At 44.8% G+C, this 43,482-nt stretch carries 33 protein-coding genes, 3 pseudogenes and 1 riboswitch; of the genes and pseudogenes, 17 read left to right on the plus strand and 19 right to left on the minus strand.

The genetic code is table 11. The features are described from left to right. The coding region (locus tag JGK14_RS11990; RefSeq protein WP_325315104.1) for a DUF4114 domain-containing protein at positions 1 to 2,044 on the minus strand (2,044 nt) is incomplete at its 3' end. Positions 2,045 to 2,393: 349 nt separating this feature from the next. Between JGK14_RS11990 and JGK14_RS11995 the strand changes: the two genes are divergently transcribed. The 6 genes from JGK14_RS11995 (at position 2,394) to JGK14_RS12020 (ending at position 16,887) form a co-directional block, all read left to right on the plus strand. Next, positions 2,394 to 3,020 carry a hypothetical protein gene (locus JGK14_RS11995; protein WP_293186742.1) on the plus strand — a complete coding sequence of 209 codons (627 nt, stop codon included), beginning with the start codon at positions 2,394 to 2,396 and terminating at the stop codon, positions 3,018 to 3,020. A 26-nt stretch (positions 3,021 to 3,046) separates the two neighbouring features. After that, positions 3,047 to 3,961: a DUF1822 family protein gene (locus JGK14_RS12000; protein ID WP_293218190.1), complete on the plus strand. Its 915-nt coding sequence runs from the start codon at positions 3,047 to 3,049 to the stop codon at positions 3,959 to 3,961. 96 nt (positions 3,962 to 4,057) lie between these two features. Then, positions 4,058 to 6,982 (plus strand): pentapeptide repeat-containing protein, encoded by a 2,925-nt coding sequence (locus JGK14_RS12005; RefSeq protein WP_325315105.1) that lies wholly within the window; start codon positions 4,058 to 4,060, stop codon positions 6,980 to 6,982. A 207-nt stretch (positions 6,983 to 7,189) separates the two neighbouring features. Further along, positions 7,190 to 7,747 (plus strand): type II secretion system protein, encoded by a 558-nt coding sequence (locus JGK14_RS12010; RefSeq protein WP_293191514.1) that lies wholly within the window; start codon positions 7,190 to 7,192, stop codon positions 7,745 to 7,747. 282 nt (positions 7,748 to 8,029) lie between these two features. Next, positions 8,030 to 8,908 carry a 3'(2'),5'-bisphosphate nucleotidase CysQ family protein gene (locus tag JGK14_RS12015; protein WP_293186738.1) on the plus strand — a complete coding sequence of 293 codons (879 nt, stop codon included), beginning with the start codon at positions 8,030 to 8,032 and terminating at the stop codon, positions 8,906 to 8,908. A gap of 434 nt (positions 8,909 to 9,342) precedes the next feature. Further along, positions 9,343 to 16,887 (plus strand): DUF4347 domain-containing protein, encoded by a 7,545-nt coding sequence (locus tag JGK14_RS12020; RefSeq protein WP_325315106.1) that lies wholly within the window; start codon positions 9,343 to 9,345, stop codon positions 16,885 to 16,887. Between the two features lie 283 nt (positions 16,888 to 17,170). Here JGK14_RS12020 and dprA read toward each other — a convergent pair whose 3' ends face one another. From dprA to JGK14_RS12035, 3 genes are all read right to left on the minus strand, one after another. Further along, a complete protein-coding gene (dprA, locus tag JGK14_RS12025) occupies positions 17,171 to 18,322 on the minus strand; it encodes a DNA-processing protein DprA (protein WP_293186850.1) in 1,152 nt (383 codons plus the stop codon). A 148-nt stretch (positions 18,323 to 18,470) separates the two neighbouring features. Beyond that, on the minus strand, positions 18,471 to 19,124 hold the full coding sequence (locus JGK14_RS12030; protein WP_293230158.1) for a YdcF family protein: 654 nt from the start codon (positions 19,122 to 19,124) through the stop codon (positions 18,471 to 18,473). A gap of 158 nt (positions 19,125 to 19,282) precedes the next feature. Next, positions 19,283 to 19,930 (minus strand): DUF2301 domain-containing membrane protein, encoded by a 648-nt coding sequence (locus JGK14_RS12035; protein WP_293186852.1) that lies wholly within the window; start codon positions 19,928 to 19,930, stop codon positions 19,283 to 19,285. Between the two features lie 84 nt (positions 19,931 to 20,014). Between JGK14_RS12035 and JGK14_RS12040 the strand changes: the two genes are divergently transcribed. Next, entirely contained in the window at positions 20,015 to 20,677 is a 663-nt protein-coding gene (locus tag JGK14_RS12040; protein WP_325315107.1) for a hypothetical protein, read from the plus strand. Positions 20,678 to 20,884: 207 nt separating this feature from the next. Here JGK14_RS12040 and JGK14_RS12045 read toward each other — a convergent pair whose 3' ends face one another. Both JGK14_RS12045 and JGK14_RS12050 read right to left on the minus strand, forming a co-directional pair. Continuing rightward, positions 20,885 to 21,640 (minus strand): DUF561 domain-containing protein, encoded by a 756-nt coding sequence (locus tag JGK14_RS12045; RefSeq protein WP_293186854.1) that lies wholly within the window; start codon positions 21,638 to 21,640, stop codon positions 20,885 to 20,887. Between the two features lie 343 nt (positions 21,641 to 21,983). Beyond that, positions 21,984 to 22,505 (minus strand): annotated as a pseudogene (locus tag JGK14_RS12050) (creatininase family protein); the annotation flags it as partial. A 67-nt stretch (positions 22,506 to 22,572) separates the two neighbouring features. Here JGK14_RS12050 and JGK14_RS12055 point away from each other — a divergent pair. After that, positions 22,573 to 22,866 (plus strand): PAS domain-containing protein, encoded by a 294-nt coding sequence (locus JGK14_RS12055; RefSeq protein ID WP_293186855.1) that lies wholly within the window; start codon positions 22,573 to 22,575, stop codon positions 22,864 to 22,866. Here the strand turns inward: JGK14_RS12055 and JGK14_RS34040 are convergent. Continuing rightward, positions 22,831 to 24,038: pseudogene (locus tag JGK14_RS34040) on the minus strand (ISAzo13 family transposase). The gene JGK14_RS12055 and the pseudogene JGK14_RS34040 sit on opposite strands and share 36 nt — an antisense overlap. 90 nt (positions 24,039 to 24,128) lie before the next feature. On the opposite strand from JGK14_RS34040, the pseudogene JGK14_RS12070 reads away from it, so the two are divergent. Further along, positions 24,129 to 24,341, plus strand: a pseudogene (locus JGK14_RS12070) (hypothetical protein); the annotation flags it as partial. A gap of 403 nt (positions 24,342 to 24,744) precedes the next feature. Here JGK14_RS12070 and JGK14_RS12075 read toward each other — a convergent pair. Further along, the gene (locus JGK14_RS12075) at positions 24,745 to 25,065 is read right to left on the minus strand and encodes a WGxxGxxG family protein (protein WP_293185898.1); all 321 of its coding nucleotides are present in this window, start codon (positions 25,063 to 25,065) and stop codon (positions 24,745 to 24,747) included. Between the two features lie 377 nt (positions 25,066 to 25,442). Here JGK14_RS12075 and JGK14_RS12080 point away from each other — a divergent pair, with 377 nt between their 5' ends. After that, the gene (locus tag JGK14_RS12080; RefSeq protein WP_293151824.1) at positions 25,443 to 26,087 is read left to right on the plus strand and encodes a hypothetical protein; all 645 of its coding nucleotides are present in this window, start codon (positions 25,443 to 25,445) and stop codon (positions 26,085 to 26,087) included. A gap of 20 nt (positions 26,088 to 26,107) precedes the next feature. Further along, entirely contained in the window at positions 26,108 to 26,857 is a 750-nt protein-coding gene (locus JGK14_RS12085; protein WP_293218205.1) for a pentapeptide repeat-containing protein, read from the plus strand. Between the two features lie 392 nt (positions 26,858 to 27,249). On the opposite strand, the gene JGK14_RS12090 is transcribed toward JGK14_RS12085, so the two are convergent. Further along, the gene (locus tag JGK14_RS12090) at positions 27,250 to 27,774 is read right to left on the minus strand and encodes a hypothetical protein (protein ID WP_293185901.1); all 525 of its coding nucleotides are present in this window, start codon (positions 27,772 to 27,774) and stop codon (positions 27,250 to 27,252) included. An 84-nt stretch (positions 27,775 to 27,858) separates the two neighbouring features. On the opposite strand from JGK14_RS12090, the gene pyrE reads away from it, so the two are divergent. The 3 genes from pyrE to dcm all read left to right on the plus strand — a co-directional run bounded on the left by pyrE (position 27,859) and on the right by dcm (position 30,297). After that, on the plus strand, positions 27,859 to 28,434 hold the full coding sequence (gene pyrE / locus JGK14_RS12095) for an orotate phosphoribosyltransferase (protein ID WP_293218208.1): 576 nt from the start codon (positions 27,859 to 27,861) through the stop codon (positions 28,432 to 28,434). Between the two features lie 226 nt (positions 28,435 to 28,660). Beyond that, on the plus strand, positions 28,661 to 28,846 hold the full coding sequence (locus JGK14_RS34045; RefSeq protein WP_442921448.1) for a hypothetical protein: 186 nt from the start codon (positions 28,661 to 28,663) through the stop codon (positions 28,844 to 28,846). A 164-nt stretch (positions 28,847 to 29,010) separates the two neighbouring features. Next, a complete protein-coding gene (gene dcm, locus JGK14_RS12100) occupies positions 29,011 to 30,297 on the plus strand; it encodes a DNA (cytosine-5-)-methyltransferase (RefSeq protein ID WP_293185904.1) in 1,287 nt (428 codons plus the stop codon). A gap of 150 nt (positions 30,298 to 30,447) precedes the next feature. Here dcm and thiC read toward each other — a convergent pair whose 3' ends face one another. The 6 genes from thiC to JGK14_RS12130 form a co-directional block, all read right to left on the minus strand. After that, positions 30,448 to 31,821, minus strand: coding sequence for a phosphomethylpyrimidine synthase ThiC (gene thiC / locus JGK14_RS12105; RefSeq protein ID WP_293185905.1), 1,374 nt, complete (start codon positions 31,819 to 31,821; stop codon positions 30,448 to 30,450). Between the two features lie 8 nt (positions 31,822 to 31,829). Further along, positions 31,830 to 31,926, minus strand: a riboswitch (TPP riboswitch). Between the two features lie 235 nt (positions 31,927 to 32,161). Next, positions 32,162 to 32,986 carry a Uma2 family endonuclease gene (locus tag JGK14_RS12110; protein WP_293204672.1) on the minus strand — a complete coding sequence of 275 codons (825 nt, stop codon included), beginning with the start codon at positions 32,984 to 32,986 and terminating at the stop codon, positions 32,162 to 32,164. Positions 32,987 to 33,082: 96 nt separating this feature from the next. Continuing rightward, positions 33,083 to 33,643, minus strand: a complete 561-nt coding sequence (locus JGK14_RS12115) for a Uma2 family endonuclease (protein ID WP_293218211.1) — start codon at positions 33,641 to 33,643, stop codon at positions 33,083 to 33,085. Between the two features lie 170 nt (positions 33,644 to 33,813). Continuing rightward, positions 33,814 to 34,374, minus strand: a complete 561-nt coding sequence (locus tag JGK14_RS12120; RefSeq protein ID WP_325315108.1) for a Uma2 family endonuclease — start codon at positions 34,372 to 34,374, stop codon at positions 33,814 to 33,816. Between the two features lie 88 nt (positions 34,375 to 34,462). Further along, positions 34,463 to 36,544 (minus strand): tetratricopeptide repeat protein, encoded by a 2,082-nt coding sequence (locus JGK14_RS12125; RefSeq protein ID WP_325315109.1) that lies wholly within the window; start codon positions 36,542 to 36,544, stop codon positions 34,463 to 34,465. Between the two features lie 303 nt (positions 36,545 to 36,847). Next, on the minus strand, positions 36,848 to 37,717 hold the full coding sequence (locus tag JGK14_RS12130) for a 6-pyruvoyl trahydropterin synthase family protein (protein ID WP_293185910.1): 870 nt from the start codon (positions 37,715 to 37,717) through the stop codon (positions 36,848 to 36,850). A 102-nt stretch (positions 37,718 to 37,819) separates the two neighbouring features. Here JGK14_RS12130 and JGK14_RS12135 point away from each other — a divergent pair, with 102 nt between their 5' ends. The 3 genes from JGK14_RS12135 (at position 37,820) to JGK14_RS12145 (ending at position 39,788) form a co-directional block, all read left to right on the plus strand. Beyond that, a complete protein-coding gene (locus JGK14_RS12135; protein WP_325315110.1) occupies positions 37,820 to 37,999 on the plus strand; it encodes a hypothetical protein in 180 nt (59 codons plus the stop codon). A 140-nt stretch (positions 38,000 to 38,139) separates the two neighbouring features. Beyond that, on the plus strand, positions 38,140 to 39,642 hold the full coding sequence (locus tag JGK14_RS12140; RefSeq protein WP_293191504.1) for a cyclic nucleotide-binding domain-containing protein: 1,503 nt from the start codon (positions 38,140 to 38,142) through the stop codon (positions 39,640 to 39,642). Continuing rightward, complete coding sequence (locus tag JGK14_RS12145; protein ID WP_325315111.1) at positions 39,639 to 39,788, plus strand: hypothetical protein; 150 nt, start codon at positions 39,639 to 39,641, stop codon at positions 39,786 to 39,788. The genes JGK14_RS12140 and JGK14_RS12145 overlap by 4 nt, the downstream gene beginning before the upstream one ends. A 42-nt stretch (positions 39,789 to 39,830) precedes the next feature. Here the strand turns inward: JGK14_RS12145 and JGK14_RS12150 are convergent, their stop codons facing one another. The 4 genes from JGK14_RS12150 to JGK14_RS12165 all read right to left on the minus strand — a co-directional run. After that, positions 39,831 to 40,511: a J domain-containing protein gene (locus JGK14_RS12150; protein WP_293191502.1), complete on the minus strand. Its 681-nt coding sequence runs from the start codon at positions 40,509 to 40,511 to the stop codon at positions 39,831 to 39,833. A gap of 752 nt (positions 40,512 to 41,263) precedes the next feature. Beyond that, a complete protein-coding gene (gene cysK, locus JGK14_RS12155) occupies positions 41,264 to 42,226 on the minus strand; it encodes a cysteine synthase A (RefSeq protein WP_293199050.1) in 963 nt (320 codons plus the stop codon). 159 nt (positions 42,227 to 42,385) lie between these two features. Continuing rightward, positions 42,386 to 42,826 carry an RrF2 family transcriptional regulator gene (locus JGK14_RS12160; protein WP_293185915.1) on the minus strand — a complete coding sequence of 147 codons (441 nt, stop codon included), beginning with the start codon at positions 42,824 to 42,826 and terminating at the stop codon, positions 42,386 to 42,388. Positions 42,827 to 43,055: 229 nt separating this feature from the next. Further along, positions 43,056 to 43,482, minus strand: a 427-nt coding sequence (locus JGK14_RS12165; protein WP_325315112.1) for a hypothetical protein, incomplete at its 5' end; no start/stop codon positions are given.

Here is a 43,482-nt window from a genome sequence, read left to right on the forward strand (position 1 = left end):
ACACGACAGCCTTGTCTGAAACCGGCAAATCCTTGGTAGAAGTATCGATCGAATCTTCAGCCTTCACCTCAGACACGACAGCCTTGTCTGAAACCGGCAGATCCTTGGTAGGAGTAGCGATCGAATTGGCGATCGCAGGTTCGTCATCTTCAGTCTTCACTGCTGGCGTTACAGTTGTATCTGAAGTAACAACCTCCGTTTTCGAGAGAGACTCAGTATTAGTTGGAGAAATTACTTTCTCTTTTGAAACACTTGCGTTATCTGAAATCGGAACATCTAAAACCGAACCAGAATCAGTATTTTTGGCAGGTTTTTCATCCTCTTTAGCAGGCTCTACCTTCGGTTCAACATAGGGTTTAGCATAAGCAATCAAAGCCTTACCAATATCAGCTTTACGCCAATCTTTTTCAGGATTAATCACAGAATCCAAATTCACCGCAGTACCCGTCGCACCCCGCACCTGAAATATCACATCATTGTAATCGCGATCGCTCCCTAAATCAACCCGCATATCCTCCATTGCAAAAGTCTTGCCACTACCAGTCACATCAGCAATTTGCCCGACATGAAATCCCTCAGCAGGATTCGCCGTCACCATTGAAAATAAAGGACGTTTATCCCCTCCAACAACAGGATTATTCAGAACCTCTTGCACAGTTCCATTTGGCACCAACATAACGCCAAACTCATCCCCCGAAGTCATTGCAAAACTCTTGACTCCCAAATAAGTTCCTTCGTTATAATTCCCTTCAGGTAAATTACCCGTAAATTTTGCACCTTCGCTCAAATCATTAATGACTACATGACCTTTTACAGAATTGCTTAATGCCCTTGAAGCCACTTCCTTGATAAATTCTGCTGAACCAGGTACAAACTTCTCCATCCCTTTTAGACTGACGATAGCTAATTGACCCTTATACAGTCCGCCGTCAAACAAGAAATCGATACCAACTTGGCCGCTAGAGTCAACAACAAATTTCCCAGATGTAAACGAATTATCGGCGACAATCTCAGATTTAGGAGTAGTTTTGCTGAGTTCTTTAGGGGTTTCAACTGCAACAGCTTGACTGTTATCCGCAACTTTTTTGTCCTTGTCTCCGCTAGTAGTTGTCGAGTTTTGTTTGTTGCTATCTTTGCCAGCTTCATCGATAGTAGCGACTGATTTATCCGCCGTCACTTTATCAGTAGTCGCTGCTTGAATTATGGCTGGTGATTTTGAAGTCTCAACAGTTTGAGTAGTAGTTGTCGAGTTTTGTTTGTTGCTATCTTTGCCAACTTCATCGATAGTAGCGACTGGTTTCTCCGCCGTCAATTTATCAGTAGTAGTCGCTGCTTGAATTGTGGCTGGTGATTTTGAAGTCTCAACAGTTTGAGTAGTAGTTGTCGAGTTTTGTTTGTTGCTATCTTTGCCCGCTTCATCGACACTAGCGACTGGTTTCTCCGCCGTCACTTTATCAGTAGTTGCTGCTTGAATTATGGATTCTTTTGCTTGTGAAATCAGGTTACTGTCAGTGGCCAGTGTTTCCGATTTATTTTCTTTTTCTGCTAACGCATCGATTTTTTTATCAGGGGATATTTCCTTGGCACTCTGATTGTTAGTCAAAGAGTCAGTTGTTGTCAGACTGTCAGCTTTGATGGCAATTAACGGTGCATCTTTGCTGCTTCCAGTCAGGGTATCCTTGGCATCTATGGCTGACTGGGAACCGGATAGGGCGTCGCCGCGACTCGTATTGCCACTAACTGACCTGCTTAAGCTGCTATTGAGAGGATTTGGAACAATTAATGAATCATCGGATTTGTTGCTGATTGACTCGGAAGCAGCATCTTTTGATTTCAGTAAATTAGTCGTAACTAATGGTTTATCGGGTTCGATCGCTATTTTATTGTTGCTGTCAAGCATCAAGGAACCTTCGCCGATATTTTGCTTGTTGCTGTTGCTTAAAGGGTTGAGGATAGAATTGTTGGCAGCACTTCCCGGCAAAGTGTCGGCGATTAGAACATCTTTCAGCAGAACATTAGTTTGACCTTGATTGATAGTTGTCATTGAGATTATACTCCTAATCTTGGATTAAATGAAAATTGATATAATGAAATCAAACGATCGCCCAAACGTTGAATTGGCTTCTCTACTCTAATTACGGAAGCAGCCCCAAGTTTTTACGCAAATCTCAAAACTGCTTTTTCACACGAAAGTGCGATCGCCCCCTCAACCCTAATTACGAAACCACCTCAAACTTTTTACGCAAATCTCAAAACTTTTTTTCCCAAACCCTCAAATGTAAAGTTTTGTAACAATCTCCCCACAAATGCGTAAAAAATTGCGACTCTACCGAAAAACAACATAGAAATGCCCCAAGACTGCACAAAAATCCCAGAGGAGTGAGGAGATTGAGATGGAGGACGAAATTGATTTACAACTCAAACAGCTAGCCGTCGAAGCTCAACAGCACCCAGCCCTTAGCCTTGAGCGACAGAAAGCATTAACCAAACTGAGAAACGCAATTTGGCTATCGGGCAAGCTTGCTTATCCCCAAAAAAGGTCATGGTCTCCTAATATTTACGAAGACCTTTATAACGAAGCACTTCTAAAAACAATTGAGTATATTTGTCTAAAAATTGACAAATACGATCCAGAAAGACCACTGATGGCCCCGGTCAATCACATATTGAAGTTGAGATTCAAAGATGCTGTTAAGCGATATATGAAAGAAAAAAATAGAACACGCGAACTACCTTCCTTAAACGACCTAGATAATTACCAGTCACCACAATCACCATTGTCCGAAGAGGCTACAATGCTGCGTGAATTGATCGAAGAAGATCCAGATGGCCATTTTAGAAGAGTGTCACTTAGATGTCGCCCGGATATTTCTTGGCAAGTTATAGCTTTAGCTAAATTGGATGGTGAAACATTGGATAGTATGTCTCAAAGGTTTGGAGTTTCTATTTCAGGTATTGACAGTTTTTTTAATCGAAACCTGCGGAGATTTGGTGATGATTTTCGTAATAAATTACAGTAGCAATTAAGCGACAACCACAGAAACTAATGATGAGTAAAATGATCGAACCAATAACTTTCACCGTACCGCTATCCTTTGAAGCCCATGACATCGCTCAACAGTGCGCTCAAAAATCCCTGCCGACAAAATTCAAACAAGTTTATCTCAATACCCTAGCAGTGTATGCAGTAGATTCTTACCTACGCTGCATGGGATTTGAAACTAACTTGGCTCATAGCGAAAGTCGCGATTCACTCATGCTCAAATTTGTAGATGTCGCCGATTTAGATATCGTCGGCGTTGGCAAAATTGAATGTCGTCCCGTATTGCCCGATTCCCAAACTTGTAACATTCCCTCCGATGCTTGGGAAAATCGCATCGGTTACGTTGCTGTACAATTAAATCAATCTTTGAAAGAAGCAACGCTACTAGGATTTACTAAAACTTCTGCAATGAGAGAAGTACCGCTCACTCAACTGCAATCCCTAGAATATTTTCTTGCCTACATGAATCGAATTCAACAACTGAAACCAGTTAATTTAATGAACTGGTTTGAGGATGTTTTTGATGCGGGATGGCAAGTAATTGATGAGCTATTAAATCCCGAACAACTGGAGTGGCATTTTAGAAGTACGAACGCATTACCTATCGAGAGAGGTTATAAAATTGATTTGGGAATGCAGCTAGCACAACAGTCTGTAACACTTGCAGTCATGCTGGCACCAGAACCAGGTTCCGAAGTGGATATCCAAGTGCAAGTGTATCCGATGGGAAATCAAACTTGTTTGCCAGAAGGGTTAAAATTGATAGTGATGGATGAGTCAGAAGAGGTAGTTCTTGAGGCAACATCCAGAGATGATGACAACTTTATTCAGTTGGAATTTAGTTCTGAATTAAGAGAATTATTTGGCGTTACTGTGGCACTCGGAGGAGCTAGCGTGACGAAACATTTTCATTGGTAATCTGCCACGCATTTGTCATTCCCAGCTAGCACCTGGGAACGAAAGCAACAACTCAAGTATTGACTGCTAACCTATTGAAAATTTCACTTGGATTTTATGTCATCATTAACCTTTCAAAACTTGCGCGGTCAAAATCTCCAAGGTCGTTCTTTCAAAGGTCAAGATCTGACTAATACTGATTTCTCTTATGCAGATATCCGAGGTGCAGATTTTAGCGGAGCAACTCTCGATGGTGCTAACTTCAGTCACGCTCGCTGCGGATTAACAGTGCGATCGCAAATCAAAATATTCATAATTGTAGCACTGATATCAGCAATGTCAGGAACGGCTGCTGTAACTGCTATCAGTCAGACATTCAGATCTCTATTTGCCAAAAATATTGGGTACTCCAGTTTGATTGTAACAGCAATCATCTTATTACTGAATACTGTTCTTTTGGCTCTCACGATTCGCCAAGGAATACAAAAAGCTTTGGGGTCTTTAGCTATGGCGGCTGCAATCTTTGTACCTTGCATTGCTGTTTTAAGTGCGATCTCGAACGATAAACACCCGATACTGGCTTGGCTGAGAGGTTTTAGACCTGGGAGCTTAACTGGGGCGTTGGCTGGTGAACCGAATACCAACGATATTCCGTTTTTAATTGTAAGTTTGATCGGGGCTGTGGCTGCGACTACGATCGCAGTTGTAACTTTGCCTTTAGCTGTGGCTTTGGCTGAGGTTGTATTGGGCAGAATAGTGGCAGTTTTAGCTGTATTTGAAGCTCTGGCAATAAGTGCGATCGCCACCGGAATTATTATCAATAATTCAACCCGGTATTTAAAAGCATCTGTGTTAATTAATACTAGATTAGCTGACAACACGAACAATAAATGTTATGATTTTTTAGACCAATGTGTCGCAAATTTTTCCAATCCACCTATAGTTATTGCGATTATCATTATAGCGGTAATTTTAGCTGTAGCTTTGGTCTCATTGGGAACTTATATTGGCAACAGAGTTTTAGCTGAAGATGATAAATATGCCGTAATTCACCAATTAGCTAATGCGATTGCAGCGGCAGGCGGTACCAGCTTTCGGGGTGCTAATTTAGCCAATATTAATTTTAGTTACGCTCTTCTCAAAAACACTGATTTTAGATGTGCTAATATTTATCGTACAATGTGGCACAAAAGCTCAAGAATTGAGTGGGCAAGAGTCGGCGAGACAATATTAATTGATCCCGCAGTTCGAGATTTGCTAGTGACCGGCAACGGCTATAATAAATCATATCAAGGCATGGATTTGAAAGGAGCAAACTTGATAGGTGTAGACCTCGGCTACGCCAAACTTCAAACAGCAGACCTCAGTCAAGCGACTTTAGAAGCTGCTAATTTAGAGTATGCAATTTTTAGTCAAGTTCAGGCGATCGGCACTGATTTCAGTAATGCGAGAATGACTGGTGCTTGCGGTTTAGGAACCTGGAATATTGACAGCACTACGAAACTAGAATGGGTAGATTGTCGGTGGGTTTACTTGCTAGAAGAACCGAAACCTGGCACTGACGATCGCGAACGCCGTCCCCACAGTGAAAAATCTCAATTTGAGATCGGAGAATTTACCAGTTTTTTTCAAGAGGTAGTCAATACAGTTGACTTAATTTTCCGTAACGGTGTTGATTGGAAAGCCTTCTACCAATCTTTCCAAAAAGTTCAGGACGATCTCAAAGGTACAGAACTAAAAATTCAGAGTATTGAAAATAAAGGCAATGGCGTTGTTGTCATCAAGGTTAGCGTACCTCCTGATACAGACAAAGAGAAGATTGAGACTGATTTCAATGGTTTCTACCAAAAAATGCTAGAATTAGCAAGAGTAAAAAATCCAATAATTCAAGAGTTCCCAGAACAGCAAAGATACTTGCTATCAGTAGTAGAGAAGATAGTAAAACCACTTTCAGAACAGGTAGTTGTCTTAAACTTAGATCGTGGTGACTTGAACCAAGGCTTTGCCGTCAGCGCTGATATTTACTGTGACGGACACCGTTTGCCAATCCAAATAGAAGGCAATTTGCCACCACAAGCCAAAATTTTAAAACGCTATCAACAGTGGGAAGAAATGTATAACATTAAAAACCAGAACAGCCGGATCAAAGGCAAAGAAGGTCAAGTCACTAACTTTTCTATAAAGAAGCTAACAACGTTAGCTGAGGATGTGGAAGCGGAAGTAAATAATTGGCTGAATTCAGCACCGTTTAACCCGATCGAGCAAAAATTGCACGACAATTTAAACTTTGATGATGAGGTGCGGGTGATTGTGCAAACTGAAGATGCCTTCCTGCGAAAACTTCCCTGGCATCGGTGGAAGTTTTTTGAAGTTTATTGCCAACAAGCAGAAGTCGCTTTAAGTCGCACAGTATCTAATAGGGTAAAGAAATTAGTCCTACCAAGAAGTAAAGTGAGAATCTTAGCAATTTTGGGTGACGATACAGGAATTAATATCGATGAAGACAAACAGGTGTTAGAGAATTTGTCAGACACAGAAATCATGTTTTTGCTCAAACCAACTCGCGAGGAATGTGAGGAATGTCTCAGAGATAAAATAGGCTGGGACATTCTCTGTTTTTCCGGTCACAGTTACAGCGAAGTAGATGGCAGCACTGGGGCAATTTATATTAATAAAACAGATAAGTTAACTGTCGAAGAACTCAGAATTTCCTTGAAAATAGCCATTGAACGTGGTTTGGAGATAGCAATTTTTAATTCTTGCGATGGCTTGGGATTGGGGAAACAGTTAGCTGATTTAGATATCCCTCAAATTATCGTGATGCGGGAACCTGTGCTAGATGCGATCGCCCAGGAGTTTTTGAGGCATTTTCTGAAAGCTTTTGCTGGTGGCGATTCTTTGTATGTTTCTGTGCGATCGGCGCGAGAAAAGTTGAAACAAAAATGGGATAAGCAATTTCCCGGTGCTAGTTGGTTGCCTGCTATTTGCCAGAATCAATCTGAGTATCCCAAGAAATGGGGAGATTTTCAAGGGAATTGTTAGCGGTATATTGAGTAAATTTAGTTTTTGTTTGAGGTGTTAATTATGTCGGCATTTGTCTGCAATTTTGTGCAACATATCCACACATCGCTTTTAAAACTCCGTTTTGCAGGCGAGGGCAAGTCACTTCTACAAAGGCAAAGAATATACTTAAATACCGGATTGTATATCAGTTACCAGAAGTGCGATTCCCTGCGGTACAAGCTATGCATGGGTGCAGGATGTACCAACGCTTCCCAGGGCTTCACTTTAATTGAGTTGCTGGTTGTCATTTTTATTATTGGGATTTTATCTGCGATCGCCCTCCCTACCTTCTTCAGGTTAATCGGTAAAGCTAAAGAAAGTGAAGCCACACAATATATTAGCTATTTGAACAAACACCAAACGGCGCAATATTACGAAGCAACGGGATTTACCAACTCTTTCGGATCGCTTTCATTTTCCCAAGATCCAACAGCAACTTCTGCTGCTGCTATTTTGAAAGGTTTTGGCTTTTCTGTGCGAGAAAGCAAGAATTATTTGTATGGTATCAAAGTTGCGACTCACAATGGCTATCCAATTGCAGCTCAAGTAGCTGTGTCTAAAAATTTAGGTGTGCGATCTTATTTTGGAATTATCTACGCCCACGATAATAATATCTTAGTTCCGTGCGGCCCGGTTGCTGTTGATTTGAGTTTGGCTTCTCCGGTGCTTAAACAAGTACAGATGGTGACACAATTTCTAGCCACTCCTGAGATTTATTGTCCTTATCCTAGTTTCATAAAATAGTGCTACATTTAGTAAATGTAGTTTTTGTTAGCTAGTACCCAAATATAACTGGAGTTGAGACTAAGTCGTAGGTTGCGTCAGTCGGGGTTTTTTCGATTATCATCAAGTAGATGCAATAGATCTCTTGCAAAAATACAAAGCACCCCACCCCAACCCTCCCCTTGGTAAGGGGAGGGGGTAAGATTATTCTTGTTTCCCCCTCCGGGAGGGGGGACTTGCGGGGGGTAAATTTGACGAGAGCAAGAGTTCTAATCTGAGGCACCCTACTTTAATCAATCAAACATGAAAAATCTCGAACAATTAAGCGAAATTGCCCAGGCCGCCGCTTGGGGTGCCGCAGATATTTTACAATCCTATTATCGCCCTGATGCTAATACTCCCAACCTGGACATTCAAGAACAAAAAGACGGCCCAGTTACCGCCGCTGATGTCGCTGTCAATTCTTACATTCTCGATGAATTGCAGTCGGTTTTAGGGAATGCAGAATTTGGCTACCTGAGCGAAGAAACTTACAAATCTTATTTAGAAAGTTGTGGCAAAGTTCCTTTACCTCAATCTTGGGTTTGGATTATTGACCCTTTGGATGGAACGCGCGATTTTATTGACAAGACTGGTGAATTTGCGGTTCATATTGCTTTAGCTTTTGAGGGAAAACCGATATTAGCGGTTGTGGCTTGGCCGTCCAAGCAAAAGATTTATTATGCCATCCGCGATGCTGGTGCTTTTGGGGAAAGTCGCGGGGGTTGTGCGGTGAAATTGCAGGTTTCTGCGCGAAATATAGTGGCAGATTTATCTATAGTAACCAGTCGCAGTCACAGGGACGATCGGCTAAATCGACTATTACACAAGTTTCCCTGCCAAAATCAACTGGCTGTGGGTAGCATCGGCTGCAAGATTGCGACGATTGTTGAACAAAAAGCTGATGTTTATATTGCTCTTTCGGGGAAGTCGGCGCCGAAGGATTGGGATTTGGCGGCGCCGGAATTGATTTTGACGGAGGCGGGCGGGCGATTTACTCGTTTTGATGGTTCTGCTTTGCAATATAACCGGGGAGATGTCAGTCAGTGGGGGGGGTTGTTGGCGAGTAACGGTTGCTGTCACGATGCTTTGTGCGGGGATGCTGAGGCGATTTTGGCGGAGATTGATTCGGGTTTGCGGTAATCACATTGGTTTGTAGTGAGGAATGCGAGTCCTCGGAATGGGTGCGGACTGAAGTCCTCACTACGAACCTGTTTTTTCATTGCACATAACTTTACTTACCTAACTTATGTATTAATTACCACGTTTAAATTCTCAGTACAATAGCACTTATGTTTCAAAAATATTTGTGGTGTATGCAGCTCGCATTCATCGCAGTAATTGTACTTAAGTATTTTGTCGCTCTTTATCGGTAGTTTAATTAACCAGATCTTTTTAAAGAAAACTTTATATAGCTCGGATAAAAAAACTGTTATGGTAGCTACAACAGATGAGAAATAACCGAATTTTTACGCAGAAATCCCGTGTCTGTGTAAATCAAAATTGATAGACAGTTTCGCACGCAAGTTACGAAACAGGGGAATTGTTGTCTTTTTTTAACCCCAAATAGGTGTATTATGTCAAATTTAAATTTTCCAGTTTCTGTAAGGGCGATCGCCTTTATCGACACTCAAGTACCAAATTATCAAAGTTTGGTGGCTGGGGTAACACCCGGTACGGAAGTTGTGGTGTTAGATGGGAATGAAGATGCGATCGCACAAATTACTCAAATCTTAGCCCTTCGTACCAATATTGACAGCATTCACATCGTTTCTCACGGTGCTCCGGGTAGCCTGCAAGTGGGCGATGGTAGCTTGAATGCAGATAATTTGGAAGCTTATTCGGAACAATTGCAGCAGTGGCGGAGTGCTTTTACAGACAGTGCGGATATTCTGATTTACGGTTGCAATGTGGCATCTGGGCCTCGCGTTTGTCCGAAAGTCCGCCGGGGATTTAAATCCCCGTCTCATAGCGAAAGTCGGTTGAAACCGACTGGGAATAATTCATTTATTCAGTCATCTTTAGATGACTTGCGCTATGAGACGGGGAATTCATTCCCCGGCGGTACCGGGGAACAAGCGAGAGATTTAGATGTAGATTTAGAAATAGATGGTTTCGCATTCATCCAGCGCATCGCCCAACTCACAAATACCAATGTTGCAGCTTCCAAAAACCTCACGGGAAGCGCGGCAAAAGGCGGCGACTGGGAACTCGAAGCAACAACCGGAGAAATTAACACACCGCTGGTATTTCGGGAAGATGCGATCGCAAATTACAGTCATATCCTATCCAGTTTTGGTAATGCGACTAATTTTCCAATGACATCAGATCCGTTTGTTCCTTCAGTAGATTATAACGGTGACGGTATCTTCGACTTAGTAGTAGGTGGCGGAGTTTTCTTAGCCAATGGAAATGGCAGTTTTAAACAGCCCATCAGCTTTAGCGGAGGCCCGTCAAGACTTGGCAACTTTAATGCCGACACAATATTAGACTTAGCAACAGCAAATCCAGTCTTTTCTGGCACTGTCTCAATTAGGCAGGGAAACGGCACTGGTGGCTTTGGTGCGCCCATAAACTCAAATGTAGGGAACACTCCCCTATCTATTGCTATTGGTAACTTTAATGCCGACACCTTCCCCGATTTGGCTGTGGTAAATGGTAACCCTCAAGGTGGTGGAAGCGTCTCAATTTTGTTAGGGAATGGCACTGGTGGCTTTGCCCCTGCCACCAGCTTCGGTGTCGGAGGAATTCCCGCTTCAGTTGCTGTGGGAAACTTTAACGCCGATAACTTTCTTGACTTAGCAGTCGGGAACAGTCTTTCTAATAATGTCTCAATTCTCTTAGGAAATGGCACTGGCGGTTTTAGTAGCGCCACTAACTTTAGTACGGGGCAATTTCCCAATTCCATTATTGTGGCCGACTTTAACGTAGATGGCAACCTCGATATAGCAACAGCCAACAACGGTTCTAACAACGTCTCAATTCTCTTAGGGAATGGCACTGGAGGTTTTAGTACCACCACTAATTTCACAGCCGGAACAAAGTCCAATTCCGTCACAGCGGCAGATTTAAACGGCGACGGCAAACTCGATTTAGCCGTATCGAACTCTGGCGCTACCAACCTATCAATTTTACTGGGAAATGGCACTGGAGGATTTAGTTCGCCGATCGACTTTGCATTGATAGGGCAAAACCCTGGGAGGGTAACAGTAAACGATTTTAACAACGATTCCCTACCCGACTTGGCAGTAATGGTAACAAACGGAGGTTCTAACAATGTTTCAATCCTGCTAAATACACCAAACACAGTTAATTTCGGTGCGGCAACTTACAGCGGTACAGAAGGAACAACAGACACAGTAGTTAATATTCCCGTCACCATCAGTGGCGGCACTCCCTTGGGCGATGTAACTGTACCAATTGCAATTAACCCCAGCAGCACAGCCACCCAAAATTCTGACTACACTATTGCCCCTACCTCGATTACATTCCCCGCAGGTGCAACAGGTGCGGCACTCACCAAGAATATTGCACTTACGATCAAACCCGACAACATCGCAGAAAACGCCGAAACCGCAATTCTCAACTTTGGCACAATTACCGGAGGCGTTGCGGGTACAACCAAACAAACCACACTAACTATTGCAGCTAACGGTACTGTTTCCTATGCGGTTGCTGCGGGTATTGCGAGCATTCCCGAAGGCGATAGCGGCACAAAACCTCTGACTTTCACTGTGACTCGCAGCGGTAGCACTGGCGGGGCAAGTAGCGTCAATTATACGATCGCCGGAACTGCTACCAACGTCAGCGACTACAACAATATCGGTGGCACTTCTGCGGCAACGGGTATCGCAGGCACGATTAATTTTACAGCCGGTGAAACATCGAAAACTATTACTCTCGATGTGTTAGGCGACACCATCGTTGAACCCGACGAAACAATTATCGTCACTCTATCAAGTCCCGCAGGCCCGGGCGTAACACCAACAATTACCACTACTAGCGCTACCACTACTATTATTAATGATGACAAAGTTGGCGTTACTGTTAATCCAATTACCGGATTAACTACGACTGAACTCGGCGGTAAAGCTACTTTCACAGTCAAACTCAATTCTCAACCGAGTGCTAACGTTACTTTCGGCTTAAGCAGTTCCAATGTTGCCGAAGGAACTGTTTCGACTAATAGCTTAACTTTCACTCCCGCCAACTACAATCAACCGCAAACAGTAACGGTGACTGGCGTTGACGATTTGGTAGCTGATGGAAATGTAGTTTACAAAATTATCACGGCGGCGGCTGTCAGCACCGATCTTAATTACAACAATCTCAAGCCTGATGATGTCACCGTCACCAACAGTGACAATGAAACTCCGGGAATTACGGTGAATCCGACGGCGGGATTAACTACGGGCGAAGATGGCAGCAAGGCTAACTTTTCGGTGGTGCTGAATACTAAACCAACGGCTAATGTAATTATTGGTTTGAACAGTTCTAATGTGGCAGAGGGAAGTGTTTCGACTAATAGTTTAACTTTCACTCCGGCTAACTGGGATACAGCGCAACCGGTGACAGTAACTGGGGTAGACGATAGTATTGTTGACGGCGATATTGACTACAAAGTTATCACGGCGGCTACTGTTAGTACAGATCCGAATTACAGCAACAAAGATGTATCGGATGTTGGTATTACCAATAAGGACAATGATACGGCTGGTGTTTCTATTAGTGTTGCCGAAACAACTGCTACAGAAGGCGGGGCTAATGGCAGTTACACTGCGGTGCTGAAATCGCAGCCGATCGCCCCTGTCACTCTCACTCTCACCACAGGTAGTCAGATTGAGCCGATCGCGCCTATCACTTTCACATCCGTTAATTGGAATGTATCTCAACCAGTTACGGTGAAAGCTGTTGATGATGCGATCGTGGAAGGGGCGCACAGCGGGAATATCACTCACAGTGTGACTAGCGGTGATGTTAAGTATAACGGGATTGTGGTTGGTGGGGTGGTTGTGGCGATTACGGATAACGACATTGCACCAAAGCCACCAGTAGTCGTCGATCCGATAGTCGTCGTCGAGCCAAAGCCACCAGTAGTCGTCGATCCAGTAGTCGTCGTCGAGCCAAAGCCACCAGTAGTCGTCGATCCAGTAGTCGTCGTCGAGCCAAAGCCACCAGTAGTCGTCGATCCAGTAGTCGTGGTCGATCCAGTAGTCGTCAATCCGCCAGTCACTACAGGAACAGGTGGCACAAACAGACCGATCGTCATACCGAGATCTAATGAAACTATCTTGGGATTACCGATAACTGGCGATCGGCCTTTGGGTATTCCCACGGTAAGTTTTTCCCAAGCTACTTACAAAGTCAATGAAAGTTTCACAGGAATTGTTCAGGCACAAATTACTCTCACTCGCACTGGAACTCTAGGGGATCTAAACAGCAGTTCCACGGTGTTCTTAGAACCTCCTACAGGTTCAGCGACTTTCAGAACAGATTGGAACTTTTCCTCCATCCCCAATACCCCTCCTTTTCTCATCTTTAACCCAGGCGAAAATAGCAAAACTTTCACAATTGACATCTTACCGGATGGTATAGCTGAGGGAACAGAAGAAATCGCGTTTCGGATCGCTAATAATGCTTTTAATGCCAGTATTGGCACTCCAAGCTTTGCCACCGTGGAAATTTTGGATGCTGAGTCACGGTTCATCGACACGAACGTTCCGATTTCTCCGAAGCGCTTGTACTCAGCTATCTGGGGAGACTATAACAATGACGGCAAACTGGATATCCTCGGAAACAACCAAATCTACAAAAACACCGAACTCCTCGATAACAACAATCAAAGGTCTAGCGAATATGGCTTTAGCGAAAGTAATCGAATAGACTTGTCAGGTGATTTCTCAGCATGGGGAGATTACAACAATGATGGGCGCCTGGATTTCTCGGTCGGCCAGAATCGTGGCAGCAACAATGAAAGCAGAGACATCTACAGCAACAACTTTGCCAAGAGAGCAACGCTACCTGATGTTTACGGGTTCCGTTCCTACGTGACTTCGGCAGATTATAACAATGATGGTCGTCTGGATATCTTGCAAACAGCCAACGATAGTTGGCGGGATGATAATAACAAGCTCTATCGCAACTCCGGCTCTGTCAACGGTCAAGACAACTTTAGCTTTGAGCAACAGAGCACGACTGGACTACCATCCAGTAGAGGTTTCGCTGCTTGGGGCGACTATGACAACGACGGTAAACTTGATGTTCTGCTCAATGTGCCGGATTCCAGCGGCAGAACAACTGCCAAACTCTACCGCAACTCGGGCAATTCCAATTCCGTTTTTAATGGTTTTTTTAATGGTTTTACAGACACTGGCGTAATATTTCCTGGTTTTAGTAACGTTGATCAAATCGCTTGGGGAGACTACGACAATGATGGCAAACTGGATATCCTAGTCAGTGGTTCCGATAGTTCATTCCAGCAATCGCAGTCCATCACCAAAGTCTTCTGCAACGCAACCAGTACCAGGGAGCCAAACAGATTTGATGACATAGGTGTAAAAATACCTGGTCGGGTTAATTCTCTATCTCAAAATCCTTGGGGAGACTACGACAATGACGGCAAACTGGATATCCTAGTCAATGTCAGTGTTTTGACTCAGCTAGATGCGGGAAGTTCACAAAAAGTAGTCACCAAAGTCTATCGCAACAACACAGGCAGACCTTTTAACCCAAATGACCCAAATGGCTTTATTGACCCAAATAGCTTTACTGGTCAAAATAGCTTTATCGACAGTGGCGTAGAAATCGGCAGTGTCGTATCGCCTCCTGGTGGTCAAGCTTATTCCAATGCAGCTTGGGGAGACTACGACAAGGATGGAAAATTGGATATCCTGGTCGCTAGTAATTCAATAAAGGAACTCAACAACCCAGCAGGAGATGTCTTCTCTACCAAAATCTTCCGCAACAACACTCCTAAAGCGAACACTCCTCCCACCGCACCCACAGGGCTGACGGCTGCAGCTTCGGGCCCAGAAGTTACCTTCAACTGGAATAAAGCGAGTGATGCTCAAACTCCTCCTAATGGTTTAAGCTACAACCTTCGAGTTGGCACTAAGCAAGGGGGCGCAGAGATTCTTTCCCCGATGTCTTTGAACGATGGAACTCGGCAACTCGTGGGGTTGGGGAATGTCAATCAAAACACCCGATGGCAACTCAAAAACTTGCCCCGAGGGAAATATTTCTGGAGCGTGCAAGCAATTGACACAGCTTGGGCCGGTTCGCCTTTTGCCAAAGAAGGCAGTTTTACGATCGACAACCGCCCGCCAGAAGAGAAGATTCGTTTAAGTGGCAGGTACACTGAGCTTAACCAACCCATCAAAGATGTATACATTGACCCTGATACCAATCTCTATGGCGACCAGATTTCCTACCAGTTAACTCTACCTGATGGCAGTCCTTTATCTAATAGTGATCCAAACACTAATTGGCTAGGAATTGAATCCAGACCCTGGGAAAACACCATCATATTTACCGGCACCCCTCCAAGTGATGGGAAACCCTTCGAGGTGAAGTTAATCGCTACAGACTCTTACGGTGCCAGTAGCGAACAGACTTTCAAGGTGACAACAAAAAATGGTCGCTGGGTAATTGACGGCTACATCTCCGGTGCAACTGTCTTCCTCGATGCCAACAAAAACGGCATCAAAGACACCAACGAACCATCCACAATTACCGATACAGGCGGCAAATTCGATCTCAACATCCCCTTCGAGATATTCGACACGAACAAAAACGGAGAAATCGACCCATCAGAAGGCAATTTAGTTGCGATCGGAGGCACTGACACCGCCACCGGATTACCCCTAGAAACACCAGTCACCGCACCACCAGATTCCACAGTTGTCACACTCCTAACTAGCTTAGTCGCCGACTTAATCGACAAGGGAATTGCACCCGAAGCCGCCCAATCTTTAGTCAAAGCCGCCCTTTCCCTCCCCGCTGAAGTTGACCTGACTAGCTTAGATCCAATCCTAGCTACCAACAACAACCAGCCTGGGGGAGTCCAAGTCTTAGCAGCAATGGTGAAAGTCCAAAACACCATCACTCAAACTGCCGCTTTGATTGACGGTGCATCCAGTGCAGCTACTAAGGATCTTGTCAAAGCTGTTGTGGGTTCAATGGGCGATAAAATTCAAGGCGGTGCTATCTTAAACCTCAGCAATCCAGCCGCCTTAGAACCAATAATTCTGCAATCCGCTGCTAAAATCCAGCAGATTGACCCCAGTTTCAACATTCAAAAAGTCACCTCTATTACCTCGCAAGCTGCGACAGTAATGGCAACAGCAAATCAGCGCATTGATACCGCCGTCACCAACCCAACAGCAACATCAATTCCCCAAGCCGTTGCCCGCGTCCAACAAGTATCCTTGGGCGCAACTACTCAAGACTTCAAAGCAGTTGGTGCCGGAAGCAAGCCAATTTCCCAGTTAGTTACTGACAATACTGGTGCTGCTTTAGATAGCAAAATTCAAGCAGTAACATTGCCTGCTGGGATTGCAACTCCTATAGTCACCGGCGACGCCGATTTGGGCAGCAATTCTGGTCAAATCAACGGCACAAATGGCGATGACATCCTCACTGGCACTACCGGAAATGATGCAATCAACGGCCGACGAGGCAACGATTCCCTAGACGGAGGCCTTGGAGATGACACTCTTTACGGCGGCAAAGGTAGCGATACTTTGCTCGGCGCTAGCGGTAATGATGTCTTGTTTGGCGGCCGCGGTGCTGATATCTTAAACGGCGATGATGGTAATGATATCTTGTTTGGTGGCAAGGGAGATGATTTACTCAATGGCGGCTTAGGAAATGATACTTTGACTGGAGGAAAGGGAGTCGATAAATTCCTAATCTCCACCAATTCTGGGACTGATACTATTACCGATTTTGAATTTGGTAAAGACTTCTTAGTATTGGGTAACGGGCTGAATTCTTCACAATTGGCGATTAGTCAAGATAGCGGTGTAACATTAATTCGGTTTGCCCAAACTGGAGAGATTTTAGCTTCTATCAGCGGAGTTTCTGCTGGGAGTATTACCGCAGGGAGTTTCGGATTGATTTAACAAAAATCGGCGGTTAAAACCGCCTATATACAAACAAAACCCCCGGAGGCGGGTTGAAAAAGACCGGGCGAATGGAATTCGCGTCTATACAGACAAAACCTGCCTCCGCAGGTTGAAGAATAGGCGGTTAAAATTGCGTTTTTTCTTCAGTCCGCGGAGGCGGACATTGTTTGTATAGTCGCGGTTTCAACCGCCGGATTTTGTCTGTGCAGACGCGGTTTCAACCGCCGGATTTTGTCTGTGCAGATGCGGTTTCAACCGCCGATTTTTCTAACATATCAAATCAACAGCGCTGATATCGCATACCCGGCAATTGCGAAACTAATCCCAACAATTCCAACTGCAAAAGAATACCAGAAACCGTCCCCGCTTCCAATCCCGCAGCCTCCACAATTGTATCAAGAGAATTCGGCCCCGAACCCAGAGCTTTTAACACTACAGCCAACTCCCCATCCAATAGCGGCTCTGGCTTTTCAGGGGTTGGATTTGCCGGAAACAAGGACAACTGCTGCGCGCTATCCAATTTTGGCATAGCTCCGAGCATTTCTAGCAATCGGTCTTCGCTTAAAAGTCGATCGCTATTGGGGAGAATCGGATGAGCACCTTTACTCAGCAACTCCAAACATCCAAACGATCGCTCATCATCCAACCTTCCCGTCAAAACATACACATCCCGACAAAACTCATTCGCTTGATAAGCAGTAATTAACGCCCCCGACTTCTGCGGAGCTTCTATCACAATAGTAGCGCGGCTCAAGCCAGCAATTATCCGATTTCGGCGCGGAAAATTAGTTTTATTCGGTTGAGTGCCCGCCGGATATTCACTAATTGCCAATCCCTGCTGTAACAGGCGATCGCACAACCGCTCATTTGGCTTAGGATAAACGATATCAACCCCAGTACCAAAAACAGCCAAAGTCCGACCTCCCGTCTCCAAACAGCTTGTATGAGCCTCCGTATCAATACCTGCGGCAAATCCCGAAACAACAGTAAAACCATTTTTAGCCAAAGCCACACTAATTTTACGAGTCCAGCGGCGGCCGTATTCCGAAGGACTGCGAGTGCCAACAATTGCCACCGTCGGCGTAATTCCTTGATTCTCTTTGATATCGACTAAACCGCGATAATACAGCACCGGCGGCGGGCTGGGAATTTCCAATAATAAGCTGGGATAATCCCGATCTGCGGGTGTCCAGAAACAGGGATTGTTAATAAGATGTTTCTCAATAAATTCTTCAGGATTGAGTTTAGATCGTTCTTGTACAGTGGTATCAATTACCTGCTTGCCAAACCCTTCTACTCGCATTAAATCTACTGGTTTCGCCATCCAAGCTTCTGCCAAAGTATTAAAATGTTGGTGCAATCTTTGCAACAAAATCGGCCCTATACCATTAATCTGTGACCATGCTAACCAGTAAGCGCGTTCTTCTAGCAACGACTTGCCCTCAATTTATCTGAAAATAATTTTATCATTTTTGGTATAAACAGCACTATCCATTGCTGTCAACTTAAAAAAGGTACGTTGTTGGGCTTTAGCCCTCTTTAGATTTATAGACAAAGAGGGCTGAAGCCCAACAACGTACCTAAGCTTTCCAATTGACAAAACGGGCATAAATATAAGCAATGATTTCCCCAGTCACAGTCCGAAAACCTGCGCTAGATTTCCACCATTCTTGTGAGTTATAATCTTCCGATTCCGCAGCTATAATCCCGACTTTAATTTCAGGATTCAACACTTCTTTGAAAACCATCCAACTGCGGCGGGCATGAGTGCCAATAGAATAAAGATTGATTGAGTCCACTTTTAGGGCAGAAGTAGCTAGCCAATCTCGAAGTGCGATCGCAGAAGCAGCAGTGCGGTGTTTCACAACACTCGGTGCGGGTACAGCTACCACTTTGTTCTTATCAAATCCTAGCGCAATACAAGTCGCGGCGGTCAGTTCAGCATAATTTTTATATTGGGCGAGATAGTGGCCCTTACTTACCGGAAGCCCGGTTGTCACCAATTTCCGGTATCCGCCTTTGTTGAATTCTGCGATCGCACTTTCGACTGCATAATCCGGCAACCAGCCTTCCACAACCAGTATATCTGCTTTAATCGGCGCATTTACCGCCAAAAATGGATGAATATTTGTGATAATTAAGACCATTGTAATGATTAAACCTGCGATCGCAATTACCCAACCTTCCCAGGTAATTGCCCACATTTCTCGGCGGCGGATCAGACGAATTCTCATTTTATAGCAGAAGGAAGAAGGAAGAAGGAAGAAGGAAGAAGCAACAATACCAATGGTTTCAGGAAGAGGGAAATAGTGAGACAGTGAGAAAGTTATAAAATTGCCTTATGCCCTATTCCCTATGCCCTATTCCCTATGCCCTATTCCCCATTCCCAAATTATTTGTGTTTGAGATACTCAAAAACGCTCTTATCGCCGATATCCTGGGGGATAGGTTGAAAAAACTTGCGGACAGCAAAAATGATGAACAATATCGCCCAAAGTCCCAGCAGCAACTGTTCATTTTCCGGTGTCAAGAAGCCAAAAATATGTCCTAAAAGTAATAGCGGAACTCCCGGAGTCAAAAACTTAGTTTCTAGGCGGTTAAAGCAGAAAGCTTCTTTAAAAAAGATGCCATTCAAGGCAGCAAAAGTAAAGCCAATTCCCCACAAAGTCGCTGGATGTTCGTACACCGCCAAAGCCAAAGGTTCGCTACTTTGTAAAGCGACAAACAGTGCTGCCGCGCCGCCGATCGCCCAAAACATCTGTAACGTGCGATGCAGCGCAATCATGTAAATGTGAATAGTTGCCAAACTAACGCCTAAAGCTATCCAGAAACACGCAAAAACAGGCGTTACAGCTTGAATTGCCATTGGGTTGTCGCCCTGTTGCAACACCAGAGTAGCACCCACCGCCAAACACAGCGCCGCCACCCCCAATCCCGCGCGGTAGATCAACACTCCAGTGCGATCGCTTTCGGTAATCGTAAACTCGCCGAATTGCCCTTGATAGACTGCCGATTCATCAGGCGATTTCAGTAATTGCATCACAGCTTCCTCCTATTTGTCAGACACGAATGTACTTCTACCAAGATATACTTTATTGATAAACCGATACAGCGAGACCGAGCGATGCCCAAATTTAACAAACCTAAAGTTAACCAGCCTAAAGTTAACAAGTCTCAAGTTGACGATCGCCCAAATCAAAGCAAATCCCTTCCTTCAGAATCCGAACTTCCTTTAGTTCAGCTTGATGAAACCATTGTAGCAGGTAGAAGACCGAAACCGCTAAACGACTTGCAGCGCTTGCTTGCTGAATTACCAGAATTAGGAGGCACCTTCAAGCCAGAAATCTTCGCCGATCTCGATGAAAACAACCCATTTAATGGCGGTCAATTTGAAAGTAAGATTAGAAGAATCCTGGGAAACAAAAAAATCAATGCCGATCTTAAAAATACAATCAAATATTTAGACTACCTCAAGCAAAATTTTCAAGTTCCGTGCCATGTTACTGGCATAGAAGAGTTTGAATGGGAAGAAGAGTATCTTATGGGTTTTGGCACTAAAAAAGAATATGCAAGGCTCAAAAAAACTCAACCTTCTTATACTGATAAATTCACAATTCATCGGTTGGAAGATTTTTCTATTCAGGAAGACGGCATATTTGTGGAAGTTCAGCGCGTCGGCGATCGCAAAAAGTTTATGTTGCGTTTAGCAGAGTTAGAATCAGTTGATGATATCCCCCCAAACAATCATTTATTACATGATTATTCCGTGTGGTGGATTAATTTTTAAGGAAGAGGGAGAGGGGGAGATTGGGAGATTGGGAGATTGGGAGATTGGGAGAGGGGGAGATTGGGAGAGGGGGAGATTGGGAGAGGGGAAAAAATCTTCCCTCTTCCCTCTTCCCTCTGAAAACTATCAACTATCAACTGTCAACTGTCCCAGGTCAACTATCAACTGTCAACTGTCCCAGGTCAACTGTCAACTCTTCCTTCTTAATTAGATTGAAGTAGCAAAGTGCGATCGCTCGACTTTTGCCAAAGCTTCAACTAAACTGCGAACAGCAGCAATCATCGCCACTTCGCTGTTAAGTTGGCTGACAGCAGAACCGACGCCAACACCCGCAGCGCCAGCGCCAATAGCCAGCGGTGCAGTGACGCTGGAGATGCCCGAAGCGCAGAGTACGGGGACTTGTACGGCGCGGGAAATTTCAAAGGCTGCGGCCAAAGTAGGCGCTGCTTTTTCAATCAATCCCAAAGTTCCGGCGTGAATTGGTTGGGCGCTAGTACCGCCTTCGGTTTGGATGATGTTAGCGCCAGCTTTGACTAATTCGGTTGCTAACTGTACTTGTTTGTCCAGTGTCAAAATGTGGGGAACTGTTACAGAAAGAGTGATGTTCCCAAATAGCGATCGCGTTTGGCGAGTCAACTCCAAAACTTCCTCAGCTTCAAAGCGGCGCCCTACGGCGTAGAAAGCATCAAAGTTGCCAATTTCAATCAAATCAGCGCCAGCTTCTACCGCAGCTACAAACTTTTCTGGTTCCACAGCCGACACACAAATTGGCAAATTTGTCAACTGTTTTGCCATCAATACCAAATCGCGATCGCAAGCAATATCGACAAAGGAAGCGCCACCGAGATCCGCTGCTTTGACAACAGCCGCAACGTTAGCCGCATCAAAATTATTTAAACCGCTGATAATTTTCAGGGCGCGGCCTTGCTCAAATGCGCGCTGCAATTTAGGAGTTACACTCATAGTTAGCCTTCCAACTCAGAAAATTTGTTAGACTCATTTTGACACGAATTAGAACTATTTTTGATTTTTAATTCTTAATTTTTATAGGACTGATACCAATTTTTTATGAGGGTGCATAGAATCTGATCCCCCCTAACCCCCCTGGTGGGAGGGGGGGACAAGAGTTACTCAAAGTCCCCCTTCTTAAGGGGGATTTAGGGGGATCGGGATATGTGCAACGACCCATTAAATTGGTATGACGCACTCCTTGTTTAGAAACCGGGTTTTTTTACGAAAAGACGGATTTTAGACCGCAGATTAGGTAAAAAACCCGGTTTCTGGGTGCCGATGCGTAAGTTTTGTTTTAATTATTTCCCGGCTGTCGAAACTTGTGCACATCTTTGATAACTTGTACCCAGCCGTCAGAGAGAGATTCCAAAATACGATCGCCCTTTTCCTTCGTCGCCACCGTCGCATCGCCCAACACACCGCTATCAGTCAACTCTCGCGTCAGCCAAACAAAAGGCAAGCTACCTTCCATACTCAGCAAACTGTCAGCAGGCAAATCCCTCGGATACTCGCAAACTGCTCGCTCCATTTTCACCTGTTCGGGCAAAATTGACAACATCAAACTCGTTTCGGCATCTCCCGCGTGAATTCCCAATTCTAACTCTTTCGCCGTGAGTAATTGGGCCGCCACATTCGGCACCCGCCAAACAAACAGCGGAAACACTGAAAAATCCTGATATTTCTGATGAATATCCCGCACTGCAATTTCCATTACCTGCGGCTGTCCGCCGTGGGCATTCATCAATACTAATTTCCGAAATCCTGCCCGGTAAATACTGTCAGCAATTTCGCCAATTGCGGCTAAAAGTGTCTGAGCGCCGATCATAGAAGAACGTTTGAGCGTCGCCATCAAAGGCTCGGGCATAGCAAGCTGGGATCTAGACGTGCGAACAAATCGAGTAATTTGGTCGGCGAACCATTTCAGGATTTTCGGCTGCGAACCGACACCGGGCGGCGAAACTACGATCGCAGTGTGGAAAAAGTTCGTGCATCCAGACGACTTAAAACAAGTCTTGCAGGCAGTCAAAACGGCTCGGGAAACGCGATCGCTCTACTCGATCGACTACCGAATCGTGCGCGCAGACACGGCCAAAATCCGCTGGTTGAGCGTGTTAGGGACTCGCGGACAAATAAAATACCAGTCAAAATGGGATAATCGTGATATCCCATTTTGGTAAAGTTTCAGAACGTTGCCATGAGGGCAAATACTGTTTTAACTCATGAGGTAAGACTTTTACGCCTTTCTCATAAGTTGTCTCAATTAAGTTTACAATGGGATTAATTCCTTTCCATGTCATGCTAGATGCCCAGTGTACGGCAGTTTCAACTGAATCTAAAATAGCACCATTCCAATAGTGTTCAAGTGCCGCCCAGCAGCGTTCAATTGGGTTATACTTACTATGATATGGTGGATAGTAAATTAGTCGGATTCTTAAGCCAATTGCCTGAGATAACTCGATGATGCGTTTGATGAATTGTGTGCGATTGCTTCTGATTGCCGGACCACCATCAAGGTCAATCACTAATTCTTCGAGTTCGGTGTAATCAGATTGATTATTGTGCCACCAATCTGTTAGACAATCAACAATAAAATCTGTAGTTTCAGCGGACTGTCCCATATAAATCGATAGTTGATCACTTTGAGTGTTAAGAATGCCAAAGGGGACTAATACAGCTTGCCACTCGGTATCATGATCGTCAGCCGATTTCGGTTCGATGGTTCTGGCTTTACCTCCCCGTGACAGGTTGCCAATTTTTACTTTCGCTTTGGTATCAATTGATATTCGCAGAGACTTGACATCTAGATTGGAGGCTTGATTCTCCTTCAATACATTCTCAAAAATCGCATCAGTTTCGGGAATTTTTTTCAAGGGCTTGGTTTTTTGTGTTTTTTTAGGCGATACCCCATTCGATTTAAAATCGCGCCAATTGTCTGACGAGAAGGTAATTGCTCACTGTCGTAGTTCTTCTGACTCACTAATGCCGCTCGTACCGCCATGGCCGTGATCCGGGCATACAAAAATGTCGATTGAAACTTGGGGTCTGCCTGGGACTCTGGATCTACTAAAGAACGAATATCGGCTTCTAAGTTGGGCAGCAAAATTTCACTTTTATGTCGCCCTCGTGCCCGGTAATTATCCACACAAATCAACCCGGTTTGTCGTTCATGTAAGCCTAGTTGAACACTGTCTCGGTTCCACCCCATAAATGTTTCTACTTTGCGGGCCCAAGCATTAAAGTAGTCTTCAGCCACTTTTGCCATAAAGTCTCGACGGCGATAGCCTGTCAGTTTTTTTGCCGCATCTTTGAATGTTAATTTCACTGGCTCACTCAAGATCATTTCTAGCATCCCAATTACAGAAGTAACAACCGCTTATGTCAGATTTTTTGTTTCCTACTCTTCTAGGATAACTGGGGTTATATTTAATCGCAAGCCCCTTATATGTTGCTGCGGCAGGTGCGGGCTCTGCCGCCGGAGCAAGGCGGATTGGTTCCCGCGATCGCCCTTACCGCCTATGCTGGAGAAATTGACTACCAGCAAGCCCTGACTGCGGGGTTCCAGCGGCACATTTGTAAGCCTTTAGATCCAGACAAGTTGGTGCAGGCGATGTTGGATGTGTTCGTGGAGCGATCGGGCAAAAACATTTTTTAATTTAAACTATTTTTTGCTGCTAAAAATCTTTATTTAACGAACCGCAAAGGCGCGAAGAACGCGAAGGAAAAAGAAGAAGAAGAAGAAGAAGAAGAAACAAATAAAATAGTTTTGTAGTAAGGACTTTAGTCCTCTCTCGGTCTGAGGAGCGAAAATTAAATAATTTACACATATTTGTGGGATGGGCGTCCCGCCCGTCAAGAAAGGACAAGAATCATAAAATTGTAAGTTATTTAATTCTCATTCCTGAGGACTAAAGTCCTCACCACGAACCAATTGATTGCCGATCGTATCCAATAAAAAAACCTCACAGATGGAGGTTTTTTGATGATTGTTGGCGCTATTCGGACAGGTTAAAACATCCTGTCCCTGCATCATGCCCACAGCCCGTTATACCCTAGTATTAGCGGTAATCTGTACGAACTGCTGGATCGCGATCGCCAGTTGTAGTGGTATAGCGGACATTTTCTTCGCGTTTGCGGGGCATTAAACCGAGCAAACCGGATAAGCCGAGCAAGCCCAACCATCCCCAATCAAAATCGCGATCGTTCTCAGCACTGTAGACACCAGAGCGAGGAGTAGTAGTGGTAGTGGTAGTATCTCTGCTGTTAGTACCCGGAGTTGTATTTGTCTGAGCCGAAGCAGGCAAGTTAGCTGGCACAATGGCTAGACCAGCAGCGATAATACCTGCACCGATTGCTTTGGATAAGTCAGAACGTTTCATAATTCAAATGCTCTCTGTTGGCAAAAATCTTTAACTATCATCACTATATCGATCGCCTTTCAAAGTTAAATCCACCTGTAGCAGTAAAGATTGATTAACTCCAGCTATTACTACAGATTGATATCAAATTTTTAGTGGTCATACGAAATTAAACATAGCTCGCAAAGCCCAAAACGTCACTTCGAGGGGTGTATCTCATATCGTTTCCGGCCGCATCGGTATTGTTCAAACAGTCAACCGTCAACCGTCAACCGTCAACCGTCAACCGTCAACCGTCAACCGTCAAAAATCATACAGACAATGTACTGTTGACAAAAAAAGGTAAACTCAGATATTGCACAGACAACAAAAGCTCGATCGACGGAGATTAAAACAAATTGGGAATAGAGCTACGCAGCTACGTATTTCTAGACAACTTGCAGCCACAGCACGCAGCATACATAGGCACTGTCGCCGCCGGATTCTTGCCACTGCCGGGGGATGCGTCGCTGTGGATAGAAATCTCCCCTGGCATCGAAATTAACCGAATTACCGATGTCGCCCTCAAATCAGCCTCCGTGCGCCCTGGAGTGCAGATAGTCGAGCGCCTGTACGGCTTGCTGGAAGTACACTCGGGCCAGCAGGGCGAAACCAGGGCCGCAGGCAAAGCAATTCTAGAATTCATCGGAGTCCGTAGAGAAGAATGTATCAAACCGCGAGTCATTTCCAGTCAAATTATTCGCAACATCGACCCCCACCAAACCCAATTAATCAACCGCAGCAGGCGCGGACAGTTGCTGCTGGCGGGACAAACGCTTTACGTCTTAGAAGTAGAACCGGCCGCCTATGCAGCGCTGGCAGCCAATGAAGCAGAAAAAGGTGCATCTATTAACATCTTAGAAGTTCAGGCTGTCGGTAGTTTCGGACGGCTTTACCTCGGCGGAGCAGAACGAGATATTATAGCAGGTTCCCAGGCAGCAATTGCGGCGGTGGAAAGCGTATCTGGTCGCGAAAATCCAGCAATTTTTGGTCGCAAGGAATAGGGGTTATAGGAGATGCAATTATGGCAAATACACAGCATTTAGCGCTGCTAAAAAAAGGTGCAGTTACTTGGATTGAATGGAGAAATCTCAACCCAAACCTCGAACCGGATCTCAGCGAAGCTAACCTCGCTGAAGCAAATTTTAGAGGTGCGTATCTTGGGCGGTGTAACCTTTTTAAAACAGACTTGTTTAAGGCTAAATTAATTACAGCAAACCTTGCTGAATCTAATCTCAGTTTAGCAAATCTTGCTGGAGCACAACTCCTCGATACTAAATTAGTTAAAGCTAATTTAACGGGAGCAAATCTCCGAGCGGCAGACCTCCGGGGGGCAGATTTGAGCGGGGCTAATTTAATTGGGGCGGACATCAGTGGTGCGATTCTCCAACAAACCGATTTAGGAGATGCGAATTTAATCGGGGCGGCAATGTTTCGAGTTAATGCGATCGGCGCGAACCTCAATCATGCTAATCTCAGTCAAGCCAATCTCAATCAAGCCGAATTGATTGAAGCACATTTTTACGCAGCCAATTTCTCTAAAGCTAACCTCGGGGAAGCTCACTTCACGGGAGCATATCTTTTTAGGGCAAATCTTAGTTTTGCGGACTTGAGTGCTGCCGATTTCCGCTGGACAAACCTCGGTAAAGCTGATTTGAGAGGGGCGAATTTGACAGGGGCAAATCTCAGAGGAGCCAATTTGGCTGGAGCTAATCTCGACGGCGCTCATTTGAAAGAAACAATCATGCCTGACGGCAGCATTGTTTCATCATAAGTTTGTAGTTTCTCAAGTAGGGACACGGCACTGCCCAAAGCGTGTCAACTTAAGGTTAAATGTATTACCAGTCTACTGTCTAACGATTAGGCCCAGATCCCCCCTAGCCCCCCTTAAGAAGGGGGGGACAAGAATCCGATCAAAGTCCCCCTTCTTAAGGGGGATTTAGGGGGATCTGGACTATGGTAAAAACGACATTTATCAAGGCTTTCAGGCTTAAGTTGACACGCTTTGGGCACGCTTGAGTGTCCTGATTGCGGGTAATATGAATTGCGATGCAACCGGAATTCAGATAATTAAAGTTTGTAGTGAGGACTTCAGTCCTTCCTCTGAGTTGAAGTCAATCAGGACTAAAGTCCTTACTACAAACAATTGTTATACCGAACTGGGAGTTAATTTCCACGAGCCGGTGATACATTGTACAGTCCTCTAACCGGGCCTGGTACTGCCTCCGACTCTTGCTGCTGCCGCGGTACAAACGGTTCTTGGACTCGGCTCCCAGGAGCGAAACAGCCACTCGGTTGAGGTGCTACCTGGCAGGCTGCGGGCAAGGCCATAACTGAGGCATCAAAGGGATTGGTGGCATCGGGAACGCGAAGAATAGGGTCGCTGGAAACCTGCCGCTGCATTACTCGTCGGTAGAGGCCGCTGACGCGACTGGCATCGCGCTCGATTTCTTTTTCGGGAAAGGCAACTACGCCGCTGGGGGAACCAATTCCTAGATAGTCGCCCATGTAACCTTGCAAGCTGACGTTGTGATAAAAGTCTCCTGAAGCTTCAAAGAATTGTCGGTTGAAGTTGTCACCAACGGGGCTAAATCGGGCTGTATCTGCTTGAGCAGGTTTGACGGATGCCAGTGCGGCAGAGGCGACAGCGAGAATCAACGCACTGCTGAGGCTTTTTAACTTTTGACTCATAAATTTCAGCTTCTAGATTAATTACGGTTCCAATATAGACTGATTATCGGCGGATTATTTGCGTTTTCTACAAGGTGTTAAGTTATGGATGCTGCTGATTTAAAGGTGTTGCGCGATCGACTTTTGGATTTATTGTGCGAGTTTGCGTACCGCGAGGGCGACTTTGTGCTGTCTTCGGGGCAGAAAAGTTCTTATTATATCAACTGCAAACCGGTGACTTTGCACGCTGAAGGTGCTTTGGCGACGGGGCGCGTACTCTTCTCGATGCTGCCACCTCAAGTGCAGGCTGTGGGCGGTTTGACGTTGGGTGCTGACCCGATTGTAACTGCTGTGAGTGTGGTTTCGGCTCTGGAAGGTCGATCGATTCCGGCGCTAATTGTCCGCAAAGAGACGAAGGGACACGGGACAATGGCGTATATTGAGGGGCCTGTGTTGCCCGAAGGGACGAATGTGGCGGTGTTGGAAGATGTCGTAACGACGGGTAAGTCGGCGATGCAGGCGGTGGAGAGGCTGCGGGGTGCTGGCTATAAAGTCGATCGCGTGTTGTCGCTGATCGATCGAGAACAAGGTGGAGCTCAATTATATCGCGAGGAGGGATTGGATTTTCAGGCTGTTTTTACGATCGCCGATCTCAAAGAATGGATTAGTAGCAAGCAATAGGTAAAAGTGCGATCGCCAATCTCCTAGCCTAAAAAATCGCGTCAACTGCCGCCGAACATTTAATAGCGAGAACGGCGGGCGATCGCATCAAATTCACAGCACTCATTACCACAGACAACCAAAAATGTCAACTCACAATTACAGAAGAACAGTTGAAGAAATCCGTGAGTTAGCTTCGATGTTTTGGCCTTCCGACTTATCTCAAAAGGAAGCATAACTCAGTGTTATACCAAAATTGATAGAAACTCAAGATCAATTTATTGCTATTCTTAGCGTCACTGTTTCAGAGTTAAGCGGATTATTTCAAATAGTAAACTCTTCAACACTTTCAGGAAATATGTTCCTGAAGGATTTAATTGTACTGGCGGACTTTGGGGGAGAAATGATAAAAAGATATCCGCTCAATAAATAGGGGTAACAGCAAAAAAGAAGGTTCACAATCTAGGCACAGCATGGTAAAATAGTATCCGCTCAATAAATCGGGGGAAATCACTTAATGATGAGACTCAAACATCGCAAAATCGTTTCCAACACGGTACTCTACCCCGATTTATTGAGCGGATACCTAAAATCGCCATGCAAAAAATCCGTTTCATTGACTTATTCTCAGGAATAGGCGGCATGAGATTAGCCTTTGAAGCCGCCGCACATTCCTTGAATCTGGAAACAGAATGCGTATTAAGTAGCGAAATCAATCCCGATGCTCAATTAGTCTACCAGACCAATTTTGGCGACACACCTTCAGGCGACATCCGACTAATTGACCAACTTCCAGAACATGATATTTTACTGGCAGGATTTCCTTGCCAATCCTTCTCCTACGCAGGCAAAAAAGCAGGTTTCGGTGATACACGAGGCACCCTGTTCTTTGAAATAATGAGGCTAATTGATACCGCTCAACCTCAAGCATTTATTTTTGAGAACGTCCGGGGACTTGTCAGCCACGACGGCGGCAGAACCCTCGAAACAATTAAACACGAAATTACCAGTAGAGGTTACAGCTTCGATTACTTTATACTCAACAGCTCCAACTTTAGTTTACCCCAAAACCGCGTCCGAGTTTACCTAGTAGGAATTTTAAATGCTTCGCCCCAATTTGGGTTAATTTCCGACTTAGGCCCAAAAGATTCCCATTCCTGCAACCATCAACAGTTATCCTTATTTTCCCCGTTGAGTAAACCCGTCGCAGTTGCAGATATTTTGGAAGACAATCCAGACCAAAAATATGATTGCTCGCCAGAATTTGTCAAGGCATTGAAACCAATCGTTAACAATGATTTAAATCGCTTGCACGGAATCCGATTAATCGACTATCGTGGCGGCAATTCGATTCATTCTTGGGAATTGGGTTTGCGAGGCCAGTGCAGTTTAGATGAAATTGAGTTGATGAATCGTTTTATATTGAAAAGGCGCAATAAAGAATTTGGACATCACCAAGATGGGAAGCTTTTAACTAAAGAACAAATCGCTACTTTTTTCGCTCATCCCAATCTCGATCGCATTCTGGATTTACTGGTTGCCAAGAAGTACCTACAGCGCAACAATGATTTGTATAAACCTGTATCGGGTAACTTTTCCTTTGAAGTCTATAAATTTCTAGATCCGCAGAAGATTTCTGTAACACTTGTTGCCAGCGATGCAAATAAATTAGGTGTTTATCACAACCATAGAGTCCGGCGAATTACTCCCCGCGAAGCCGCACGGTTACAAGGTTTTTCCGATAGTTTTGTACTGCATTTCAATGATGATAAAGCTTACTATCAACTGGGCAATAGCGTCAGTATTAATGTGGTAAAAGCTGTGGCGAAAGAAGTTATGCAGAATATTTTGTCCTCTACCAAACAAAAAGTTAGTGCCTTTTGAATTGGGAAGGGTGGGCGAATCAATCCGCCCGCCCTAGCAATATATAGCGGTTCTCAGAAAGATGAGGTACGTTGTTGGGCTTGGGCCCTATACGTCTAAGTGGTTATGTGAGCTGTCAGTCATACCTCATCTTTTTGAGAAAGGCTATAGTTAGCTTAGCGCTACAGGTTCCTTAGCAAGAAATTTCTCCAACTCAGTCAAAGCATCGGCATCAACCTTAGTCTGCATCGGACAGAACTTAGGCCCGCACATCGAACAGAATTCAGCAGTTTTATAGATATCTGCTGGCAAAGTTTCGTCGTGATATTCCTTTGCTCTTTCAGGATCGAGCGATAGCTCAAATTGACGGTTCCAATCAAAATTGTAACGCGCTTTGGAAAGTTCGTCATCGCGATCGCGCGCACCCGGACGGCCGCGCGCGATATCCGCAGCGTGAGCCGCAATTTTGTAAGCAATCAGCCCGTTTCTGACATCCTCAGCATTCGGCAATCCCAAGTGTTCCTTAGGAGTCACGTAGCACAGCATAGCAGTACCGTACCAACCAGCCATCGCCGCCCCAATCGCTGAGGTAATGTGGTCATATCCTGGTGCAATATCAGTCACCAACGGCCCCAAAACATAGAAAGGAGCTTCCGAGCATTCCTCCATTTGTTTCTTGACATTAAACTCAATTTGATCCATAGGTACGTGGCCCGGGCCTTCCACCATTACCTGCACATCATGTTCCCAAGCTTTGCGAGTTAATTGTCCCAAAGTTTTGAGTTCAGCTAATTGAGCTTCATCCGACGCATCGTGAGTGCAACCGGGGCGCAAAGAATCTCCCAAACTAAACGAAACATCATATTTCTTGAAGATTTCAATGATGTCGTTAAAGTGAGTGTAGAGAGGATTTTGTTTGTGGTGGTGTAGCATCCACCGCGCCAAAATTCCGCCACCACGAGAGACAATCCCAGTCAGCCGATTTTTCACCAACGGCAAATGCTCAATCAGAATTCCGGCGTGAATTGTTTGGTAATCTACGCCTTGTTGAGCGTGTTTGTCAATGATGTGCAGGAAGTCATTCGCCGTCAGACTTTCCATATTACCGTGCACGCTTTCTAGAGCTTGGTAAATTGGTACAGTGCCGATAGGAACTGGTGAAGCTTTGATAATCGTAGTACGAATTTCATCCAAATTGCCACCGCCGGTGGACAAGTCCATCACGGTGTCAGCACCGTATTTAACTGCTAGTTTAAGCTTGTCAACTTCTTCTTCCATATTGGAAGAGTTCGGAGATGCACCGATGTTAGCATTGACTTTGCATTTAGACGCAATGCCGATCGCCATTGGTTCCAAATTCGTATGATTGATGTTAGCGGGAATAATCATCCGTCCCCGCGCTACTTCGGCGCGGATCAGTTCTCCTGGGAGATTTTCTCGCTTAGCAACAAAGTCCATTTCCTCAGTAATGACACCTTGACGGGCGTAGTGCATTTGAGATACGTTGCTGTGACCCTGACGCTTAGCGATCCATTCGGTACGCATATCTTAATGTCCTTCATAAACAGCTTCCCTCCGCTGGTATTACCCAGACTCAGGTTCTAAGGGTGTTTTCTCAGCCCGGATCTGCGGGCACCCCTAGCTTTAGGCTTATGATACTAGCACTTACGTTGGGCAAAGATTAAATCTTTATAAAAAATTCCACAAATATATAATTTTTCAAGAATTTTAAGAATTTTTATTAAAAATTAAATATCTTTAATTTTGCAATTTATCAATGGTCGTAAAGCGCAGCTATCCCATAGGTAATCGTCCTTTCCCAATTTATGATATTTCTGTCATAAAAAAAGAGCGATTACCCAGAATTCAACAACTAACAAAAAAATCACAATTCATCGGGATTAATGCCCATTTGGCGCAACTTTTCTGCCAAACGATCTGCCCGAAGTCGTTCTTCGTCAGCGCGAAGGCTTTCTTGTTGAGCGCGAAGGCTTTCTTGTTGAGCGCGAAGGCTTTCTTGTTGAGCACGTTCCTCCCCTATTAATAACAAATTGCCTTCACTATCCCACCAACGCAACCAAGGCAAATTCATCTCATCATATTCCCCTTGCCAGATTCCCAATTCAACTCCAAGCTGGGGAATCGGATAGCGTCCGCGATCGTTCGGACTCAGGCGCTGATAGCGGTTGTCTTCTAAATGATACATTTCTACAGCCGCTTTTTTCACTTCATAAATCCCGTAAAAAGGAATGCGGATCGCCTGTTCGTAAACCCAGAATTTGCCAGGTTTTTGTTCTTGTTGTTCTTCTCTATCTGGGTCTGGCGGTGGAGTTCTGTCTCGTTCTTCTGAACCGTTCCCCGACACAAATTCAATTGCAATTAGCGGTGCAACGTATTCTTTCCACAATACATAGGAACGCCTCACCTGACCATTTAAAAGTGGCGGTACATTGGGGACGTAAAACCAATCTGGTGCTTCGGCGCCGCGTTCGGGAGGGTCAGTTAAACGCCAATAAATCCCGCAATCTTGACCGATGCGGTACCGTCCGTCAGGGTGAATTTTTTGCAATACAGGCCGCAGGGAATCGGTGAGAATAATGCTTTGAGGCAGTTCTTGAAAGTTTTTCACAAAAGTACCGTCAGACTCTGGCAGTTCGGTGTGGTCTGGGAGATGGGTGACTCCCAATTCAAATGGTTTAGCAACAGTCATAAAACTTTCGCTGATTTGAGGAGTTAAATTAATTATATAGTAAGTCTAAGGTTTTGGTAATTGGGAGTGGGAATCGAAAATAAGATAAAAGTCAGCCTAACCCAAGATTAAATCAATACTCACTACAAAATCGGGAAAAGCCAGCGGCGAAATTTGTTGTCCGCGTTCAAACTTTTGTATTGAAGTGTAGCCATTTATCGTCGGCTGGCGGTAAACTTCCAAACAGTTTTCCTCAAGATCCCACAGCCATACTTCCTGAATTCCAGAACGCGCATAATTAGGAACTTTGACATCGCGATCGAAATCTACAGTGCTATCTAAAACTTCTACCAAAAGCAACACTTCTGACGGTATTGGATGCGCTGTAGCGTAGTAGTCAGAACGAGGTTGCAGCAAGACAACATCCGGTTGAGGTTCAGTCCTTTCTGTCAACTGAATTGGATCTTGAACACCCAAAATAGCACGTCTTCTCTCCAGATCGGAGAACATAGCGATCAGACGCTTTACACAACTTGCATGACGAGTCCCAATTGCTGCCATTTCGATAATTTCTCCTTCGATCAATTCGACTCTGTTATTTTTATTAAAAACACCTACTTTAATCATCAGGTGATATTCTGGCACTGTAAATAGCCGTCTTTTCATTTCAACAGACATAACTATTCTCCTTTTTTCGCAGTTAGTTTAAGCGGGAGCATCTCTATTTTGCAAAAAGCATTTTTTTTATTATAGTGCGAGCTTAAGAGCTCGCGATTTGTAGCATACGCGAGCGGGGACAGCACTATAAATGCAAAACTGAGATGCTCCCGTTTAAGCTTACTATTTTTTTAACCCAAGATTAAATCAATACTCACTGTCAACTCAGGAAAAGCCAGTGGCGAAACTTGTTCTCCGCGCTCAAACTTTTGTATTGAAGTGTAGCCATTTGCGGTGGGATTGCGGTAAACTTCTAAACAGTTTGCTTCCAAATCCCATAACCATACTTCCTGAATGCCCGATCGCGAATAATTCGGTACTTTCACATTGCGGTCATAATTAACGGTACTATCTGCTACCTCTACCAGCAGCAAAACATCCTCGCTATTTGGCAGGGATTCTTCATAAAAATCAGCGCGACGCTGTACTAAGGCAATATCAGGTTGAGGTTCTGAGTTATCATTGAGGCAAATAGGATTTTGCACCCGGATGATAGCACGTGTTCGCACCCGATCGCCAAAAAACTCTGCCAGGCGATCGACACGGGCGGCGTGGCGCCTACCAATTGCTGCCATTTGGATAATTTCTCCTTCGATAAGTTCCACTCGTTCGCGATCGCTAAAAACACCAGCTTCACTCATCAGGTGATATTCTTGCACTGTAAATAGCCGTCTTTGCATTTTCACAGACATAACTATTCTCCTTTTTTAGCATTTGGCATAAGTTTACCATTTTTGCCAAAAATATTCCAATACAGCTCAGTTGCGCTGTACCTTACAACTAACTCTCCGAAGATTCATCGGATTGTGGCTGGTTTTGAGTATCTTTTTCACCGGCCACAAATCCTTCTGTATCTTGTTTTAATTCTGAGGCAATTGTGCCTCGATCGCGCCAAGCTTCGGCATTTTCTGGCTTGATAGCAATGGCTCGATCGTATGCTGCCATTGCTTCTTCGTAGCGCTTTAATTGCGACAAAGCTGTACCGCAGTGGTGCCAAGCATCGTAGGATTCTGGCTGAATTGCGATCGCCTTTTCGTAAGCTGCGATCGCTTCTTCATGGTGCTGCAATTTTGCCAAAGATTCGCCTTTGCCAAACCAAGCTTCGTAACACTTGGAATTAAGCGTGATTGCTTGGGAGTAAGATGCAATTGCTGCTTCGTGTTGTGATAGTTTGTCGAAAGCTGCGCCTCGGTTGTGCCACACTTCAAAATCCTGCGGTTTAATGGCAATTGCTTTGTCGTAGGATGCGATCGCCTCTTGATGGAGCTGCATTTTTCCCAGCACGGCGCCTCTATTGTACCAAACTTCGTATTTGTCGGCCCGGATATCGAGAGCCCGATCGTAAGAAGCAACAGAATCAGCGTAGCGCAGCAATCTCCACAGCATATTACCTCGATTGTACCAAGTCTCGTATCTCTTGGGATTGAGCTCAAGAGCGCGATCGTAAGAATCGACTGCGGCGGCGTACTGCTGTACTTTACCCAGCATCGCACCTCGGTTGTGCCATATTTCGCTGTCGGTTGTTTTGATAGCCAGGGCGCGATCGTAACTGGCGATCGCCTCTTCGTAATGCTGCAATTTACCCAACAAAGCTGCTATGCTGTGCCAACAACCGTATTTTCTCGGCTCGCTCGCACTTGCTCGCTCGTAACAGGCGATCGCCTCTTCGCACCTCTGCAATTTTCCCAGCAAATTCGCTTTATTATACCACGCTTCGTAATGATCCGGTTTAATTAAGATTGCTTGGTCGTAACTGGCGATCGCCTCTTCATGACGCTGCAATCTAATTAACACATTGGCGCGCCAATACCACGCCTCATCCGCATTCTTGTTCGTTAAAATAGCTTTTTCTACGCAGGCTAATGCCTCATTGTAATTGCCCTGAAAATAAAGCTCTTCGACTTGCTTTATACAATCGTCAGCAATCAAATTTTGTCCGTCACTAGCAGGTGCTGTTCCAGAAGTTTGTGCATTATTTAACTGCCGCTGAGGTGCGAGTTTGACAGCTTCTTTGGCAACAATTGCCGGAACCTGGGAAATTTCCTGAACAATTTGAGATTTTTTCTCGTCAACTTCTGTTACCAACACTTGCAGGCGCATTATAAATTGAGATTTGAGAGTCTCAATTTGCTCGACGGAAGATTTGGAAAGTTCAGTTTCTCTAGTTAAAAAATCAAGTGATTGTTTAGCTGCACTCATTTGTGCCTCTAATTCATCCCTCATTTTTTGAGTCAGTTGGCGAGAGTTGAGCAACTCTGATTCCAGCACACCAATGCCGTGCAATCTTTGATTTGCATCAGCAACCAACTGTTTGACTACCAGCCTGCGGATCGCCCAAAAAAAGGCGATTGTCACCGGTGGCAAAATAGTACCGAGAATTAGTAAAATATTCAGCAGAGTTATGGTATTATTAAAACCATATCCAGTTTCTGCACTGCCAGTCCGTGGAGAGAAAAAATCGAAAGCGTCGCGAACTTGGGGACTGCTTTTAACCCCAGTTTCGATTAATTTAGCCAGCCATGTTTCTTGTAAAGATTGAGTCAGTTCATCGGTGGCTCTAGCAGCAGGATTTGCCTTGGTTTTAACAGCAGGAGATAATTCAGCGCCGGCCGCTGCTATCAGCAAACCAGTCTGCGATTTTACCGCAATTCGTGGGGAAAATTGTTCGTCGGCGATCGTCTCGGGCGCGCTCATTGACTCCGCCGGACGAGAGACTGTATTATTTATGGCATCAACAAAGTTGCTGGCCTGCGGTGTCTCACCAGAGATGGGAGGTGCAGCCGGAGCGGCGTTAGTTTGAGCAGTTACATTCTGGGATGCGAGGGCGGCCAGAGTCAAGAGAGCTACATTTGAGACTCGCATAAACGTCAACTCACCTAGGAGAAATTAGTGTTGTTTGTCAGCAGATCGGGCGATCGACCTCATACTCTCAGCAGTGACAATAGCTTTGATGAGGAATTCTGGGTTACTATCTCCAAAATACGGGCTGCGTCTGACTTGTCAGGAAAAGTCCCAATAATACTCGCCACATAACTTGTGTCAAAGAACACTTTCTCGCACCTAATCCGCCTCCAATCATCCTCGGAATCATCGGGGCGGCTTCACCAATCTGCACAATTTGCCTCATATCCGCCTAAACCGCCCCAACTGATCCGATTTGTACCTCTAAACCGCAGCTAAAACTGCTGACTGTTGCTGTTGTACCGTCGCTGCATCTAAATCGGCACCGTAAATTTCGCAGCTATTATTCGGACTTTCAATCAGCTTAATCTTGTGCAACTCAGCGCCCAATTCCCGTATGGGCGATCGCAACAATTGCCCGATCCGAACCGCAATATTCTCCGCCGTTGGCACAACCTTCTCAAAATAAGCAATATCCTTATTTAAAAAAGTGTGATCGAAAGGTTCAACAACATAATCATCAACAGCTTTTTGCAAAGCTCCCAAATCAGCAATCATCCCAGTCCGCGCATCAATTTCCCCTTTAACAGTCACCTCTAAATGATAGTTGTGACCGTGACCGTTAGGACGAGCACATTTGCCATAAATTTCCGAGTTTTCTTCAAAACTCAAATCGGGACGAGCCAACCGATGGGCGGCGCTAAAATGAGTGGACAGAGTTAGATAAGCTTCCATGCCGTTTCCTAAATATTCAGCCCAAAGTTCCGGGTGTTCAAACAATTGAATTTTGCTCACAGGCAAATGAGGAGCTAGCCGCAGCCAAATTTGCCGTGCTATGTTTTCGGTAGTTGGCAGAGTCTGCCCAAATTCCGGCCATGCTTCGTTAAGGTAAGAAAAATCGAGATCCTTGGTAACTTCCCGCTTGATGACGTGTTTGACATCAGACAGGTTGAGCACCATGCCGTACTCGTCGAGTTCTCCTATCATGGAAACGTAAAGAACGTAATTGTGTCCGTGTCCCGGTGCGCGGGCAGTTGGGCCAAACCGTTCAAAGTTCTCGGCTTCGCTCAACTCCGGTAGCCAGTACCGGTGACTCGCCGAAAACTGTGCCCGACGATTGATGATGCACTGCATAAAAGTCAAGTAGGGTAAGCTTGTTAAGTTCTGTAAAGGACTTACTTCTTAAGGATAAACTAATTTTTGCTGGAATTTTTCGATAATTTTAGGGTGCTGCGAATGAATTTCTACCAATTTTCGAGATATTGGCAACAGCTAGCCTCACCAGGCGCTGGGCTGATTTTGGACGACAACACAGATATCACCGGCAGAAAATACCGCTACAAAACAGTTTCTCGCCATCAGTTGCTTTTCCATCAGCTAAGAATCTTTGAGAAAGTGCGATTCCCAACAGGGTAACTGCGCTTAACGACCTTTTTGCAACACAGCGCACTTCACAGTTCGAGTTTTTCGCATAAACTCTGCCACAGTCAGGAGTTTGCGGTTCAGTTGCCAGCAAAACTAATCATCCATCACCAATTACTCATTACCAAATCTTAATGAATTGGATTACTGAACAAGCCGATCGCTTTTTTGAAAATTTGTATGGTGCGATCGCAACTCCCCTATTTTATATCGGGGACACTCATCTGTCCATTAGTGCGATCGTCAAACTGATAATATTAGCTATATTAGCCTTCGTTATAGCTCGTCTCATCAGTGAAGGAATCAAACGCAGCCTGCTAGTTAGGATGGGATTGGATCGGGGCAGTCGGGAAGCAATTTCCACCATCATCAGCTACATCTTAGCAACCCTTGGCTGTATATTCGTCATGCAAGGTGCAGGGCTCAACCTCACCTCTCTGACAGTCTTAGCTGGCGTCGTCGGCATTGGTTTCGGCTTCGGCTTGCAAAATCTCGCCAGCAACTTTATCAGCGGTCTGACCCTACTATTTGAGCAGCAAATTCGAGTCGGAGACTTTATTGAGATTGACCATTTATTAGGAACAGTTGAAAATATTTCCATCCGTTCCACAATTATCAAAACAATCGACGGACTATTTGTAATCATACCAAACATCAAGTTTGTCGAAACCAACATTATTAACTGGAGTTATAGAGACCCCAGATGCCGCGTCCACATCCCCGTCGGCGTTGCCTATGGAACTGACCCAGTATTAGTTACAGAAGCACTGTTAGTCGCTGCGAGACTGGAATCGAATATCTTATCACATCCTTCTCCGAAAGTTTGGTTTCGCGGGTTTGGAGATAACGCTTTAGATTTTGAACTTTTAATTTGGATTGACCAGCCACAGAAAAGCGATGAAATTAAAAGTGCGGTCAACTTTTTAATAGATTATGAATTGCGCCACCGCAATATCGAAATCCCATTTCCCCAGCGGGATTTGTGGCTGCGGAACCCGCAAGAGTTAACCAAACATTTTCACAATAATCACAAAGACGATAATTCAAACGGTCAAGTTTACCCCCAGAATGCCAAACATTCAGCCGAACTCAAATCTAATTCCACCGTTTCCGAGCCTAAAAAGCAAGGGGTTAAATCCCCTAATAATTGGACGCTACGAGATTTGTTGCGGCGAGTAACTTATTTTGAACAGTGTACAGATGTAGAACTGCGGCAGTTAATTGAATACGGCTACCGACAACTTTTTCCAACAGGACAGATTGTCTGCAATGAAAATGACCCTGGCGATTCTTTTTATATTATTCTTTCTGGTTCTGTAGAAGTTCTTTCTCAAAAAGCCGATCAGTATATTGCGACGCTTCACGAGGGCGAGTTTTTTGGGGAAATCTCTTTGCTGTTGGGAACTCCGAGAACGGCGACTGTTAAAACTAGCGAAGATGCAATTTTGTTTGTGGTGGAACGCCACGACTTGCAAAAACTTTTAACAGAACAACCGAATTTGGCAGATCAGATTGCTCAAAAATTGTCTGAACGCCAGCAAGCTTTGAGAGATTTGGGATTGTTAGAGGGCGACTCTCTGGAACAAACTCCTTTTATTAAAATCCGGAAGCGAATTCAAGTTCTTTTTGGAATTTGACATTCAGAACTCATTGGGAATTGGGAATTGGGAATTGGGAATTGGGAATTGGGAATTGGGAATTGGGAATTGGGAATTGGGAATTGGGAATTGGGAATGAATTAGAAGTTATTTGTTATTTGTTATTGATAGCCCGCAACAAATAACCAATAACAAATAACCCATAACCAATAACCATAACTTCTTCACTAACTTCTAATTTTCAATTCCTCCTGTGCTTCCCGCCGCAGTCTAGCAGCAATTCTAAACAGTTCTTGACCTGTGTGCAAATGGCGATCGTCATAATTGAGGGTAAATAAATGCAATTCTTCTATGCCATCTCCCACTTGATTGATGCAGTAGTAAAGATGGGCCGCAACTCCGGCTACATTAGATGGATTGGGCATCACCCTCAGAAAGTCATTAGCTTTTGAAAGAAAATCGCGACAGGTTTCGATATAAGCTTGAAACTTTTCGATCAGTTCATCATCGAACGGATCTGCTGACAATTCGTTTATTTCCTTTTTCAGCGGCTTCAAGATGTTGTTGAGTATTCGATTGACTGGTTTGTATACTTTAATCAGCCACTGTTCCATGTGTTCGTCGGCGTCCCGCGCTGCTTGTTGTCGCTGGCGGGTAACGTTTGGCGCGTAGGGTGATTGCTCTTCGCTGGGCTGGGAGATTTGGCGATCGTAAGATTGTCTTTGCTGGGCATCTCCTAATATTTCATAGGCTGCATTGAGGCGGACAATCTCTTCGTGACCGGCTGTCGCACTCTGGCTGTCTGGATGAAATATTTTGACTAAACGGCGGTATGCTTGTTTAATCTCGGCTTGGGTTGCGGTTGGGCTAATTTTTAGGGTTTTGTAGTGATTGGTAACAGAAGACACGCTATTATTTCCTTGAAATCTGGATAATCTGCGAAAAAGTGCTTGACAAAAATATCATTATTTGCTAATATACCAAGTATTTATACGATATAAATGCCAGCAATTTCAGGTAAAAAACATCTGCTTTTAGAGTATCATAAATATATTAAAAAAGAATCTTAAAAAAAACATTCATACTTTTGAAATGGCAAGCGGATTAACATTGGCGACTTACTACAGCAGAAGTCAGCAGGCTTGAGTTCAATATGTCGCAAGCCCAAAATTCATCTTAGTAAAGGAATCTCAAGAAGCGGAATGGGATTCAATTTAAGCTGATACTAATGGCAGCATAAATAGAGCTATAAAAGTAATTCCTGACTTCATGAAGGGAATAGAGGGATTGCAGTTTATTCCTGTATTTTTAGGAATGTGCACTAAAATTACCAACGTAGATGTCTAACATTGACTACTTTTGGGTAGCCTTGTCTGGGTTTTTACGAGCGGTTTGTACAATGCGAGAATATCGTAACCGTCAGGGCGATTGCTCGATCGCGATCGACAATAGACTTGAATTGCAAAAATCGGAAAACACCCTGAAATTATCTGCGTTGCATCGTCGGTTGCATCTGTCTGACATCTGCGCTTGAAGGATCGATCGAAGACTTATGCAATCTTGTCTAATAATCTATCGCAATTTTTTCATCTCAAAAGCCAAGCAGGGCGTACATTCTACGCCCTGCCCTCAGTTTCTGCAACTCGCGCCGGAGGCTAGTTTAGTTGACAGCCACCGCCAGATTCAGTTCTGGATCCTGGAACAAGGGAGTGCTGAGATAGCGCTCGCCGAAGCTAGGCTGAATCATCACAATCAATTTACCTGCATTTTCAGGACGCTTGCCGACTTTCAAAGCTGCACACAGTGCCGCACCGCTGGAAATACCGGACAAAAGTCCTTCTTCTCTGGCTAAGCGACGCCCGTAGGCGATCGCCTCGTCATCGGTAACAATGATCACTTCGTCGATCGCATCAACATTCAGCACGGGCGGCACAAAACCAGCACCGATACCTTGAATTTTGTGAGGCCCGGGCTTTCCGCCCGACAGAACTTGACTGTTAGCCGGTTCAACTGCGATCGCCTTAAACTCGGGTTTCCGGGACTTAATCACCTCTGCAACACCAGTAATCGTGCCGCCAGTGCCGACTCCAGAAATCAGGAAATCCACCTCGCCGTCGGTATCTGCCCAAATTTCCTCAGCCGTTGTCGAACGGTGAATGTCCGGGTTGGCTGGATTCCGAAACTGCTGCAACATATACGCATTCGGAGTTTTGTCTACAATCTCTTGAGCGCGCCGAATGCAGCCACTCATGCCTTCAATGCCGGGAGTCAATTCTAGTTGAGCTCCGTAAGCTCGTAACATCGATCGACGTTCCGTGCTCATCGTATCCGGCATGGTCAAAATCAACTGGTAGCCCTTTGCGGCCGCCACCATTGCTAGAGCAATTCCGGTATTGCCAGATGTCGGTTCTACTAAAACCGTTTTCCCGGGAGTAATCAGCCCTTCTGCCTCGGCTTGATTCACCATATTGACACCAATCCGGTCTTTTACTGATGCTGCCGGATTCATGCCTTCGAGTTTGACTACAATCCGAGCCAAGCAGCCTTCGGCTTGGGGAATGCGGTTGAGTTGCACCAGGGGTGTGTGCCCCACCAATTCTGTAATGTCGCCAGCAATACGCATAATCTTTGTCTGCTTGTTGTTGAAAGTAAATGTTAATTCCTAGTTGGCAATATTAAGCTATTGCGTATTGAGATTTAACTTTTAGGGCTGGCTCTCTCGCCTACCGCACTGATTGTTTGAAAAAACAGGATTTTGAAAATTAGACGCGCGTCGGCTTAACTAGATGTAATACATAATATTGAGCTGCCGTCTGCCATTGCGTTTTTCGCACAGATCTTGTAGCGTATATTTTTGCAACACCGAGTTGGCGATCGATCGCGCTTCTTGCCAAACTTCCCAAATCACAGCACTTTCTACAGTTTGAGCAGGCGAGTCTTTTTCAGAGCGATCGAAGTCTGAGCCTTCGAGACAGTTGATAATTTCGAGGAGTGTAATTTTCCACGGTTCCCGCGCCAAGATATAACCACCCTTAGCTCCTCGCTGGCTGCGAATCAGCCCGCAGCGTCTCATGGTAGCGAGCAACTGTTCTAAATATCGATCGGGAATATTTTGCTGAGCAGCTATCTGGCGAATTTGCAGGGGTTCGCCCTCATCGTAGCAATCGGCCAGCTCCAGCAAAGCTAAGATTGCGTATTCGCTTTTACAGGAGAGTTCTACCATAGTTGCACTTGAAAGTACCAGAATTCTCAACTCCGAAGTCAGATTTTAGAATCATTCTCAATTTTGAGTTCCAAATTCTCACTCCTCACCTTTGATTATACTCCGGTTCTCCACTAGAGTTTACTGACTTCCATCAATTCCTTGCAAAAAAGGCTCGCAGGGCGATCGTATGTATCGCTCATTAATCCACAGTCCGATCCTCGTGGTGGCTTCCGTCAAGCACTCTCATCTAAAGTAGAAAAATCAAGTAATGATGGAACATCAAAGCAGGGAAGTTCAACTTGCAAATACTTATCTCCACACAGATTCTCTGGCTTACCATCTCTATACATAATTCTTTTCGTTCCGTGTCATTGAGTCTAGAGGCGATTGTTTGCAAAGCTTTCAGCGTCAACGCTCGATCGATTACCCCAGATAGCATCGTTGCTTCATAACAATGTTCCATATATTCTTCGGGAATCTGCTCGTATGGTGGGGGCGGGGCGACGCGCTTCAAAGCGTCTTTAATCTCGGTTCTGCGATCGAGATTTACCAGGGAAGCAATAAGAGGCAATATCGGCACTAAGACGGCGGGTGGAGGAATTTTTCTGTGATACTTACGGGAATTTGGTGAAAAATAGGCAATCCGAAGAGTTATTCCCCACTCTCTCATCGCT

The organism is Microcoleus sp. PH2017_28_MFU_U_A (assembly GCF_020738035.1).
In the GTDB taxonomy this organism is placed as follows: domain Bacteria; phylum Cyanobacteriota; class Cyanobacteriia; order Cyanobacteriales; family Microcoleaceae; genus Microcoleus.

Coding starts and splice junctions, on each gene's coding strand:
- JGK14_RS12135 (WP_325315110.1), top strand. CDS start 37,820: ATGAATTTCTACCAATTTTCGAGATATTGGCAACAGCTAGCCTCACCA.
- JGK14_RS12120 (WP_325315108.1), bottom strand. CDS start 34,374: ATGTCTGTGAAAATGCAAAGACGGCTATTTACAGTGCAAGAATATCAC.
- JGK14_RS12125 (WP_325315109.1), bottom strand. CDS start 36,544: ATGCGAGTCTCAAATGTAGCTCTCTTGACTCTGGCCGCCCTCGCATCC.
- JGK14_RS12045 (WP_293186854.1), bottom strand. CDS start 21,640: ATGAGTGTAACTCCTAAATTGCAGCGCGCATTTGAGCAAGGCCGCGCC.
- JGK14_RS12090 (WP_293185901.1), bottom strand. CDS start 27,774: ATGAGTCAAAAGTTAAAAAGCCTCAGCAGTGCGTTGATTCTCGCTGTC.
- JGK14_RS12000 (WP_293218190.1), top strand. CDS start 3,047: ATGATGAGTAAAATGATCGAACCAATAACTTTCACCGTACCGCTATCC.
- JGK14_RS12020 (WP_325315106.1), top strand. CDS start 9,343: ATGTCAAATTTAAATTTTCCAGTTTCTGTAAGGGCGATCGCCTTTATC.
- cysK (WP_293199050.1), bottom strand. CDS start 42,226: ATGCGTATTGCTGGCGACATTACAGAATTGGTGGGGCACACACCCCTG.
- JGK14_RS12130 (WP_293185910.1), bottom strand. CDS start 37,717: ATGCAGTGCATCATCAATCGTCGGGCACAGTTTTCGGCGAGTCACCGG.
- JGK14_RS12085 (WP_293218205.1), top strand. CDS start 26,108: ATGGCAAATACACAGCATTTAGCGCTGCTAAAAAAAGGTGCAGTTACT.
- JGK14_RS12110 (WP_293204672.1), bottom strand. CDS start 32,986: ATGACTGTTGCTAAACCATTTGAATTGGGAGTCACCCATCTCCCAGAC.
- JGK14_RS12115 (WP_293218211.1), bottom strand. CDS start 33,643: ATGTCTGTTGAAATGAAAAGACGGCTATTTACAGTGCCAGAATATCAC.
- thiC (WP_293185905.1), bottom strand. CDS start 31,821: ATGCGTACCGAATGGATCGCTAAGCGTCAGGGTCACAGCAACGTATCT.
- dcm (WP_293185904.1), top strand. CDS start 29,011: ATGCAAAAAATCCGTTTCATTGACTTATTCTCAGGAATAGGCGGCATG.
- JGK14_RS11995 (WP_293186742.1), top strand. CDS start 2,394: ATGGAGGACGAAATTGATTTACAACTCAAACAGCTAGCCGTCGAAGCT.
- JGK14_RS12015 (WP_293186738.1), top strand. CDS start 8,030: ATGAAAAATCTCGAACAATTAAGCGAAATTGCCCAGGCCGCCGCTTGG.
- pyrE (WP_293218208.1), top strand. CDS start 27,859: ATGGATGCTGCTGATTTAAAGGTGTTGCGCGATCGACTTTTGGATTTA.
- JGK14_RS12040 (WP_325315107.1), top strand. CDS start 20,015: ATGCCCAAATTTAACAAACCTAAAGTTAACCAGCCTAAAGTTAACAAG.
- JGK14_RS12005 (WP_325315105.1), top strand. CDS start 4,058: ATGTCATCATTAACCTTTCAAAACTTGCGCGGTCAAAATCTCCAAGGT.
- JGK14_RS12160 (WP_293185915.1), bottom strand. CDS start 42,826: ATGGTAGAACTCTCCTGTAAAAGCGAATACGCAATCTTAGCTTTGCTG.
- JGK14_RS12010 (WP_293191514.1), top strand. CDS start 7,190: ATGGGTGCAGGATGTACCAACGCTTCCCAGGGCTTCACTTTAATTGAG.
- JGK14_RS12075 (WP_293185898.1), bottom strand. CDS start 25,065: ATGAAACGTTCTGACTTATCCAAAGCAATCGGTGCAGGTATTATCGCT.
- JGK14_RS12035 (WP_293186852.1), bottom strand. CDS start 19,930: ATGCAATTACTGAAATCGCCTGATGAATCGGCAGTCTATCAAGGGCAA.
- JGK14_RS12140 (WP_293191504.1), top strand. CDS start 38,140: ATGAATTGGATTACTGAACAAGCCGATCGCTTTTTTGAAAATTTGTAT.
- JGK14_RS12030 (WP_293230158.1), bottom strand. CDS start 19,124: ATGAGAATTCGTCTGATCCGCCGCCGAGAAATGTGGGCAATTACCTGG.